Annotated in this window: 47 protein-coding genes and 1 pseudogene (1 of these 48 running past the window's edge); 16 read left to right on the forward strand and 32 right to left on the reverse strand. The window is 62.9% G+C overall.

Annotated features, from left to right (window positions below; genetic code table 11):
* The 8 genes and pseudogenes from AC1DQR_RS30305 to AC1DQR_RS30340 form a co-directional block, all read right to left on the reverse strand.
* Positions 1 to 729: pseudogene (locus tag AC1DQR_RS30305) on the reverse strand (ImcF-related family protein); the annotation flags it as partial.
* A 92-nt stretch (positions 730 to 821) separates the two neighbouring features.
* Complete coding sequence (locus AC1DQR_RS30310; RefSeq protein WP_477134356.1) at positions 822 to 1,109, reverse strand: PAAR domain-containing protein; 288 nt, start codon at positions 1,107 to 1,109, stop codon at positions 822 to 824.
* 109 nt (positions 1,110 to 1,218) lie between these two features.
* A complete protein-coding gene (locus tag AC1DQR_RS30315) occupies positions 1,219 to 2,484 on the reverse strand; it encodes a hypothetical protein (protein WP_416050568.1) in 1,266 nt (421 codons plus the stop codon).
* 85 nt (positions 2,485 to 2,569) lie between these two features.
* The gene (locus AC1DQR_RS30320; RefSeq protein WP_477134357.1) at positions 2,570 to 3,532 is read right to left on the reverse strand and encodes a T6SS immunity protein Tli4 family protein; all 963 of its coding nucleotides are present in this window, start codon (positions 3,530 to 3,532) and stop codon (positions 2,570 to 2,572) included.
* Between the two features lie 182 nt (positions 3,533 to 3,714).
* Entirely contained in the window at positions 3,715 to 4,683 is a 969-nt protein-coding gene (locus AC1DQR_RS30325; protein ID WP_477134321.1) for a T6SS immunity protein Tli4 family protein, read from the reverse strand.
* 173 nt (positions 4,684 to 4,856) lie between these two features.
* Positions 4,857 to 5,825 carry a T6SS immunity protein Tli4 family protein gene (locus tag AC1DQR_RS30330; RefSeq protein WP_477134322.1) on the reverse strand — a complete coding sequence of 323 codons (969 nt, stop codon included), beginning with the start codon at positions 5,823 to 5,825 and terminating at the stop codon, positions 4,857 to 4,859.
* A 92-nt stretch (positions 5,826 to 5,917) separates the two neighbouring features.
* Positions 5,918 to 7,474, reverse strand: a complete 1,557-nt coding sequence (locus AC1DQR_RS30335) for an esterase/lipase family protein (RefSeq protein WP_477134323.1) — start codon at positions 7,472 to 7,474, stop codon at positions 5,918 to 5,920.
* Positions 7,475 to 7,541: 67 nt separating this feature from the next.
* Positions 7,542 to 9,995, reverse strand: coding sequence for a type VI secretion system Vgr family protein (locus tag AC1DQR_RS30340; RefSeq protein ID WP_477134324.1), 2,454 nt, complete (start codon positions 9,993 to 9,995; stop codon positions 7,542 to 7,544).
* A 352-nt stretch (positions 9,996 to 10,347) separates the two neighbouring features.
* On the opposite strand from AC1DQR_RS30340, the gene AC1DQR_RS30345 reads away from it, so the two are divergent.
* From AC1DQR_RS30345 to AC1DQR_RS30360, 4 genes are all read left to right on the forward strand, one after another.
* Positions 10,348 to 10,668, forward strand: a complete 321-nt coding sequence (locus tag AC1DQR_RS30345) for a hypothetical protein (RefSeq protein ID WP_416050574.1) — start codon at positions 10,348 to 10,350, stop codon at positions 10,666 to 10,668.
* Positions 10,669 to 10,796: 128 nt separating this feature from the next.
* Complete coding sequence (gene pdhA / locus AC1DQR_RS30350; protein WP_477134325.1) at positions 10,797 to 11,912, forward strand: pyruvate dehydrogenase (acetyl-transferring) E1 component subunit alpha; 1,116 nt, start codon at positions 10,797 to 10,799, stop codon at positions 11,910 to 11,912.
* Complete coding sequence (locus AC1DQR_RS30355; protein ID WP_416050576.1) at positions 11,905 to 12,882, forward strand: alpha-ketoacid dehydrogenase subunit beta; 978 nt, start codon at positions 11,905 to 11,907, stop codon at positions 12,880 to 12,882. The genes pdhA and AC1DQR_RS30355 overlap by 8 nt, the downstream gene beginning before the upstream one ends.
* A 20-nt stretch (positions 12,883 to 12,902) precedes the next feature.
* Positions 12,903 to 14,006, forward strand: a complete 1,104-nt coding sequence (locus AC1DQR_RS30360; protein ID WP_043356183.1) for a dihydrolipoamide acetyltransferase family protein — start codon at positions 12,903 to 12,905, stop codon at positions 14,004 to 14,006.
* A 42-nt stretch (positions 14,007 to 14,048) separates the two neighbouring features.
* Here AC1DQR_RS30360 and AC1DQR_RS30365 read toward each other — a convergent pair whose 3' ends face one another.
* The 5 genes from AC1DQR_RS30365 to AC1DQR_RS30385 form a co-directional block, all read right to left on the reverse strand.
* Entirely contained in the window at positions 14,049 to 15,014 is a 966-nt protein-coding gene (locus tag AC1DQR_RS30365; RefSeq protein ID WP_416050577.1) for a Bug family tripartite tricarboxylate transporter substrate binding protein, read from the reverse strand.
* A gap of 63 nt (positions 15,015 to 15,077) precedes the next feature.
* Positions 15,078 to 16,250 carry a mandelate racemase/muconate lactonizing enzyme family protein gene (locus AC1DQR_RS30370; protein ID WP_477134326.1) on the reverse strand — a complete coding sequence of 391 codons (1,173 nt, stop codon included), beginning with the start codon at positions 16,248 to 16,250 and terminating at the stop codon, positions 15,078 to 15,080.
* Between the two features lie 80 nt (positions 16,251 to 16,330).
* Positions 16,331 to 17,032, reverse strand: a complete 702-nt coding sequence (locus tag AC1DQR_RS30375) for an SDR family NAD(P)-dependent oxidoreductase (protein WP_416050579.1) — start codon at positions 17,030 to 17,032, stop codon at positions 16,331 to 16,333.
* 125 nt (positions 17,033 to 17,157) lie between these two features.
* Positions 17,158 to 18,099, reverse strand: coding sequence for a dihydrodipicolinate synthase family protein (locus AC1DQR_RS30380; RefSeq protein WP_416050580.1), 942 nt, complete (start codon positions 18,097 to 18,099; stop codon positions 17,158 to 17,160).
* 24 nt (positions 18,100 to 18,123) lie between these two features.
* Entirely contained in the window at positions 18,124 to 18,990 is an 867-nt protein-coding gene (locus tag AC1DQR_RS30385; protein WP_416050581.1) for an IclR family transcriptional regulator, read from the reverse strand.
* Positions 18,991 to 19,549: 559 nt separating this feature from the next.
* Here AC1DQR_RS30385 and AC1DQR_RS30390 point away from each other — a divergent pair.
* Positions 19,550 to 21,769 carry a TonB-dependent receptor gene (locus AC1DQR_RS30390; RefSeq protein ID WP_477134327.1) on the forward strand — a complete coding sequence of 740 codons (2,220 nt, stop codon included), beginning with the start codon at positions 19,550 to 19,552 and terminating at the stop codon, positions 21,767 to 21,769.
* A 435-nt stretch (positions 21,770 to 22,204) separates the two neighbouring features.
* Entirely contained in the window at positions 22,205 to 22,987 is a 783-nt protein-coding gene (locus AC1DQR_RS30395; protein ID WP_477134328.1) for a COG4705 family protein, read from the forward strand.
* Between the two features lie 175 nt (positions 22,988 to 23,162).
* Here AC1DQR_RS30395 and fumC read toward each other — a convergent pair whose 3' ends face one another.
* From fumC to AC1DQR_RS30445, 10 genes are all read right to left on the reverse strand, one after another.
* Positions 23,163 to 24,566, reverse strand: a complete 1,404-nt coding sequence (gene fumC / locus AC1DQR_RS30400; protein WP_477134329.1) for a class II fumarate hydratase — start codon at positions 24,564 to 24,566, stop codon at positions 23,163 to 23,165.
* Between the two features lie 398 nt (positions 24,567 to 24,964).
* Positions 24,965 to 27,064 (reverse strand): methylmalonyl-CoA mutase, encoded by a 2,100-nt coding sequence (gene scpA / locus AC1DQR_RS30405; RefSeq protein ID WP_477134330.1) that lies wholly within the window; start codon positions 27,062 to 27,064, stop codon positions 24,965 to 24,967.
* The gene (locus AC1DQR_RS30410) at positions 27,061 to 27,930 is read right to left on the reverse strand and encodes a Pnap_2097 family protein (RefSeq protein ID WP_477134331.1); all 870 of its coding nucleotides are present in this window, start codon (positions 27,928 to 27,930) and stop codon (positions 27,061 to 27,063) included. The genes scpA and AC1DQR_RS30410 overlap by 4 nt, the downstream gene beginning before the upstream one ends.
* Position 27,931: 1 nt before the next feature.
* Positions 27,932 to 29,215, reverse strand: coding sequence for an MSMEG_0569 family flavin-dependent oxidoreductase (locus AC1DQR_RS30415; protein WP_416050587.1), 1,284 nt, complete (start codon positions 29,213 to 29,215; stop codon positions 27,932 to 27,934).
* Between the two features lie 53 nt (positions 29,216 to 29,268).
* Positions 29,269 to 29,556 carry an MSMEG_0570 family nitrogen starvation response protein gene (locus AC1DQR_RS30420; RefSeq protein ID WP_416050588.1) on the reverse strand — a complete coding sequence of 96 codons (288 nt, stop codon included), beginning with the start codon at positions 29,554 to 29,556 and terminating at the stop codon, positions 29,269 to 29,271.
* Between the two features lie 9 nt (positions 29,557 to 29,565).
* A complete protein-coding gene (locus tag AC1DQR_RS30425; protein WP_416050589.1) occupies positions 29,566 to 30,576 on the reverse strand; it encodes a sll0787 family AIR synthase-like protein in 1,011 nt (336 codons plus the stop codon).
* Positions 30,573 to 31,118: an MSMEG_0567/Sll0786 family nitrogen starvation N-acetyltransferase gene (locus AC1DQR_RS30430; RefSeq protein WP_477134332.1), complete on the reverse strand. Its 546-nt coding sequence runs from the start codon at positions 31,116 to 31,118 to the stop codon at positions 30,573 to 30,575. The genes AC1DQR_RS30425 and AC1DQR_RS30430 overlap by 4 nt, the downstream gene beginning before the upstream one ends.
* Entirely contained in the window at positions 31,115 to 32,248 is a 1,134-nt protein-coding gene (locus tag AC1DQR_RS30435; RefSeq protein ID WP_416050591.1) for an MSMEG_0568 family radical SAM protein, read from the reverse strand. Before AC1DQR_RS30435 ends, AC1DQR_RS30430 begins: the two co-directional genes overlap by 4 nt.
* Positions 32,199 to 33,215, reverse strand: coding sequence for a Nit6803 family nitrilase (locus AC1DQR_RS30440; RefSeq protein ID WP_477134333.1), 1,017 nt, complete (start codon positions 33,213 to 33,215; stop codon positions 32,199 to 32,201). Before AC1DQR_RS30440 ends, AC1DQR_RS30435 begins: the two co-directional genes overlap by 50 nt.
* Positions 33,216 to 33,266: 51 nt before the next feature.
* The gene (locus AC1DQR_RS30445; RefSeq protein WP_035811662.1) at positions 33,267 to 33,749 is read right to left on the reverse strand and encodes an MSMEG_0572/Sll0783 family nitrogen starvation response protein; all 483 of its coding nucleotides are present in this window, start codon (positions 33,747 to 33,749) and stop codon (positions 33,267 to 33,269) included.
* A 402-nt stretch (positions 33,750 to 34,151) separates the two neighbouring features.
* On the opposite strand from AC1DQR_RS30445, the gene AC1DQR_RS30450 reads away from it, so the two are divergent.
* Positions 34,152 to 35,543 (forward strand): aminotransferase-like domain-containing protein, encoded by a 1,392-nt coding sequence (locus AC1DQR_RS30450; protein WP_477134334.1) that lies wholly within the window; start codon positions 34,152 to 34,154, stop codon positions 35,541 to 35,543.
* A 263-nt stretch (positions 35,544 to 35,806) separates the two neighbouring features.
* Complete coding sequence (locus AC1DQR_RS30455; protein WP_477134335.1) at positions 35,807 to 37,144, forward strand: phage tail protein; 1,338 nt, start codon at positions 35,807 to 35,809, stop codon at positions 37,142 to 37,144.
* A gap of 60 nt (positions 37,145 to 37,204) precedes the next feature.
* On the opposite strand, the gene AC1DQR_RS30460 is transcribed toward AC1DQR_RS30455, so the two are convergent.
* The 6 genes from AC1DQR_RS30460 to AC1DQR_RS30485 all read right to left on the reverse strand — a co-directional run bounded on the left by AC1DQR_RS30460 (position 37,205) and on the right by AC1DQR_RS30485 (position 44,457).
* Complete coding sequence (locus AC1DQR_RS30460; protein WP_416050596.1) at positions 37,205 to 37,999, reverse strand: hypothetical protein; 795 nt, start codon at positions 37,997 to 37,999, stop codon at positions 37,205 to 37,207.
* A gap of 122 nt (positions 38,000 to 38,121) precedes the next feature.
* Positions 38,122 to 38,703, reverse strand: a complete 582-nt coding sequence (locus tag AC1DQR_RS30465) for a nitrogen fixation protein NifQ (RefSeq protein ID WP_477134336.1) — start codon at positions 38,701 to 38,703, stop codon at positions 38,122 to 38,124.
* A gap of 120 nt (positions 38,704 to 38,823) precedes the next feature.
* Positions 38,824 to 39,768 carry an EAL domain-containing protein gene (locus AC1DQR_RS30470; protein ID WP_477134337.1) on the reverse strand — a complete coding sequence of 315 codons (945 nt, stop codon included), beginning with the start codon at positions 39,766 to 39,768 and terminating at the stop codon, positions 38,824 to 38,826.
* 481 nt (positions 39,769 to 40,249) lie between these two features.
* A complete protein-coding gene (locus AC1DQR_RS30475; protein ID WP_477134338.1) occupies positions 40,250 to 41,371 on the reverse strand; it encodes a hypothetical protein in 1,122 nt (373 codons plus the stop codon).
* 172 nt (positions 41,372 to 41,543) lie between these two features.
* On the reverse strand, positions 41,544 to 43,250 hold the full coding sequence (locus AC1DQR_RS30480) for a hypothetical protein (protein WP_416050600.1): 1,707 nt from the start codon (positions 43,248 to 43,250) through the stop codon (positions 41,544 to 41,546).
* A 430-nt stretch (positions 43,251 to 43,680) separates the two neighbouring features.
* Positions 43,681 to 44,457 carry an XpsR family transcriptional regulator gene (locus tag AC1DQR_RS30485; protein WP_416053294.1) on the reverse strand — a complete coding sequence of 259 codons (777 nt, stop codon included), beginning with the start codon at positions 44,455 to 44,457 and terminating at the stop codon, positions 43,681 to 43,683.
* 694 nt (positions 44,458 to 45,151) lie between these two features.
* Here AC1DQR_RS30485 and AC1DQR_RS30490 point away from each other — a divergent pair.
* Entirely contained in the window at positions 45,152 to 46,261 is a 1,110-nt protein-coding gene (locus AC1DQR_RS30490) for a helix-turn-helix domain-containing protein (RefSeq protein WP_477134339.1), read from the forward strand.
* Between the two features lie 31 nt (positions 46,262 to 46,292).
* Here AC1DQR_RS30490 and AC1DQR_RS30495 read toward each other — a convergent pair whose 3' ends face one another.
* Entirely contained in the window at positions 46,293 to 47,114 is an 822-nt protein-coding gene (locus AC1DQR_RS30495) for a transcriptional regulator (RefSeq protein WP_416053295.1), read from the reverse strand.
* Between the two features lie 1,214 nt (positions 47,115 to 48,328).
* Between AC1DQR_RS30495 and AC1DQR_RS30500 the strand changes: the two genes are divergently transcribed.
* The 7 genes from AC1DQR_RS30500 to AC1DQR_RS30530 all read left to right on the forward strand — a co-directional run bounded on the left by AC1DQR_RS30500 (position 48,329) and on the right by AC1DQR_RS30530 (position 55,584).
* Positions 48,329 to 49,717, forward strand: a complete 1,389-nt coding sequence (locus tag AC1DQR_RS30500; RefSeq protein ID WP_477134358.1) for an undecaprenyl-phosphate glucose phosphotransferase — start codon at positions 48,329 to 48,331, stop codon at positions 49,715 to 49,717.
* Positions 49,718 to 49,748: 31 nt separating this feature from the next.
* Positions 49,749 to 50,123, forward strand: a complete 375-nt coding sequence (locus AC1DQR_RS30505) for a VanZ family protein (RefSeq protein WP_416050602.1) — start codon at positions 49,749 to 49,751, stop codon at positions 50,121 to 50,123.
* Between the two features lie 25 nt (positions 50,124 to 50,148).
* Positions 50,149 to 51,585 (forward strand): UDP-glucose dehydrogenase family protein, encoded by a 1,437-nt coding sequence (locus tag AC1DQR_RS30510; RefSeq protein ID WP_477134340.1) that lies wholly within the window; start codon positions 50,149 to 50,151, stop codon positions 51,583 to 51,585.
* Positions 51,582 to 52,835, forward strand: coding sequence for a WcaI family glycosyltransferase (locus AC1DQR_RS30515; RefSeq protein WP_477134341.1), 1,254 nt, complete (start codon positions 51,582 to 51,584; stop codon positions 52,833 to 52,835). The genes AC1DQR_RS30510 and AC1DQR_RS30515 overlap by 4 nt, the downstream gene beginning before the upstream one ends.
* 64 nt (positions 52,836 to 52,899) lie before the next feature.
* The gene (locus AC1DQR_RS30520; protein WP_477134342.1) at positions 52,900 to 53,457 is read left to right on the forward strand and encodes an LbetaH domain-containing protein; all 558 of its coding nucleotides are present in this window, start codon (positions 52,900 to 52,902) and stop codon (positions 53,455 to 53,457) included.
* Positions 53,447 to 54,340: a glycosyltransferase family 2 protein gene (locus AC1DQR_RS30525; protein WP_477134343.1), complete on the forward strand. Its 894-nt coding sequence runs from the start codon at positions 53,447 to 53,449 to the stop codon at positions 54,338 to 54,340. The genes AC1DQR_RS30520 and AC1DQR_RS30525 overlap by 11 nt, the downstream gene beginning before the upstream one ends.
* 110 nt (positions 54,341 to 54,450) lie before the next feature.
* The gene (locus AC1DQR_RS30530; RefSeq protein WP_477134344.1) at positions 54,451 to 55,584 is read left to right on the forward strand and encodes a glycosyltransferase; all 1,134 of its coding nucleotides are present in this window, start codon (positions 54,451 to 54,453) and stop codon (positions 55,582 to 55,584) included.
* 391 nt (positions 55,585 to 55,975) lie between these two features.
* Here AC1DQR_RS30530 and AC1DQR_RS30535 read toward each other — a convergent pair whose 3' ends face one another.
* Together AC1DQR_RS30535 and AC1DQR_RS30540 are read right to left on the reverse strand one after the other, a co-directional pair.
* A complete protein-coding gene (locus AC1DQR_RS30535; protein WP_477134345.1) occupies positions 55,976 to 57,127 on the reverse strand; it encodes a glycosyltransferase in 1,152 nt (383 codons plus the stop codon).
* Positions 57,124 to 57,671 carry the 3' portion of a hypothetical protein gene (locus AC1DQR_RS30540; RefSeq protein ID WP_477134346.1) on the reverse strand. Its footprint extends 547 nt past the window's final position, so only the last 548 of its 1,095 coding nucleotides appear in the window; the start codon falls outside the window, past its right edge — the gene reads right to left on this strand; it ends in the stop codon at positions 57,124 to 57,126. The genes AC1DQR_RS30535 and AC1DQR_RS30540 overlap by 4 nt, the downstream gene beginning before the upstream one ends.

The following is a 57,671-nucleotide window of genomic DNA, read 5'->3' on the forward strand; positions in this document are numbered from 1 at the left end:
GCAACTGATGACCGGCATGACACCGTGGCCCATCGTTCTCGCCTCCGCCACATCGAGCAGGTAGACCGGGGCGGACCAGCGCAGCAATTCGGCGATGCGCGCCAGGCGCATTCCATCGGGATGGGCGCCACGGCGCTGCGCCTGCAGATCCGCGGCACTGTCCGTCGTGAGAATCACCGCGTCCACCGGACGGCGGCGGCGTAGTCGGTAGAGTTGCTTGAGCCAGTCGGCGTCCGGCCAGCCCTCCTTGTTGGCCTTGCTCCATAGCAACACCGCGTCGGGGGTGATCAGCCAGCCTTGTTCTGCTAGTTCGGGCAGGAGGCGGGCGATGGCGGCATCGTCGCCGGTGAGCAGCAGCCAGGGCTGGCGGTAGCGCCAGCGCAGGCCGTGTCGCTGCAGCAACTCCTGGCGAAATGGCCCCAGCAGACTCGGCTCCGATCGATTCCGGTCACCGATGGCGAGGATGCTCGCCTGTGTCGTGCCAGCTGTCTCCGGTTTCCGAAAATCCAACCACCTGCCCAAGGTATGCAGGGCATCCCACCAGCGGGCCAGGCGATCCAACGACACGATCATGGCCAGCACAATGGCGCCAACAGCGACCACCGATAGCCAAAATCCTTGCGCTTCGAGCGTTTTGATACCTGCGTACTCGCCCCACATCAAAATAGCACCGGCGACTACCAGTGCGAGAACCAGTATCGCGGTCAGGTCGATCTGCAGCTTCTTCATTGTTCGGGAGATACGTTCATGCCCATGCTTTGGGCCCAATCGGGATACTTGATGCCCTCACAGGGGGCCAGGCCGCCAGGCGCAGGGCGTTGTTAGACATCCATGTAAGACGTGTACTGTGACGGTATCAGTCGAGGGCTCGGATCACAGCGGCAGACACAGAGGTCGTCGCTCAGTGCGGCTTGTCGCCCGTCAGGCCCCGTCATCGACAGGCGTGGCCCGGCACAAACGATCCGTCCCATCGTTTTGCAGACGGGACACCACACCGGATCKCCCTCATAAGCCTGCTCACGATCTCCCACCTTGTCATCCCGCCCCCCGCCCTCCACAGTTCCATCAGAGGTCGTCGCGTCACCTCTCGTGATGTCGTAACGTTTTATCAAAGCCAACTCCTCGTTTTCCGTCTATCGGCTTGCATCGGTACGACAACCCTTTCCAGTTCGATGCAATTTGGCAACTCCGTCATCACCTCGGACGAATACGGTAGGGTCAATCCAGCCGCTTCTCTCGCGCTACCGAGCGCACGACCGCAGAATCCACACCGCCAGGCTGACCGGCAAAGACAATCTGACTTTGGATGTCACCGGATAGCGAACCAGCGGCGCAGGCTATTGCGAGCCAGGGTGCGGCAGTGCCGGCATGCCCGACGGTCTGGTCGAGGTCTGTTGGCCGCGCAGTCAGTCCAAGATGCACGGCGGCCTCGCGCAACACACCCGCCTGCGTTGCATCGAGGCCTGTCTGCCAGCCGCCGGGAATTTCCGCGGCAGTGATATCGCCCCATTTCACGGCATGCGACAAAGCGCCGTCCGACTGGTCGAACGGACCGCGTACCGGGCGATGCAGGCTTGCCTCTGACAGCACTTGTAGCCCGCCGGCCTGTTCGCCTGGCATAAGAAGAAGCGCAACTCCCGCTTCCGCCGCACCGACGGGCGGCGTCTTGCTCAGCACTGGATACAGCTGAATGGCGACAATCAATCTCGCCTCGCGCCCTTCGCCGCCAGCAAGCTGATCAAGCCAACCGTCGAGAACATCGAGGCCGGCGGGTTCAGTCTCCTCGGAGAGGCGCATATCTCGAAGCTGATGTTCTCGCCAGCACGCTTGCCAGAGCGCCACATGATCCTTGCGAAGCAATCCTCCCGACACCCATAGACAAACGCTAAGATCAACCCGCGACGGCAAGGACTGGATGCGGTTGGCAAGATCGGCAAGTAATTCCGAATACAACCATCGTGTCACCTCGCGATGACGGCGAGCGTCTGCCTCCTTTCCACCAGGAACCAGCGATACGCCAGGCACCACCAGCCAGCGAGCCTTTGTGGGTCCGCTGTCGCTGGCGATCGGCTTTTGGGTCTCCAGCCTGACAGTACCTGACCGTATGGTGCCCGTTGCATTTTCGCTCTGGTCCGACGAAAAACGATGGGCCGCACCGAGCAGGGCCAAGGGACGCGCCGCCAAGGCAAAGACACGCTCGTTGTACCTGCGAATCACTTCGTTGCGCATCAGAACGTCAAGTCGGTGGCCCTCATGATGGCTATACCGGCGCAGTACTATCCACGCAGGTATCCCCACCGGGAAGAGGATCAAGCTTGCCCAGAATTTCCACGTATGCGTAGGCAGATCTTTCGGCCATGACAGCAGGATCGCGATTGCGCACGCCAGCGCCATGACGAGAAACACGATCGTCCAGATCAACAGCGACGGCGGATCTCCAGGCTCCGGCTCTTCCTTCGGCAAAAGCGAGAAATCAACAGCCATGGCATCCCGCGCAGCGCGGACCGAGATTGGATTTCAATTCGTTCACTGCTCTGTTCTCCTGTTAAGTTAATGGCTTGGGGGGATGTCAGAATCCGTTCGGACGCGGGCGCAAGGTTCGCGAGACCACGTCCCAGAACGCAACGGCTTCGCCTTCGGTCAGCGATGCCGTCTTCTCAATACGATCCTGCAGCACGTTGTTGTAAGAACCCGTATCCAGTTCCAAGGTGATCAAGGGCGTTTGCGCACTGCCGATCCTGGAATTCGCCTCCAGCGCCAGATGGTGTCCAGGTACATCTCGCGTGGTCATCCCCGCCATCAGCCATTCCTCTGCCGGCAATCCAGGCAAGTCCACCGGGCCCTTTCGAATCGTATGGCCTTCTCGCTCCTTGAGCGCTGCGTTGATGCTGTCACCACGTTGCAGCAGTGTGGTTTGCTCTCGAATATCCGAGTCTGTCTCCAGAACGACACTCACGTCGATCTTGTCATGCAGCACGAATTGGGTCCAGAGCTTCTCCGTGGCACCTGCCTTGCCCGGCAGGAACCCACCAAAAAAGCACACCCCGGGTTCGGACGGAATTTCACTTTCCGGGCGGCCATGCACGCGCTTCAGCAGGTCGAATACGCGGGCGCGCAGTGCAGGAACGTTGTTCTTGACGGTCATCTTTTGAACAAGCGAGTCCTTGGTTTGATCCGGGTTGGTGAAATCCCATCCCTTTATTTGCAACTTGATCTGGAAGCCCCGATCCCATTTGTAGGCTTCAATGACTCGTCTACTTGGATTGGCAAGTACATCGCCCCGATGAATGAAATATCGCGTAGCCGCGCCCGATACCTCACCGCTTGCATACAGAAACGGGTAAGCATCGACACTCCTGGTGCCTTTCAGCTCCGCTTCGCGTGAGGCGACCTCCCGCTGAAACTGATCCTCGGGCATTGCCGTCGCCTCAATAGGAACCCGGTCCACCGTGATGCTTCCAAACACAAACACATCGGCCGGCATGTCGATCAGGTAGCGCCCCACGCAGCGCGGACCGAGACTGGCTGTCATTTCGTTCACGGTTTTGTTCTCCTCTTGCGTTAATGGCTTGGGCGGATTGCAGGCCGTCAGGCATAACGCGAGACATGCGATGGCCAACGCGGTTGCGCTCCTCATGCCTTGTCCGACCACAGGCGTGGAGCCATCAACTGGCAGCAGTGAAGAATCAACGACCCTATGCGAAACACCATCCGTCAGAATCCGTTTGGACGCGGGCGCAAGGTTCGCGAGACCACGTCCCATAGCGCAATGGCTTCGCCCTCGGTCAATGAGGCCTTTTCAATAGGATCGCGTAGCACTTTGTTGTACGAGCCCGTATCCAGTTCCAAGGTGACCAAGGGCGTTTGCGCACTGCCGATCCTGGAGTTCGCTTCCAGCGCCAGATGGTGTCCAGGCACACCTCGCGTGGTCATCCCCGCCATCAGCCATTCCTCTGCCGGCAAGCCAGGCAAGTCCACCGGCCCCTTTCGAATCGTATGGCCCTCGCTTTCCTTGAGCGCCGCGTTGATGCTGTCACCGCGTTGCAGCAGCGTGGTTTGCTCTCGAATATCGGAATTCGTCTCTAGACCGACACTCACGTCGATCTTGTCATGCAGCACGAATTGGGTCCAAAGGTTTTCCGTGGCACCAGCCTTGCCCGGCAGGAACCCACCAAAAAAACACGCCCCGGGTTCGGACGGAATCTCGCTTTCCGGGCGGCCACGCACGCGCTTCAGCAGGTCGAATACGCGGGCGCGCAGTTCCGGAACGATGTTCTTGGGAGTGATTAGCTCGACAAGCGAGTCGTTGGTTTGATCCGGGTTGGTGTAATCCCACCCTTTTGTCTGCATCTTGATCTGGAAACCCCGATCCCACTTGTAAGCCTCGATAACTCGTCTACTTGGATCGGCAAGAACATCACCCCGATGAATGAAATATCGCGTTGCCGCGCCCGATACCTCACCGCTTGCATGCAGAAACGGGTAAGCATCGGCACTCCTGGTGCCCTTCAACTCCGCCTCGCGCGAGGCGACCTCCCGCTGAAACTGATCCTCCGGCATCGCCGTCACCTCAATAGGAACCCGGTCCACCGTGATGCTTCCAAACACAAGAACATCGGCCGGCATGTCGATCAGGTAACGTCCCACGCAGCGCGGGCCGAGGTTGGCTGTCAGTTCGCTCACGGTTTTGTTCTCCTCTTGCGTCAATGGCTTGGACGGATTGCTGGCAGTCAGGCATAGCGCGAGACATGCGATGGCCAACGTGGTTGCGCTCCTCATGCCTTGTCCGACCACAGGCGTGGAGCCATCAACTGGCAGCAGTGAAGAATCAACGACCCTATGCGAAACACCATCCGTCAGAATCCGTTCGGACGCGGGCGCAAGGTTCGCGAGACCACGTCCCAGAACGCAACGGCTTCGCCCTCGGTCAATGAGGCCTTTTCAATAGGATCGCGTAGCACTTTGTTGTACGAGCCCGTATCCAGTTCCAAGGTGACCAAGGGCGTTTGCGCACTGCCGATCCTGGAGTTCGCCTCCAGCGCCAGATGGTGTCCAGGCACACCTCGCGTGGTCATCCCCGCCATCAGCCATTCCTCTGCCGGCAAGCCAGGCAAGTCCACCGGCCCCTTTCGAATCGTGCGCCCCTCTCTTTCCTTGAGGGCAGCGTTGATGCTGTCGCCACGTTGCAGCAGTGTCGTTGGCTCTCGAATATCGGAATCTGTCTCAAGAACGATGCGCACGTCGATCTTGTCATGCAGCACGAATTGGGTCCAAAGGTTTTCCGTGGCCCCTGCCTTGCCCGGCAGGAACCCGCCAAAAAAGCATACCCCGGGTTCGGACGGAATCTCGCTTTCCGGACGGCCACGCACGCGCTTCAGCAGGTCGAATACGCGGGCGCGCAGTTCCGGAACGATGTTCTTGGGAGTGATKAGCTCGACAAGCGAGTCGTTGGTTYGATCCGGGTTGGTGTAATCCCACCCCTTTGTCTGCATCTTGATCTGGAAACCCCGATCCCACTTGTAAGCCTCGATAACTCGTCTACTTGGATCGGCAAGAACATCACCCCGATGAATGAAATATCGCGTTGCCGCGCCCGATACCTCACCGCTTGCATACAGAAACGGGTAAGCATCGACACTCCTGGTGCCTTTCAGCTCCGCTTCGCGTGAGGCGACCTCCCGCTGAAACTGATCCTCCGGCATTGCCGTCGCCTCAAGAGGAACCCGGTCCACCGTGATGCTTCCAAACACGAAAACATCGGCCGGCATGTCAATCAGGTAACGTCCCACGCAGCGTGGGCCGAGATTGGATGTCAGTTCGCTCACGGTTTTGTTCTCCTCTTGCGTTAATGGCTTGGGCGGATTACAGGCTGTCAGGCATAACGCGAGACATGCGATGGCCACCATGGTTGCTCTTTTCATGACTTATAGGCCATCGAGGTCTTCGCAACGCCACAGGCAATCTTGGTGATCGCCCAAAGGGCAAAGAGCTGTTGCGGCCTGTTCTTGTACGCACCTTCGTGATCGACGCCCGGATATGGCACACAAGCCTTGACTCTTCGGCCTGGGGCGGCGCCGGATCGGATTGGTACCGTGCCATCGCCGTTCTCGCCGGCACCCTTCAAAATGAAGCTTGTCGCCAACGGTCTGCCGCCAGAGTGCTGGTGCACTGTCTGTTCGCCCTTCCCCGGATCGTGCAAGACCTGTCCGGCCGTGAGATCCTCAACTTTGGGATACGCATCGAACAGCCGGAGAGCACTGGAGATCCTCCGCTCCCAGACCACGTCTCCCCAAGTTTTATGACTCGGATCGTCCCCGTAGAATGCATATGTGGTTGCGTGGTACTTTCTGCTGATTTTTGTCTGGAATTTTTCTACTTCGTCCCGAATCAAATCCACAAATCCGATCCAGTCCCGATCAATCGTCGCCTTCTTCGGATCCAGCGGATTGATCAGCTTGTCATCGCAAAGGCCCCACCACTTGCCACGGACGGTATAGATCTCCTTGTACGGATCTGACTTGGGCAAACCGACCGTATTTTTGCCGTCCTTGAGCTTGAGCCAACCCATCCCGTACTCCGGGCTGGGCAGCAACTGCAGAGGCCCGGGTGATTGCGCGAACACAGCAGTCATCTCTGCGGCATTGGCGCCCAATGCGATCCCAGCCGGCATCTCCGTGCCTGCCTTCACCCGTTTATAGGCTGTAGCGGATCCTGTGGCAGGCATGACGCCGTGCACGATCCCCAGCACGCTCTTGTTGCCACCCATCAGTTCGGAGTAGTAGCGAGATACCAGGCCGCCCATCGAATGCGTCACGATGATCACGTAGTCGCACATATAGCCCTTGCTCCGGTAGTACGCCATGAACTCCTGGATCTTCCCGTCCAATCGCTTTGCGGACTCCGCATTCGATTGGAGCCAGTTGTAACCTACGGCATGCAAGGGGAGCTGGTATTTATAGGAGAGTGCTACCTCATTGTGGGTTAGTAACTCGACGCCGGGCGCATTTGCCACAAGGGTCTTCATCAGGCGCGCGCGCTCGCCCGTCTTGCACTGATCGGCATCGTTGAGCGCGTTCTCGAGCCAGGGTAGAAACGTGCCATAGCTCATGAAGCCAACCTCACCCCACCCGCGGCGCTTCAGTTCGGCATCGTTCTGGCGCGTGCCTTGCGGGATGGTTCCACTAGCAAAGACGCGGGTCTTTTTAGGATCAAGGACCCGTTTTCGCTTGTCTGGACTTCCATTCGCCCACTTCGTCAGTACGCTCGCCGACCCGTTTACAAGCCAAACGGGTTCCTCGTTGTCATCCATCAAGTTCGTGCCCATCACACCCGGCACAAAGATCACGGGTATGATCCTGTCGGGCACCATGTGACATACAGCAATGCTGTCGTCGGACGGCGACATGACGGACGAGTAATGCACCGATCCATCATCGGCTATAGCGGGTGGGATCACGCGTTCAACGGTGGCCATACGAAGTTGCTCCGGTTTGCTTCTGCGTGGTTGTGGTTGTGAAGGCGCACTGCATGCCTACAGCCATTCATTCCGGATCGATGCGCAGGCGCAGTCCATCCACGAAAAGACTCTTTTGCAGCCCCGTCTTGCCTTCTGCATCGGTGGTGCCACGGATCACACTGCCGTCTTCGCGAATGATGGAGAACGCGCGATGGCTGACGGGCTGGCCATCGAAGGGCCATTTGAGCGCGTATTGCTCATCAAAGTCAGCGTGCTTCCACGTATTCATCGATTCGGCGAGCGAAGCCGGCCCCTGACGGCTGAACGCGGCCGACTTGATGGTCCGGTCCCCGCGCGTGCCGTCCTCTATGCCCGTGGATGACAGACGAAGATAGGAGCCACCACACTTGAGCAGCAGTTCCTCCTTAGCCTCAATCACGACGCGCCCGCTTGCACTGCTGATCGTCATGTTCTTGTCCGACAGCAGGCGCATCTCATCGCCCTGGGCCTGGATCTCGACCTTGCCCTTTGCTGCAAACAGCTTGATGCCGAGCTTCTGCGCGAACACGGATACCCGTTCGCCTGCCGCAACCGTAAAGCGCTTGAGCACGCTGATGTCGGCATGGCCACCAGCGGTGGCGATCAGGTTCTGGGCGGCCGTCAGTTGCAAGTCGGAGCCCGAGGCCAGCGCCATGCCCGCAGGTGCGCTGACAAGTATCCCGGCCTTGTTTAGCGCCGTCAGCGTATCGCTGAGCAGGGCCTTCTGCCGGTTGTAGTCCGCTGCTACCGCTTGCGCCGCATTGGCAGCCGAGGCCAGCGCTTCGCTTTGCTGGAGAGCTTGCTGCAGCAGGTTCTGCGCCGCCTCCATATCAAGCTGCTTCCCACCCGCATTCGGCTGGTCATCCGCAGAAATGAACAGCCCCTTGCCACCCCGGATGGCACCCCAGGCCGAGGTGCGCAGCTCAAAGCCTTCACCGCGCTTCTGCCGTTTGGCAGTGGCCATATGCCCCAGGGTCAGCTGGCTTTTGCCCGAATGCTCGGTGGAGAGCTGTACGTGTTCCTCGCCCGTCCAGTCTTCAAGGTCGAATAGGTTGCCACTCCGCGTCTGGATGAGATTGCGCGACAGCAACCGGTCCTGGCTGGTGATCAGGTCCCGGTGCTGGCTGTTGTGGTGGAAGTGGGCGATGTACGGCTTGTTCGGATTGCCATCGATGAACGCGATCGCCGCCTCGGTTCCGTCCATCACCGGGAAGTGAAAGCCGGTCTGGTGGGACCCGGCAAACGGCTTGGCCAAGCGCAGCGGCACGCTCTCGCAACCCTTTGGCCATGATGTATCGAAGTCCAGGTCGAAACGGACCGTGTAGTGGCCCGCCTGCGTCAGGTAGGCATATTTGTACTGGCCCGGCGAGGTCACGCGGGCGCTCAGCGTGCCGTGGATCCTGGGCCATTTGTCTTCAGCGAGCGGCAGCCGGAAGCGCCGGTCCGAGGGGATGGCCTTGAAGGTGTTGCGGTAAGCCGCATCGCGCCCGCCGCTGTGCCTGACCTCGATGATCACCAGCCCGTTGGGCGCGTCGGGCAGCACCCGGTCCATGCGCAGGATACGCGATGCGTGCAGTTCCAGCACATTGCTTGCGCCCTCGTAGATCAGTTGCCAGGCGATCGCGGCCTCGTGGCGCAGTTGCGCCTCCCACTTGGCGCCGTCCTTGTCCAGGTGATGGCTTCCATAGACATAGGACTGGCCGTAGGTGGTCTTGTCCTTGCGGGCGATGTTCGCCTCGGCCTGGATACGCTCCCAGGACTGCTCGGGGTTGTAGTCCGCGACGAGGATCGATTCCGGCACCGTCCGCGCGTGGGACTTGAGATCGGTCACGGCCTCGACGCCGGATTCCAGCCCCGCCGTTTCGCGGTACGGCACCCGCAGCTCCGGCAGGTAGATGTAGTGGTCGATGTCGTCGCCAAACACCGCCATCTCGCCGAACTTGCCCAGGAGGAAATAGCAGTAGAGCCCTTCCTGCTCCATCAGCAGCCGGATGTAGTCCCAGTCGGACATCTGGTACTGGAGGCGGAACTTGTACTGCGGATACTTGCGGCGCGTCTTGAGGAGAAACTGATGACCCCGCAGGTCATGCCGGCGCAGGATTGCATCGATGATCTGCGGGGCGGTCAGGTGCTGATAGACGCGGCTCGCGCGCGTGAGCCGCAGCCGCGCGACCAGCGGCTCGACCACGATCTCGTAGGCGCAGAAATCATGGGTCTGCCTGGTCTCGGAGAAGCCCGTGATGCAGCCGCCGAACTTGCGCGGCGCCGTGCCGTCGCCAGGATCGATCAGAAATCTGGCGTCCTTGCCGAGATAGTCGGCCCGATCGAGCGGCAACGGGTGCGTCAGCTGGATCGTCACGGTGTACGTGTCGCCCAGGCGTTCCACCGCCTCGAACGACACCACCGACAGCTCGGCAGCGCTGGCCGCGCCGGGCACCTCCAGGAAATACGCCTGGTGTGCGCCACCGTAAGCGTGTCGTTGTTCAACCGGATCCGTCATGATCTTCGCTCCGTTGTCAGCTTGATCGAACCTGACGCAGGACTCTAAACGGATTCTTTTATGACATAAATAGCATTATTACAATTGTTAAACAAAATATCACTTTTAGAGTAAATTCGTACTCGTCCTATTTATCTCAACTGGCAATCCATGCTATTAGCCACGGCGGCACGCCGTACGGATCGTTATCGCGAGCATTGGGAATGCGTTGAACTGTGCGCTTGGCCCGCGGTGGGCACGGTGCATGTTGCCGCAGGCGACCGGGCGGTACCCCACATTGCCGTCATCCGCACAATCGCCCCAACCTCCGCAATAGGGCTACACTGAAAACGAGACAACCCTCCGGAGCGCCATGATGGACGCCAATGGCCCTCAACGCACCTTTCGTGGTCTTCCTCTGACCCCGGAACAGGATGCGGAAGTCAGGCACTACATCAAGAGGAAAAAGCAGCGCAGTGCGCCATGGGATACACCTGAGCTAGCCGCCATGCTCGAGGATATGCTGAGGCCGCCAAGCGTTGAGGACGAGGACTTCGAATCCCCTGCCGAAGAAGCCAACGCGGACGCCGAGCGCGCGGCGGCTTCGGTGGACGAAGCCATGGATCCGATCGAGGCCGGTGAGGAGCGGATGGCGGCCAGGGAAGCCGAGGCGATGAAGGGCCCCAAGCATTGACATGCAGGTGCAGCGTGCGCGTTGCGGCTCCATGATCCGGGGCGCGCACAAAGGAAGAAGAGAAGAGAAAAAAGAAGAGAAGACAGCCCCCAGTGCAACGACTGGAACACAAGAATAAAGGGCATAGCATGGCGACCGTCGCGACATTCGACATCGAGTACACGCAGTTCCTCGATCCACAAGGTGAGCCGACCCAAGCGCTGCCTGCATTTGCGCTCGATCCCGAGGCCCTTTTCCCGCTCTACCGGGCCATGGTGCTCACCCGCCAGTTCGACCTCAAGGCCATTGCGCTGCAGCGCACCGGCCAGATCGGCACGTTCGCCTCAGCGCTTGGCCAGGAGGCCGTCGGCGTCGGCGTTGCCAGCGCCATGCGCGCGCAAGACGTGCTTGTACCTTCCTACCGTGATCACGCCGCACAGTTCCAGCGCGGCGTCTCCATGACCGAGAGCCTGCTGTATTGGGGTGGCGACGAGCGCGGCAATGCGTTCGCGGCGGCGCCGCACGATTTTGCGAACTGCGTGCCCATCGGCAACCAGGTCTGCCACGCTGCCGGCATCGCCTACGCGATGAAGCTGCGCCGCGAGCCGCGCGCCGCGGTTTGCCTGCTCGGGGACGGCGGCACTTCGAAAGGCGATTTCTACGAAGGCATGAATATGGCGGGCGCCTGGCACGCGCCCCTTGTGCTGGTCGTCAACAACAACCAGTGGGCGATCTCCATGCCGCGCAGCCAGCAGACCGCCGCGCAGACGCTCGCGCAAAAGGCCATCGCGGCCGGTATCCCTGGCCTGCAGGTGGATGGCAACGATATCGTGGCGGTGCGCCAGCTCACGCTCGACGCGCTGGAACGGGCGCGCAGCGGCGGCGGCGCCACGCTGATCGAAGCGATCACCTACCGGCTTGGCGACCACACCACGGCGGACGATGCCTCGCGCTACCGCGACAGCGAACAGGTCAGGCAGCACTGGCTGCTGGAGCCGGTGGCCAGGCTGCGCAACTATCTGCTGCGCCTTGGCGCATGGGATGCGGCCCGCGAAGACGCGCTTGCCAAGGATTGCGCGGCGCAAGTGGCGGCCGCGGTGCAGGCCTACCTGGCAACGCCCCTGCCGGAAACGGCAGCGATGTTCGATTACCTGTATGCCAGCCTGCCCAAGGCGCTGGCGGGGCAAGTGGCCACCGCGCATCGCTTTGCCCCGGGTGCCCGGAGCAAGGGCAAGGACAACGAGAGCGAGCAGGATCATGGCTGAAATCAATCTGGTCGAAGCCGTCAACCAGGCGCTGGCTCATGCGCTGGAACACGACCCGCGCGTGGTGCTGCTCGGTGAGGACATTGGCGTGAATGGCGGCGTGTTCCGCGCCACGGCGGGGCTGCAAGCCCGTTTTGGCGCGGAGCGCGTGATCGATACGCCGCTGGCCGAGTCCGGTATCGCCGGGGCCGCGATCGGCATGGCGGCAATGGGGCTGGCGCCCGTGGCGGAAATCCAGTTCACCGGTTTTATCTACCCGGCCATCGACCACATCATCAATCATGCCGGCCGCCTGCGCCACCGCACGCGCGGCAGGCTGAGCTGCCCGATGGTACTGCGCTCGCCTTATGGCGCCGGCATCCATGCGCCGGAGCATCACTCCGAAAGCCCAGAGGCGATGTTTGCCCATATCCCCGGCATCCGGGTGGTCATACCGTCCACCCCGGCGCGCGCCTACGGCCTGCTGCTGGCGGCCATGCGCGACCCCGACCCGGTGGTGTTCCTCGAACCCACCCGGCTCTACCGCCTGTTCCGCGAGGAAGTACCGGACAACGGCGAGGCGCTGCCACTCGATACCTGCTTCACACTGCGCGACGGCGGCGACATCACGCTGGTGAGCTGGGGGGCGATGCTGCAAGAGACACAGGCCGCGGCTGACCTGCTGCTGGACGAAGGCATCGCCGCCGCCGTCATCGACGTGGCCACGCTCAAGCCGCTCGACATGGACACCATACTGGAATCGGTCGCCAGGACGGGCCGCTGCGTCATCGTCCACGAGGCGCCCCGCAGCGCCGGCTTCGGTGCCGAGATCGCGGCGAACCTTGCCGATGCAGGGCTGTACTCGCTGGCGGCGCCGGTGCAGCGCGTCACCGGCTACGACACCGTGGTGCCGATGGCCAGGCTCGAGTACACGTACCTGCCCAGCGTGGCGCGGATTGCCGACGCGGCCCGCAAGGCCATGGCCGCCTGACGTTTTTCCTGGGAGCGTTGATGAAGATCTTCAAGTTGCCCGACCTGGGCGAAGGCCTGCAGGAAGCCGAGATCACCGAATGGCACGTCAAACCCGGTGACACGGTGGCGGCCGACCAGCCGCTGGTTTCGGTCGAGACCGCCAAGGCGATCGTCGAGATACCGTCGCCCTACGCCGGGCAGGTCGCCAAGCTGTTTGCCCAGCCGGGCGAGATCGTGCACCTTGGCGCGCCGCTGGCGGGCTTCGAGGGCGCCGGCGGGCAAGAGGACGCGGGCGCGGTGGTGGGCGATGTCAAAGTCGGCACGCAGGTGGTCGCGGAAGCGCCCGCCGCCCTGTCCCGTGGCGGCGGCGCGGTGCGGGCCGTGCCGGCCGTGCGCGCCCTGGCGCGCCAGCTCGATGTGGACCTGGCGATGGTCACTCCAACGGGCGCGGACGGCATCATCAGCGCCGCCGATGTGCGCCGCGTCGCCGCGACGCTGGCGGACCTGGGGCCACCGGAAGTCCTGCGCGGCGTGCGGCGCGCCATGGCGCTGAACATGGCGCGCGCCCAAAGCGAGGTCGCCGCGGCGACCGTGATCGACGACGCCGATATCCATGCCTGGGCGCCCGGCACCGACACCACCATCCGGCTGGTGCGCGCACTGGTTGCCGGCTGCCGCGCCGAGCCCGGCCTCAACGCCTGGTATGAAAGCCAGACCGGGCGCCGCCATGTGCCGGCGCGGATCGACGTGGGGATTGCAGTCGACCTGCCCGAAGGCCTGTTCGTGCCGGTGCTGCGCGATACCGGCAAGCGCGACGCGGCAGACCTGCGGCGCGGCCTGGACCGCATGCGCGCGGATGTGCGTGCGCGCACGATCGCCCCCGAGGAGATGCGCGGCAACACCATCACGTTGTCCAACTTCGGCATGATCGCCGGCAAGTACGCGGCGCCGATCGTGGTGCCGCCAACCGTCGCCATTCTGGGCGCCGGCCGTATCCACGATGCGGTGGTTGCGGCCGGCGGCATGCCCGTCGTGCACCGGATCCTGCCGCTCAGCCTGACCTTCGATCATCGGGTGGTCACAGGCGGCGAGGCCGCGCGCTTCCTGGCGGCAGTGATCGCGGACCTGGCGCTGGCGGCCTAGGCGCGGGCAGCGCGGCAGCGCGACAGGCGAGCGCGGGGGGCTTTACTCCGCGCGGATCCTGGCTTCGGCCACGATCTTGGCGGAGCGCTCCATGTCCTCCTTCTCGAAGCGGGCGAAGTCTTCCGGCGTGCCTGGCGAGAGCAGGTAGCCCTGCTCGGCCAGCCTGCCGCGCAGGTCGGACGCCAGCGCCTTGTTGACTTCGGCGTTGAGCCGCCTGGTCACATCGGCCGGCAGCTTGGCCGGACCCCACAGGCCATACCACGAGTAGAACTCATAGCCCGGCACCGTCTCGCCGACCGTCGGCACGTCGGGCATGGAAGGCAGCCTGTCCTTGGAGGTCACCGCGACCACGCGCACCATGCCGCTCTTGTGATAGGACAAGGCGCCGAGCACGGGATCGATAAAGCCATCGATGGCGCCACCGATCAGGTCCTGGTACGCGGGCGCGGAGCCCTTGTACGGCACCACCAGGTAATCGATCTTGCCCGCCCGCTTGAGCAGCTCCGTGGACAAATGCCCCGCGGACGCCTGCGAGCCAATCGCGAACGACATCTTGCCGGGATGCGCCTGCGCGTAGGCGATCAGCTCCTTGATGTTCTTCACCGGCAGGTTCTTGTTGACGGAGACCGCCAGCGGCCCCTTGCCGACCAGCGCGATCGGCACGAAATCCTTGGTCACGTCGTAAGGCGACGATCTCAGGGTCATGGGCGTGGTGGTGAAGGTGGAGGCGCTGAACAACAGCGTGTAGCCGTCCGCCGCGGCCTTGGCCACCGCGTCGGCGCCGATGATGCCCTGGCCGCCGGGCCGGTTGTCGACGATAAAGCTCTGGCCGGTTTGCTCGGAGAGTTTTTGCGCCAGCATGCGGCCGACGGTATCGGTGGGGCCGCCGGGCGGGAACGGAATGATGACGCGCACGGCTTTGTTGGGGTAACCCTGCGCGAAGGCGCTGGCGGCGGCGCAGGCCAGCAACGCGCCGGCGGCACTGCGGAAAATCCGGTGGAACAACATGGTTTGTCTCCTGTCTCGACTGCAGGTGCGCCCTGGAGGGGCGCTCTTATTTCTTGTCCACTCTCAAGGCTGCGCCAGCGCCGACATCTGCGCATACAGATCCGCCTTGCCCTCAAACCCGATGCCCGGCAGCTCCGGCATGGTGATATGGCCGTCGATCACCTTCACGCCATCGGGGAAGCCGCCGTAAGGCTGGAACAGGTCGGGGTAGCTCTCGTTGCCGCCCAGGCCCAGGCCAGCGGCGATATTGAGCGACATCTGATGGCCGCCGTGCGGGATGCAGCGGCTTGGCGACCAGCCAAAGGTCTTCAGCACTTCCAGCGTGCGCTCGTACTCCACCAGCCCGTAGGACAGCGCGCAGTCGAACTGCAGGTAGTCGCGGTCCGGGCGCATGGCGCCGTAGCGGATCAGGTTGCGGGCGTCCTGGTGGCTGAACAGGTTTTCGCCGGTGGCCATGGCGCCGGGGTAGTACTCGGCGAGCGTGGCCTGCAGGTGGTAGTCCAGCGGATCGCCGGCTTCCTCGTACCAGAACAGCGGATAGTCGCGCAGCATCTTGGCGTAGGCGATGGCGGTGTCCAGGTCAAAGCGGCCGTTGGCGTCCACGGCGAGCTGCGCGTCCGGGCCGATTTCCTGCAAGACGGCCTCGATGCGCGCGCTGTCTTCTTCCAGGCTGGCGCCGCCGATCTTCATCTTGACCACGTTGTAGCCGCGCTTCAGGTAGGAGCGCATCTCGGCGCGCAACGCGCCGAGGTCCTTGYCCGGATAGTAATAACCGCCGGCGGCGTAGACGAACACGCGCGGGTTAGCGTTGACGCCGTGGCGCTCGGCCAGCAACCGGAACAGCGGCACGCCGGCGATCTTGGACACCGCGTCCCACACCGCCATGTCGATGGTGCCGACCGCGACCGAGCGCTCGCCATGGCCGCCCGGTTTCTCATTGGACATGGTGGCGGCCCACACGCGGTTGGGGTCGAGGTTGGTGCCGGCGTCGTCCAGCAGCGATGCTGGATCGGCCGCCAGGATACGCGGCGCAAAACGCTCGCGGATCAGGCCGCCCTGGCCGTAGCGGCCATTGGAGTTGAAACCGTAGCCGATCACGCGCTTGCCGTCGCGAAACGCGTCGGTCACCACGGCGACGAGGCTGCTCGTCATCTTCGAGAAATCGATATAGGCATTACGGATGGGCGACGAAATCGGCTTCGTCACTTCGCGGACGTCAATGATGCGCACGGACATGGCTTGTCTCCAGTGTTCTAGTGTCTTTCGGTAATCAGCTAATCAGCGACTCAGGCGGTTCGATACGTCGGCTGGCGGCGCTACAGCGAAGCACCGCCGCAAATCAGGATCTGCTGCCCGGTGATGGCGCCGGCATCGGGCCCGAGCAGGAAGCTCACCATCCCGGCCACTTCATCGGGCCGGATAAAACGCCCGATGGGCGGCGTGCGCGGCGGCGTGCCCTTGCGGCCCGGGTCGTTCAGCATCGGGGTCTCGGTGGCGCCCGGCGCCACCACATTGACGGTGATGCCGCGTGGCGCCAGCTCCGCGGCCCAGGAGCGCGCCATGCCCACCACCGCCGCCTTGGTCGCGGCGTACTGGCTGCGCCCTGGCGCGCCCGCCGCCGTGCGGCTGCCGATCAGCACGATGCGCGCGCCATCCGGCAGCGTTGGCATCAGCGCGTTGGCCAGCACGCTGGCGGCTTGCACATGGATACGCCACATGCCCTCGCCGTCCTCGGGCTTCAGGTCGCCGAGCACCGCCGTGCGCATGAATCCCGCGGCATGGACAATGGCATCGACCTGGGGCACCGTGGCCACGGCAGCGGCGAGCTTTGCGGCATCAGTCAGGTCGACTTCGATCCCGTTGAAGCCCTCGGCGCTGGGTGCCGGCGAGCGGTCCAGCCCGGTCACCGTCCAGCCCGTCGACAGCAGCCGCCGGGCAATGGCCGCGCCGATACCGGAGCTGGCACCGGTGACCAGGGCATGCCTGGTCCGCGCCACGGGCGTGTCGTCGTCTTGCATGGATTGGCTCATCAAAGCCCCTTTGGATTGCATGGCCGGCGGCCCAGCCCCGGCACGCTCGCCGCAGGCCGGGATGGCGCGCCGGTACAGGCCCGGATCAGACGTGGGTCAGACGTGGTTCAGGCTCAGGCAGCCGCTTTCTGCGTCACGCCGGCGTGTTCCAGCGCGGCCTGGATCGCGGCCAGCTCGGCGGCCGACGGCGCGTGGGTCGGCGGGCGCACCGTGCCATCGCGCAGGATGCCGGCCAGCGCCATGGCGGCCTTCATGCGGCCATGGGCTTCGCCCGTGGGCTCGCCAGCGCCGTACACCGCGTCCTTGAGCGGGTTGATCAGGGCCTGCACGCGCATCGCTTCATGCAGGTCGCCGGCCTTGACCGCCTTGAGCAGGTCGTTGATCAGGCCGGGAATCAGCGAGGCAAAGCCGACCAGCGCGCCGTCGATGCCCTGCACCATCGACGACAGCAGGTATTCGTCGTGGCAGGTCATCAGCACCTTGGTGGGATCGGCCGCGCGGATCTCCTTGATGTCGCGCGCGTATTTGTTCATTTCGCGCTCGCCCATCTTGAAGGCCTTCACATAGGGCAGCTTGGCCAGTTCCGCGAGCAGCTCCGACGAGTAGGAGCCACGGGTCCAGGCCGGGTAGATATGCACCACCAGGGGCAGCCCGCTGGCCTTGCCGATGGCGTTGAAGTAGTCGAGGCAATGCTCCGGCTTGAAGCCAAAGCGCAGCCAGTGATGCGGCGGCATGATATCGAGCCCGGCGGCGCCCGCTTCCTTGGCCCAGCCAGCTTGTTCCACGGCGTCGTTGATGCCTTCGCAGACCACCGACGAGATCACCGGGCAGATGCCCCGGGTGGCGTCGGCGGTGATGCGGGTCACTTCGGCGCGCTCGCGCGGCGTCAGCGAGAAGACTTCACCGGTATGGCCATTGGTCATCAACGCGGTCACGCCGGCTTGGCCGCCCAGCCACCTGGCAAAGCGGCGCAGCTCCGGCTCGTTGATGCTGTAGTCCGCGTTGAAGGGAACCGCGATGGCGGGAATGATGCCGTGGAAATTGATATCAGGCACGTTCGTCTCCTGGTGTGGCTTGCGCTATTTGCGCGTTCGGGTGGGTATCAAGGTGGGCGGAATGAATCCGCCGGAGGGTTGCAGCGCACGGGCCAGCTCGGTAGCGGCATGCACTACCGCCGGGGCCGTGGTCGATTCGAAATCGTCAAGCGAGGTATTCATGGCCGGCGCCGCCACGCTCAGGCCGGCAACCGGCACGCCGTCCACATCCAGCACCGGCGCGGCCACCACATAGAGGCCGGACACCGTTTCCTGGTCCGACAACGCATAGCCCTTGGCGCGCACGGTCTTGAGCCGCTCGAGGATGGTGTCGAGCTCGGTGAGCGTGTGGTCGGTCAGCTTCTGCCGGGGCTGGGCGTCCAGCACACGGGCCTGCATGTCCTGCGGCAGCCACGCCAGGATGGCGTAGCCCACGGCCGTGGAATAGGCCGGCACCCGGCTGCCGATACGGATATCCACGCCAAGCCGCGTCAGCCCGGCCTGGATCCGTTCCGCGTAAAGCACGTCCGGGCCATCCAGCACGCCGATGGAGGCGGCTTCATTGATCTCCCCCACCAGCGCGCGCAGGATCGGCCTTGCCCGCGTGCGCAGGTCGGCATGGGCGATGGCGTCAAAGCCCAGGTCCAGCACCTTGAGCGACAGCCGGAACAGCCGTGTGTCCGGCACGCGCTGCACGTAGCCGATATCCACCAGCGTGTTGAGGAAACGAAAGGCCGTGGCATTGTCCAGCCCGGAGCGGCGCGCGACTTCCGCCATGGTGAGCTCGGGTTCCTGCGCCGTGAACGCTTCGAGAATGCGGAAGCCCTTCGCCAGCGACTGCACCGTGTTCTTGGATGCGTCGCCCGCGCTGCTCGCCTTCGATGCGGTCGGGACGGAGTTCTCGGTAGCCATGTCAATCTCCACTGTCAGTTCTTCGTTCTTGATGCAAACCCGGAATCGAGTTCGGATTCCGAATTTTAATTCGACGAACAGACAGAGGAAAGCCCTCGCTCAAGTTGGGTGGATACACATCGGCATCGCTGCCGGACCTCATAAAATTCGGATTGCGAATTTTTATTCGAATAAGAGGGCCAAGAAAAAGTGCCAGACAACGGCACCTCTTTAATCCGCCCCGCGTCCTGAGACGCCTCTCTTTTATTCGGATAGCGAACTTGTATTCGCGATATGAAATATTCTAGGCCTCGTTTCCGAGACAGGGCAAGGGCAAACTTCCTAGGGTTTTCACTGAACGGGTCACGCCGCCTTGCGCGTCATTCAGCGCAATTCCTCTTAAACAGACATTTACAAATAGAGACGAAATCGCTACACTGCCGCTTAATTGCGAATCACTCGCATTCTCGTTATCAACCCAAGCATTGGTTTTTATTCCTGGCCTCGCCTTTCGCTCCTTGCACGCCAGGTATCTTCCGCGCCCCGTGCGCGCATCGACTCCCCTCGCCACACTGAAATCATGACTGCTCCCCTGAAGACGCGCGCGCGTTTGCTCGCGTCCGCTGGTGCTCTTTACTGCACAGGTTTCCTCGCCGCCACGCCGGCCTTCGCACAGTCCGCCGCCGACGCCGGCAGCGCGAAGGAAGCCACCTTGCCCACCGCCGTTGTCACCGCCGATTCGCCGCTTCAGGCCAAGCGCCTGCCCTCGTACAAGTTCGTCGCACCGTTGCTGGATACACCGCGCTCGGTCACGGTGATTCCCGAGGAACTGCTCAAGCAGACCAATGCGACGACCTTCGCCGATGCGTTGAAGACGGTGCCGGGCATCACCTTCCTGGGCGGCGACGCCGCGGCGAACCCCTCCGCGGATCGTCCGGTGATCCGCGGCTTCGAGTCGCGCAACTCGATCTTTGTCGATGGCATGCGCGACTCCGGCGTGCAGAACCGCGAGACCTTCGCAGTGGAGCAGATCAGCGTCATCAAGGGCCCGGATTCGGTTTATGCGGGACGTGGCGCGGTTGGCGGCAGCATCGACATCGTCACCAAGATGCCCAAGGCGGATGACTTCACCAATGCCAGCCTGGGGCTGGGCACCGAGGCCTACAAGCGCGCCACGCTCGACGTCAACCGCCGCATCAACGATGAGACCGCGGTGCGCCTGAACGTGATGGGGCACGACGCCAACCAGGCCGGGCGCAACGATGTCTACAGCAAGCGCTGGGGCGTGGCGCCGTCGGTGGCGTTCGGGCTGAACACGCCGACCACGGTGTCGCTGAGCTACTACCACGTCAACACCTACGACATGCCGGACTTCAGCGTGCCGTTCCGCTCGACCGGCGGCACGCCCGGGGCGGGAACCAGCATCCAGCGCTCGCAGTTCTACGGCCTGAACAACCGCGACTACCGCCGCGGGCAGACGGACACCGGCGAGATCCGCATCGAGCACCGCGTGGACGACAACTGGAAGGTGCGCAACACCACCATGTTCGGCCGCTCCACGCTGGACTACATCGCCACCAACCCGCAGTTCCTGAACGCCAGCGCGAACCTCCTCCAGCTGCAAGCCAAGAGCGGGAAATACGCCACCAACAGCGTCTCCAACCAGACCGAGCTGTCCGGCAAGGCCACGCTGCTTGGCATGCAGCACACGCTCACGGCCGGTGTGGAATTCAGCTGGGAGCGCAGCCTGTACGAGGGCTACCTGGTGAGCGACAGCGCGGGCAACAATATCCGCACGGGCGGCCCCTGCACGATCGCCTACAACTGCACCGCGATCGGCGCATGGAATGCCAATGCCCCGTGGACCGGCAGCACCGTGCTCAACGGCGACAAGAGCTTCCCCGGCGCGCCCACCAGCACCCGCACCAATGTCTCGTCCGCCTACCTGTTCGACAGCGTGAAGCTGAGCGATCGCTGGCTGTTCAATGCCGGCACGCGCTTCRACCGCTTCGACGTCACCGCCGTGCAGGCCGGCACGCCGGACCTGAAGAACACCGCCAACCTGTTCAGCTACCAGCTTGGCCTGGTGTTCAAGCCGGTCGACACGGTCAGTTTGTATGCCTCATACGGGACCTCCGCCAATCCGCCGGGCGCCAACAGCGGCCTGGGTGGCGGCACCGACCAGATCACCAAAACCAACCAGGACCTGTCGCCCGAGCGCAGCCGCAACATCGAAGTGGGCGCCAAGTGGGACACGCTGGACCGCCGCCTGTCGCTGACCTCGGCGCTGTTCCAGACGGACAAGACCAATGCGCGCGTCAGTGACGGCCTGGGCGGCATCGTCAACGCGGGCAAGCAACGCGTGCGCGGCGCGGAACTGGGCATGGCCGGCAACCTCACCAGCAAGTGGCGCGTGTTCGGCGGCTACTCCTACCTGGATGCCATCACGACCGACGCCGGCGCCGCCAATGCCTCGGCATCCGGCCTGCCGATGGTGATGGTGCCCAAGCACAACGTCACGCTGTGGACCTACTACGACGTGCTGCCCAAGCTGTCGATCGGCGGCGGCGCCACGATCTCCAGCCTGACCTACGCCTCGGTCTCGGCAACGTCGCGCAAATGGACGCCGGGCTACGCGCGTTTCGATGCGGTGGCAACGTATCGCGTCTCCAAGACCGTGGATGTGCAACTGAACGTACAGAACCTCTTCGACAAGAAGTACTACTCCGCCGCGTACCCGATCTACGCAACGTGGGCGCCGGGCCGTTCAGCGGTGATGACGCTGAACTTCCATATGTAAGTTCTACCGGCTATGTCGTGCTCCCTTCTCCCGCGCGAGGGAGTGGCGGGCGTTCGTTACGCCTGCATGCTGGAAAACACCACGGGCTTCGCTTTAAGTGACTCCTAGCTAAGCCACCCCTCTCCCCGGCCCTCTCCCCCTGAGGGGCGAGGGAGAGACAGCCGTCGTCATGGCGCGCGGCTTTGGCCTGTTCGGCGGCTTCGGCCAATGCTTCAGGTTTACCGGCAGTTTGAGGGCGCTCCGCGGAGCGCCTTTTTCATTTGCACGCCGTTGCAAGGTGCCTTGTTTTCCACACGGCCTTAATGCAGCCTTAAGCCATGGCGAAATAACCTTGCGCCACGGACTGCGCAGAGCGACCGATCCCGCGCCAGCCCCCACCCAAACAACCAACAGGGCAAGCCCGCCCCCCAGCGCATAGCAAACCTGGAGCACGCCATGAACACGCTGTCCCCCCGGCCGATGCCAGCCTGGCTCAACAAAGTGCCCGAAGTCACCGTGGGCTTCTGGATCATCAAGATCCTGTCGACCACCGTCGGCGAGACGGGGGCCGATTTTCTCGCGGTCAACGCTGGGCTGGGCCAGGCCGTCACCGGCTGCGCCATGGGCGCGTTGCTGGCCATCGCGCTTTTCGCCCAGGCTCGGATGCATCGCTATGTTCCCTGGATGTACTGGCTGACCGTGGTGCTGGTCAGCATCGTCGGCACGCAGATCACCGATGCGCTCACCGACGGCCTGGGCGTGAGCCTGTATCTGAGCACGGCCGTCTTCGCCGTCATGCTGGCGGGGATTTTCGCGCTGTGGTTCCGCCGCGAAGGCACGCTCTCCATCCGGACGATCTGCTCGCGCCGCCGCGAGCTCTTCTACTGGGCCGCGATTCTCTGCACCTTTGCCCTCGGCACCGCCGCGGGCGACCTGGCCACCGAAGCCCTGGGGCTGGGATTCCAGCTCGGCACCCTGGTGTTCGGCGCCCTCCTTGCTCTGACCGTCGCCGCGTTCTACCTCGGCGCCAACGCCGTTCTCACCTTCTGGATCGCCTATATCCTGACGCGCCCGCTGGGCGCCTCGCTGGGCGACCTGTTGTCCCAGGCGCAGACCTATGGCGGCCTTGGCTTCGGCGCGGCGCTGACCAGCGGCATCTTCCTGGCCGTCATCGTCGCACTGGTCGCGATGGCCCAGCGCAATGCAAGCCAGGCCGTGGGAGCGACGACGGCGCCATGAATGGCACCGATGGTCCTACGCCGTTGGACTGCTTGCGCTCGCGGCATTCCTGCCCGGCCATTTCAAAGAGATTCTGGCGTCGTTGCGCGGCCTTGGCCGTACCGCTTGACGTCTGCAGCCACGCGCCTGGCCAGAACCGCTTGGCTTCATGTTGAAAGCCTCTTAAGCCGCGCGCTCAATCCTTGTTCGGATGCGTCATCTCGATGGGCACGATCCAGCGCGCGTATTCGTCCTCGGTGAGATAGCCCAGCGCCAGCGCGGCGGCCTTCAGCGTCAGCCCTTCCTTGTGCGCCTTCTTGGCAATGGCGGCCGCCTTGTCGTAGCCGATATGGCGGTTCAGCGCCGTCACCAGCATCAGGTTCTTGTCGAGGTTTTCCGCGATCTTCGGCAGGTTCGGCTCGATGCCGAGCGCGCAATGGTCGTTAAAGGCCAGGCAGGCATCGGCGATCAGCTCGATGCTTTCCAGCACGTTGTGGACCATCACCGGCTTGTACACGTTGAGCTGGAAATTGCCCTGGCTGCCGGCGAAGGCCACCGTGGCATCGTTGCCAAACACCTGCGCGCACACCATGGTCATGGCCTCGCACTGGGTCGGGTTGACCTTGCCGGGCATGATCGACGAGCCCGGCTCGTTCTCGGGGATGTTGAGCTCGCCAATGCCGCAGCGCGGGCCCGAGGCCAGCCAGCGCACGTCGTTGGCCATCTTCATCAGGCCGCCGGACAGCGTGCGCAGCGCGGCGGAGGTTTGCACCAGCGCGTCGTGCGCGGAGAGCGCGAAGAACTTGTTGGGCGCATCGACAAACGGATGGCCGGTCAGCGCGGCGATATAGGCCGCCGCGCGCGCGCCGAACTGCGGATGCGCGTTCAGCCCGGTGCCCACCGCCGTGCCGCCGATGGCCAGTTCCAGCAAGCCCGGCTCAGCCAGCTTGACGACATGCAGCCCGAAATCGATCTGCGCCACCCAGGCGCTGATTTCCTGGCCGAGGGTGATGGGCGTGGCGTCCTGCAGGTGGGTGCGGCCCGTCTTGACAATGTCCTGGTACGCCTGCGCCTTGGCGGCCAGCGTATCGCGCAAGGCGCCTACCGCCGGCAGCAGCTTGTTGTGGATCTGCTCGACCACGGCGATGTGCATGGCGGTGGGGAACGTGTCGTTGGAGCTTTGGCCGCGGTTCACGTGATCGTTCGAATGCACCGGCTTCTTGCTGCCGAGCTCCCCGCCGGCAATCTCGATGGCCCGGTTGGAGATCACCTCGTTGGCGTTCATGTTCGATTGCGTGCCGGACCCGGTCTGGAACACCACCAGCGGGAAGTGCTCATCCAGCTTGCCGGAGATGACCTCGTCGGCCGCCTGCACGATCAGCCGGCCGATGTCGGGTGGCAATTCGCCAAGCTCCGCATTGGCCTCGGCCGCCGCGCGCTTGAGGATGCCCAGCGCGCGAATCACCGGACGCTGCCAGCGGAAGCGGCTCACCCCGATCGGGAAATTAATGGTGGAACGCTGCGTCTGCGCGCCCCAGTAGCGATCTGCGGGCACATCGATGGCGCCCATCGAATCGGTTTCGGAACGGAATGCGGGCATGGAAGACACTCTCCAAACAAACTACGTCAAGGATCGCCCGGTACGGGGCAACCTGGAGGCACCCATCACCGAGCCGGAATAAACGCCAGCGCCAGTGGCGGCCAGGGCGTGACATGCGCTGATCTTTTCAGTTGTGCGCTGTACTGCGCTGTTGTGTGCTTTAGTGCGCAGTGCAGCGGGAGGACGATTCGGTCTCTCCGTTTTCCTTTTGCGGGGGCAGCCCAGCCGCATGCGTTCCCGCAGCCGCTTCGAGCCAAGACGAACGATAGCCCAGGCGCAGGCCATGGGCAATGAATCCCGACGAAATGAAAGGGGTTCGCAGGCAATGCGGCACGCTGGCCATGCGGGCAAAGTGGGCCAAGCGGGCCAGCGGCCCCGGCCCGAGCGCAGCGCGCCCGCTAGCCGGCACTTTCCAGCTGGGCATCGGGCAAGCGCGCGTTGCCCGCATGCCGCAGCAACGCGCCCGCGATCCCCATGACGATGGCCGCCATGGTGGCACCCGGCCCGAAGATCGCGCTCACCCCCTGGGCGCGCAGCCGCCGGGCGTGGCTGGCGGGAATCACGCCACCCGCGAAGACCAACGCGCCTGGCCGGCCAGCGCGCAGGCCATGGATCAGGCAAGGCAGCAACGCCAGGTGCGCACCGGCCAGGGACGATGCACCCACCGCGTCGACCTGCCCGTGCAGGGCCATCGCCACGGCGTCTTGGGGCGACTGGAACAGCGGCCCCAGCGTGACCGCGAACCCGGCATCGGAGAGCGCCGCGGCCACGGCCTTGGCGCCGCGGCCATGCCCGTCCTGCCCCAGCTTGGCGATGAGGATGCGGGGCGGCCTGCCCAGGCGCGCGGCCAGCGCACGGACCTGCTCGCGGGCCGCGTCCCAGGCCGAGCTATCGTGCAAGGCCTCGCCGTAGGCTTGGCGGGCGTAGCGAGGCGCCATCGCATGGCGCGGCCACACCCGTTCCAGCGCCTGCGTGCACTCGCCGAGGGTCGCGCGGCAGCGGATGGCGTTCATGGTCAGGGACAGCAGGTTTTGCTCGCCGCTGCGTGCGGCGGCCGTTAGCGCACGCAGCGCCTGAGCCACGGCCGCGCCATCGCGGCTTGCCTTCAGGCGGGACAACCGCTCGCCCTGCTGCGCCCGGACCTGTCGCCCGTCGATCTCCAGGCAGGCGGGCGCCTCGCCGGCCCCCGCCTGGTAGCGGTTGACGCCGACGATCACGCGCCGGCCTTCGTCGATATCAGCCTGTGTGGCCACGGCGGCGCGATGAATCCGCTCATGGACCCAGCCGGAATCGATCGCTGCCAGCACGCCACCGCCAGCGGCAATCTCCGCCATCACCGCGCGCACCTTTTCCGCCATTTGGGCCGTGAGCGATTCCATCATGTAGGAGCCCGCCCATGGGTCGGCCACGTCGCACAGGCCCATCTCGTGCTGCAGGATCAACTGGGTGTCCCGCGCGAGCCGGGCCGAACCGGCGCTGGGCAATGCCAGCGCTTCGTCATAGGCATTGGTGTGCAGCGACTGCGTGCCGCCAAACACCGCAGCCATGGCTTCGACCGTGGTGCGCACGATGTTGTTGTCCGGCTGCGTGGCCGCCAGCGACCACCCCGAGGTCTGGCAGTGCGTGCGCAGCATGGTGGCCCGATCCGTGGTGGCACCAAGCTCGCGGACGATCTCGCACCACAACAAGCGCGCGGCGCGCAGCTTGGCGATCTCGATGAAGAAATCCTTGCCCACGCCAAAGAAAAAGCTCAGGCGAGCGCAAAAATCATCCACATCCAGCCCGCGCCCGGCCATCTGCCTGACGTATTCCTGCCCGTTGGCCAGCGTCAGCGCCAGTTCCAGCACCGGGTCCGCACCGGCTTCCTGGAAGTGGTAGCCGGAGATCGACATGCCGTTGAACCGCGGCACATGCCGCGACAGGTAAGCCACCACATCCGCGCAGATCCGCATCGACGGCCCGGGCGCGAAGATCCACGTGTTGCGGACCATGTACTCCTTGAGGATGTCGTTCTGGATCGTGCCGCTGAGCTGATCGAGCGGCACGCCGGCCTCCTCGGCACTCACCAGGAACGCGGCCAGCACCGGCAATACGGCGCCGCTCATGGTCATGGAGACGGAGACGCGGTCCAGCGCGATGCCATCGAACAGGCGCTTCATGTCCTCGACGGAATCAATCGCCACGCCGGCCATGCCAACATCCGCCTGCGCCAGCGGATGGTCGGAGTCATAGCCACGATGGGTCGGCAGATCGAACGCGACCGACAAACCCTGCGCGCCCTGCGCCAGCGCCTGCCGGAATGCCAGGTTGGAGGCGGTGGCGTCGGCAAAGCCCGCGTACTGCCGGATGGTCCACGGCTTGCCCGCGTACATGGAGCGATGCGGCCCGCGCACGAATGGCGCCTCGCCAGGCAGGCTGCCGAGATGCCGCAGCCCGTCCAGGTCGGCGGCCGTGTAGACGGGCTTGCGCGCCAGTCCGCCACCCTTGTCTGCGCTCATCGCACTCTCCAACGCTTGCGTGTCACCACATCGGCGATCTTCTCGCCGTCGCTGCCGCGCCGCACCTCGCACCAATGGGCCAGCCCGCCCTGGCCGAACTCCACCGCGGAGAACGACAGCTCCAGCGCTTCGCCAAGGTTGACGTTGCCGTGGAAGAACAGGTCGCGCCCGGCAATCACCGGCGGCTCGTCAAAACGCTGCCATTGCCATTCGGCACGATCGACGATGGCCTGGAAGTTGGCGAAGTAAAGCAGGTCCGCGCCGTTGAAGTCGGCATAGGGGCAAGGCAGGTACTCGGCCATGTGGCTGCCGAGGTGCCGTGCCCGCTCCAGGCCAAGATGGGCGGACCAGTCGCCCGCCCGGAAGCGCTTGGCCAGCGCGCCCATCTCCGCCGCCGCCGCGGGTGGCGGCCCGTCCGCCGGCAGGTTGAAAGCAGCCCTGACCACCGAACGATTGTCGCGTTCGCGCTCACGGCGGATAAAGGTGGACACCATCGATACCTCGGCCCGCCTGGCGCCTGGCCCGCCACCGCCACCGCCACCGTCACCATCACCATCACCATCGCGCCTCAGTGCATGCGTGCTGAAGTGGCGCGCGCCGGCCACCCGCATCAACTGCGTGTTCACCGAGAAGCCATCGTTCTCGCCAAGCGCTTCCAGCGATGCCTCCCGCAGCCGGATCGCGGTGAACGCGGCGTAGGCCTTGTTGCCCTGCGCATCCCGGAACTCCGGCAACGCCTGCCCGGACAACGCCGCCAGCCCTTGCCAGTGCAGGTCGCCGCAAGCCTTGAGCAGCCAGTTCTCCGACAGGCCGGTATAGGACAGGTTCGGCATGCCGGCCACATAGCTTGTGCTCGCGCGGAACATGTCAGGCTGCCAGGGCGTGCGCGCCTAGCTTTTCGCTGACAATGGCCGCCAGATATTCGGCATCGCGCGCAATGCCGGAGAAACGCCCGGAGCCCCAGGTGTGCAGCCACGGCAGCCCGAGGAAGTACAGGCCGTCCTGCGCCGTCACGCCGCGCACGTGGCCGGGATAGCCGCGCCCGTTGAAGACCGGCGCCTCCAGCCAGCTGAAATCCGGGCGAAAGCCGATGCACCAGACGATGGCGCCGATGCCCGCCTGCGCCAGGTCCAGCGCCCAACGCTCCTCGCCCGGCGACCATACCGGCGCGTACGTGCTGGCGGGCGGCGCGGCGATGCCGTGCTTGTCGATGAATTTGTCGATGCTGGCGTTGATGCGGTTGTAGGTATCGTCCGCATCATCCAGGTTGGCCTTCAGGTTCGGCGTGAAGCGCAGCTTGCCGTCATGGAAATCTTCCAGCGCGCCGAACAGCTCCATGCCTTCGGTGGCGAACTTGCGCAGGTCGATGTCGCGCCCGCCGTCGCGGCCCGTCACATAGTGATTGGTGTTGTCGCGCACGCCCTCGCGCAGCGGATGCTCCTGCACCGGCATATCGTAGTACTGCATGTCGGCCAGCCAGTCCACGACGTCGCGGCCACGGTAGAAGCGCGCGCAGCGCGGCGCCTGGCCCACGGCCAGGAACACCTTGCGGCCCGCCAGGTGCAAGTCTTCGGCGATCTGCGCGCCGGACTGGCCGGAGCCCACCACCAGCACGCCGCCTTCCGGCAAGGCTTGCGGGCTGCGGTACTCGGAGGACTGGATCTGCCGGATGCCCGCCGGCAGGCGCTCCGCCATGCGCGGCACGATCGGGGTGTGATAGCCACCGGAGGCCACCACCACCTGCCCAGCGGTGAAGTCGCCTTGCGAGGTGGAGACAAGGTAGCCGCCCTGCTCCTGCGGCTTCACGCGCAACACCTCGGTGTGCTCCAGCACCGGCGCGTTCACCATGCCGATAAAGCCATCGAGGTAGGCGGTGATCTCGTCCTTCTTCATGAAGCCGTGCGGGTCGTTGCCCTGGTAGGGATAGCCGGGCAAGGCGCACTGCCAGTTTGGCGTGACCAGGCAGAAAGCATCCCAGCGCTGGCTGCGCCAGGTGTGGGTGACGGTGTGCTTCTCGACAACGAGATGATCGATGCCGGCCTGCTTGAGGTAGTAGCTCATGGACAGGCCAGCCTGGCCGCCACCGACGATGATGACGCTGTAGTGCTTGGGGGAGGTGGTGGCCTGGGTTTCGTTAAGAGGGGTAGACATGTTGGGTCCTTCCTTGAATGCTGATAAATACGCTAAAGCCTGCGGAAACCGGGCTACCGGCCAAAGCCGATCACGCGCACCGTGGCGCCAGGTTGCGCGCAAAAACGCGCGGCGGTGGTCTCGATCTGTTCAAGCTGGTCCATGGCAGAGGAGCAGGCATAGCCATACTTCGCCCTGACGCGCTCCGAGGCGCTGCCCAGCGCCTGCCTGGCGATCGCCAGGAACTCGTCCAGCGTGTAGTCCTGCCCCGGCACAAAGAACTCCGTGATCACCGAAGATGGCGAGTAACAGGTGGCCTCGCTCTGGTCGGGCCAACGTATGCGGAAATGCGTGACTGGCATGAAGGCTCCTCAGGCATCGGTGTGGGTGGTGTCCCGCGTGGCACGCTCGGCCTGCGGGACGATAAATGCATCACGCGCGAAGTCCCACAGCAGCGCGGTTTCGCCGGCACCGCTGACCGAGACCTGCCGTGAATCGTCGATGACGCCGATGTCCGCGCAGGCAATGTCCCGCGCCCTGAAACGCTCGCTCACACGCGCCGCGTCCTGCTCGCGCACGGCCAGCAGGAAGCCATAGCTCGGAAACGCCGTGAGCCAGCGCGCCATTGGCACCCCCACGGGCGCGGGGATGCGGCCCAGGTCGATCCGCGCGCCCACGCCGGAGCACTCCAGCAGCATCAGCGCCGTGCCCAGCGTGCCAGCCATGCTGATGTCCTTGGCCGCGGCGCACAGGCCGTCCTCGGCCAGCGCGGGCAGCAGTTCGAGATCGGCCCGCAGCCGCGCGGGCGGCGCCTCGGTGGAGGCATTCCAGTACGGGTACGGCTCGGCAAAGGCGCCACGCAAATCGACCGCCATCAGCAGCCGGTCGCCCGGGCGCGCCGCGAAGCTCGATAGCAGGCGCCGCGCCCGCCCGACAATGGCCACCGCAAGCTGGGCCTGATCGCTGCGCGCATTGCTGTGCCCGCCAACGATGGGCACGCCATAGGCCGCGGAGGCCGCCGCCATGCCCTTGAGCACGTCGGTGGCCTGCGCCACGCCGTCGCTCCAGATGGCGTCCACCACCGCCAGCGGGCGGCCGCCCATGGCATAGATATCGCTGACGTTGACCATCACCGCGCTGTAGCCCGCGAACCACGGCCTGGCATCGATGAAATCGCGGACCATGCCTTCGATCGCAAACAGCAGGTAGCCATCATGGTCGGCAATCGCGGCGCAATCGTCGCCCACCGCAACGGCCTGGCCGAGATCGCGCATGCCGCCCGGCAGCGCATTGCCCAGCGACGACAGCACGCCGGCAATATCGGTCTTGTGGCCAAAGCCACGGCTGGCGCGCAGGCTTTGCACAATCCGCGCGACGTTCACGTCCCGCTCCTGCCCAGCGTCGACAGGCCAACGCGCGGCGTCAGGCACGCCGGGTAATGGTCCAGGTCCGCCTGCATCAGGTGGTGCGGGCGGCCAAGCAGCGTTTCCTCGGCCAGCACATCCCAATGCAAGCGGCGGAACAGCGGCACATTCTGGCTCTGCACATGCGCGAGGAATCGGGTGCAGCCCAGCCCGTTCGCGCTGCTCACCGCCAGCTTGATCAGCGTCGCGCCGATCTTGCCGTGGCTGCGGTATGCGGCGTGCACCGCCAGCCGGGAGCCAAACCACACGCCGGGCTCGGTTTCATGGATGCGCACGGTGCCGACCACCCTCTGCGGCGCGTCCGCCTCGCACTTCACCGCCACCAGCAACTGCGCGGTGTCGTCGATCGCGTCGCGGTCGTCGCCTTGGAAAATCCCCTGCTCATGGCAGAACACCGCCCGGCGCAGCGCCATGGCCTCGTCCGCCTCCCACTGCGCCCCGGCCCAGCGGATGTGGAACGTCGTGGCCGCGGGCACTTCCACACAGAGATCGCCGTTCATGCCGCCACCTCTTCATACGACGACAGCGAGGAGCAGGCGCCGCACTTGCCGCAGCCCGCCTTGATATCCGCCGAGCGCATGCCCGCCGCGCTGATCATCGCGCCGAGGGGCTTGAGGATGGCCGCCATGAATGCAGGCGGCGGCGCGGGATGGTCTTCCAGCGGCGTGCCGGTGATGGGCACAAAGGGCACCACGAAGGGATAGACGCCAAGCTCGACCAGTTCCTTCGAGATCGACAGGATGGTCTCAACGCTATCGCCTAGCCCGGCGAGGATATAGGTGCTCACCTGCCCCCGGCCAAACACGGCAACCGCAGCCTTGAACGCTTCCATATAGCGGCTGATCGGCACCGCCGCCTTGCCCGGCATGATCCGCGCGCGCAGGGCGGGCGTGACCACTTCCAGGTGCATGCCCAGCGTATCGATGCCGGAAGCCTTCATGCGCTCGAACCAGCGGTCGTCGTCCGGCGGCTCGCACTGCGCCTGGATGGGCAGGTCCACCGCGGCCTTGATGGCAAAGGCGCTTTCGCAAAGAATAGCGGCGCCGCGGTCCGGCGTGGGCGGCGTGCCGGTGGTCAGCACCATATGCTTGACGCCATCGAGCAGCACGGCGGCGCGCGCCACTTCGGCCAGTTGCTCCGGCGTCTTGCGCGCAATGGTGCGCCCCGCCGCGAGCGATTGCCCGATCGCGCAGAACTTGCAGGTCTTGCGCCGGCTCTCGTAGCGGATGCAGGTTTGCAGCACCGTGGTGGCCAGCACGTCCGCGCTGTGCAGCGTGGCGATGTGCGAATACGGCACGCCCTCCATCGTCTGCAGCGCATAGAAGCGCGGCGCTTTCGGGAAGCTGATGTTCGCAATCGGGATGGTGCCGCGCAGCAGCGCGCTGGTGCCCTTGCCATCCGGCGCCGACGCCACGTACGGCGAATGCCAGGCGGTGTTGGTATGCACCGGCACCATGATGGTCACGCCATCCACGGTCACCGCCTTGTGGTCGGACGGGCCCGCGCCGCCGCGCCGGCTGGCGGCGCCCGCCGCCGGGTCCAGCAGGCGCAGCCCGACCGATTGCAGCTCAGTCCGAAGCTCAGTTACCGACAACCGGCTCAAGGCCGGCGTCATCTCGCTGGAGTTCATGGTGGGTGCTCCCGTGGTAGTTGGAGAAGGCGGCGGCCATGGGCGATGCGGTCGCCGCCGGCCGGTCGTTGATGGCAAGGCTGAGCAATTCCGGCCGGGCGTAGTGCCCCACCGAATCCATCATTCGCTTGCGCTTGGTGATGAGCGACATATCCAGGTCCGCGATCACCATGCCCTCGCCCTCGCGCAGCGGCGGCGCCAGGTGCTGGCCCTCCGGCGACACGATGGCGGTGTTGCAGCCGCCGCGCAGCGCCTTTTGCAAGGCGGGGTCGGTGGTCACCGAGGCGATCTGCTCGTCGGTCAGCCAGCCCGTGGCGTTCACCACGAAGCAGCCGGATTCCAGCGCGTGATGGCGGATGGTGACTTCGATCTGATCGGCAAAGATGGGGCCCACCAGCGAGCCGGGAAACTGGCTGCAGTGGATTTCCTCGTGCTGGGTCATCAGCGCGTAGCGGGCCAGCGGGTTGTAGTGCTCCCAGCAAGCCAGCGCGCCCACGCGGCCGATAGCGGTTTCGGCCACTTTCAGGCCGGCCGCGTCGCCCTGGCCCCAGATCATCCGCTCATGGAACGTCGGCGTGATCTTGCGGCGCTTGAGCACCAGGCGGCCGTCGGTGTCAAAGATCAGTTGCGTGTTGTAGAGACTGCCGTGGTCGCGCTCGTTGACGCCGAGCACCACCACCATGGCGTGCCGGCGCGCGCGCTCGGACACGGCATGGGTGACGGGGCCGGGCACCACCACCGCCTGCTCGTACAGCCGCATATGGTCGCTGCCGGATTGCACGGGCGGCCGTACGAAGGAGAAGTACGGGTAGTACGGCAGGAAGGTTTCCGGAAAGACGATCAGTTGCACGCCTTCCCGTGCGGCGCGGTCGATGGCCTCGCACACTTTGCCAAGCGTGCCTTCGCCGTGCTCGAGGTCCGGTGCGATCTGGACCGCGGCCGCGCGCACAATGCGTTTCTGTGACATGGTGATGCCCGCCCTTTCTGTTCAGCGTGAATGCGTTAAACCGTTACAGCGTTAAACCGTCCAGGTATCCAGGATCAGCGCGTTCTCTTTGCGGTGGATCAGCTTCAGGTCCAGCACATCGAGCGGGCTGATCGGGCGGATGCCTTCGATCAGCGATGCTTCGCCATGGCCATACAGCGCTTGCAGCGCAAAGCGGCAGGCGTAGACCTTGCCGCCCTCTTCCATGAACTTGGTGATCTGCTTGTTGAAGTTGAGATGGCCGGCAAAGGCTTCATCGCCCAGCGTGGGAAAGCCGCGCTGCAGGCCCAGCGTCACGCCCGGGCCGTACAGCAGGATGGAGGTCTCGAAGCCCTTGCGTTGCAGGCGCGTGGCCTGCAGCAGGTTGACGAAGCCAATCGAGCCTTCGAAGGCCACGGTGTGGAAGGTGACCAGCGCCTTCTCGCCCGGTTCTGCCTTGACGTCCTCGAATACCTTCTCTTCGTAGTCGACCAGGAAGTCGCCTTTCTTGTGGGCCGGTTTGTTCACTGCGGGCATGTTGTACTCCATAGGGTTGGTGGATCTGTCGATCGATCGGCGCTGGGCCGACACCAAACCTTGAGCATGGGACATGCCATCTGCCATGCCCAGCCATGCGATCAATGCCCAATCAAGCCGCGAATCGCTCATTGATCGCATCGCTGATTTTCCGGATGGCGAAATGTGCGGGAAACGCTTGTGCATTTACCGATACAGGTGCCTGGAGGCCATGCACTGCGGTGGAACGCGCCAGCCTGGAAAACACGCCCGGAAGCGGTGCAATCCCGCAATATCGCACCATCATTGCGCAAACAAAAATGCGATCACTTTAAGCGCAAAAAACGATCATTGTGGTAGCCTGAGGCCTCAGCTAACTCAGCTATAGCCGCATCCGACAACCGCGAACGCCAGGAGCCCACCTTGCCCGGACTTGCCAGCCACTGGCTCAAACGCCTCGGCGAGAGCACCAAACCCGCTTACCTGATGATCCCCGACCTGATCGAGGAAGACCTGGCAAGCGGCCGCTTGCAAGCGCGCGACCGCCTGCCGGCGCTGCGCGACCTGGCCGAAGCGCTGCAGCTCAACTACACCACCGTGGCCCGCGCCTACGCGGAAGCCCGCAAGCGCGGGCTGATCGACGCCAAGGCCGGCAGCGGCACCTTTGTGCGCGGGCGCGCGCCGGCCCTGCCGCTGCGCGCGGGCACGGGTGCCGAAATGACCATGAACAACCCGCCCGAGCCGGCGGCGCTGACGGTCAGGCTGCGCGAGTCGGCGGCGCGCCTGATGAGCACGACGGATCCCTACGACCTGCTGCGCTACCAGGATTTCGGCGGCACGCCGGCGGATCGCGCCGTAGCGGTGGACTGGCTCAAACGCTATGTGCCCGCCTGCCGCGCGGATACCGTGCTGATCTGCCCGGGGATTCACAGCGCCCTGGTGGCGCTGGTGTCGCTGCTGGCCCGGCCCGGGCAGACGATCTGCCTGGATACGCTGGCCTACCCCGGCATCAAGGCCATCGCCACGCAGCTCGGCGTGCAGCTGCAGGCCCTGCCCAGCGATGAGGAAGGCCCCCTCGGCCCGGCCTTCGAAACACTATGCAAGACGCAAAAGCCAAGCGCGCTGTACTGCAATCCCACGCTGCAGAACCCCAGCACCAAGACCATGCCCCAGGGACGGCGCGAAATCCTGGCGGATATCGCCCTGCGCTACAGCGTGCCGATCATCGAGGACGATGCCTACGGCATGCTGCCGCAGCGCACGCCGGATGCCATGGCCACGCTCGCGCCGGAACTCACCTACTACGTCACCGGCCTGTCGAAATGCTTTGGCGCCGGATTGCGCATTGCCTTTATCCACGGCCCCACCGCGCGCCAGACCCAGCGGCTGGCGGGCACGCTGCGCGCCACCACCGTCATGGCAAGCCCGTTCAATACGCTGCTGGCCACGTCGTGGATCAAGGACGGCACGGCCGAAGACATGCTCAAGGCCATCCGCGCCGAGTGCGTGGCCCGCCAGCTCCTGGCCCGCGACGTGCTGGCGGGGCGGCCATATGATGCCGACCCGGAAGGCTTCCATCTCTGGCTGCCGATACCCCCGGACAGCGGCTGGCGCCCTTCCGAGCTGGCGCTGCATCTGCGCTCGCGCGGCATCGGCGTGGTATCGAGCGCGGCGTTCGCCACCGATGGCAATCCCCCGGATGCGATCCGCATCTGCCTGGGCGGGCCGGGCGAGCGCGACGAGGTGGAGGAATCGCTGCAGATCGTGGCGGATACGCTGGACGATCCGCACCATCTGCATTCGGCCATGCTGTAGCGCGCCACTGCGCCTTCGCCCTGCCGGCGCTTGGCCGGCTTCGTTGGGTTTTGGCAACGACATCAATGTCTGCCGACGAAACCGTAGATGACTTTGCCGTCTCGCGGACAACCGTCGATAAAATACGACCCGCTGCGCCCGGCAGGCGCTGCGGTTCCATTTCGTTCCATTTCGTTCCATCTAAATACGTATAAAAAGTGCACCTCGGCATCGACCGAGACGTGTGCAAGCGGATCACTGTTTTTGGGAAATCACGGGAAATCATGATGCAAACAAAATTGCGGGCCCTCTATCTGTCCATGGCCGCGGCCTCGCTGCTGACCGCGTGCGGCGGCGGCGGCAGCGACACCGCGCAATCGTCCGGCAACGCGCCGGTCACGGTGGCACCGGCAGCCTCGATCTCCGGCGTTGCCGCCACCGGCGCACCCATTGCCAACGCCACCGTGGCACTGAAATGCGTGGCCGGCACGGCCTCCGTCACCACCTCGGCCACCGGCGCCTGGTCGGTCACCACCGCCGGCCTGGTGCTGCCGTGCGCGGCGCGCGTGACCGGCCCGAACGGCGTGCTGCACACGCTGATCCTCGGCCCCGGCGTGACCAACATCACGCCGATCACCGAGCTGGTGGTGGCCAGCGCCACCGAAAACCCCGACACCGAAGCCTTCTTCAACACGTTCTCCGCCACCTCGGCCGGCGCGGCAAGCAACCGCCTGCCCACTGCCCTGGCCTTGACCAAGCAGCGCCTGGCCAACCTGGGCGTAACGGTGGACACGCTGAACCTGCTCAACCAGGTGTTCCAGCCGCAAGCCGGCGACGCCTATGACGACAAGCTCGAAGCGCTGATCGTGCGCCTGAAGGCCAACAACGCCACGCTGGTCACGGTGGCACAGGAACTGGCCAGGGGCGATGTGGGCCCGGCAGGGGCAACGGGCGCGACGGGCGCAACCGGCGCCACCGGTGCCGCAGGTCCCACCGGGGCTACCGGCGCTACGGGGGCAGCCGGCGCACAGGGTCCGCAGGGTGCCGACGGGAGCAATGGCGCCACTGGCGCTACCGGAGCGACTGGCGCCACCGGTGCGCAGGGCGTGACGGGGCAGACGGGCGCGACTGGCGCGACCGGGGCCACTGGCGCCACCGGCATGCAAGGCCCGACGGGAGTCACCGGCGCCCAAGGCGCCACGGGTGTCACTGGCCCGACGGGCGCTACCGGCGCCACCGGTGCGCAAGGCGTAACGGGTTCCACGGGTTCCACGGGAGCGACAGGGGCCACGGGAGCAACGGGGGCAACGGGCGCTACCGGCGCCACAGGCCCCGCCAACCCGGATCTGGGACAAAACACCGGAAACGCGGCAGGCGGCGGCACCGGCGCCCAATGTACGATAGGCAGCGTGTGGCTAACCGCCACGACATTCGGGCAAGGCCTGCCGGCCGATGGCCGGCTGCTCCCCATCGCGCAAAACACGGCGCTGTTCTCGCTGCTGGGGACTAACTTCGGCGGCGACGGACGGACCACGTTCGCATTGCCAAATCTTGCGTCCGTCACGCCCAACGGCCTGACGTACATGATCTGCACTGACGGCATCTTCCCCGGCCGGAGCTAAGCAGCCGGAGGCCGGGGACACAAAAAGCCGGCCTCCTTGCCGCTCAAGCCTCGGACGCGTTCATTGCCCGGGCGGCGCCGAGCGCGGCTGCGCGGGCACCGGCGCAAGGCTGCGCGCGATCACCAGTTGCTGGCTATCCCCGCTCGCCAGTGCCAGGTCCCGCAGCTTTCTCCGGATACGAGCCTGGAAATCCGGATCGAGCCCCGCCTTGCCGGCTTCATAAAGGCCGAGCATCTGCCGGAACACCAGCGCCGGCGCAACGTCGGCCGGCAGCGCGGCGATCGCCTCCGCCTCCCGCTTGCACCAGGCAAAATCCGCTGCGCCCAGGTCCGTACCGCCCACCGTCAGACTTAGCGTGCGCACCTGGCGGCTCTGCGCAAAGTGCGTGCCACCGCGGCTATTCGTCATGCCGCAGAACAGATAGCTGCCCTCAACGTCCAGCACATACGTCATCTTCGGCACCGGCGCGCCATCGGCGCCACCCGTTGTGGCGAACGCCCGGCCAAAATCGCCCTCCCCCACGATGGCGTCGAGAACCCATTGCGACTGCGCATGGCGCCCGGGCAGGCGCACCGACACGGTACGGCCTTGCCGGTCGGTCATGCCGAAGACCACGCTGGCCGTGTCCCCCGGGCCAACCGGTATGCCGGCGATCTGGTGCTCAGGCAGGGCCAGCCGATAGCGCGCTTGCGGCATCGGTGCTCCGGTCACTGCATCGCGCAGCACGAACTGATGCCGGTATGGGCCTTCACCGACCGTTCCGGGGCCGCGGTAATCGCGGGCCTGGGAGATGCCGGGCAGCGCCAATGCCGCCAGCAGGATGACGCTGCTCAGGAAAGGGGAGGTTCTGGCCATTGCCACCATTGCTACGATTGCCACTCATGTCGGATTGAATTCGCCCACACTCAGCGATTTTGCTGTTTATGGCGATTTTCAAGCGACGGATTCTACGTCAGCCAGGCCGCTGGCGTGGCTGCCTAGCGCCAGCCGATCACCGACTCGGTGCCGTGGCAGCTAGCGTAGTTGTCGCAACCGGCGCAGGCCGGTTCGGGACACGGGTGCAGGTCCAGCCGCCGGCATAGCGCGTGGTAGAAGAACTTCTTCCACTTCATGTCCGTGGTGTTGGCCGCGTAGAGCGAGGGGAAATACGCCTGCAGCAAGCGCGAAACGTCATGCCGGCCCGACAGGCCCATGTCGTGCCAGAGATGGGAGCCACCAAAGCAGCCGCTGGCCAGCGCGTGGGCGGCCCAGCGCGTTTCGGGGCGAGCGGGGCGAGCGGGATCGCCCGATGCGATCAGCATCTGCACCAAGTCAGCAAACTCGCAGGGCAACGCGGCGGCATCAACCGGCGCCGACTCCGGCGCCCACCCCGCTGCCCTGGCACCCGGAAAACAGTGATCCAGCATCTGCCAGAACTCGGGCTCCGCAAGCCCGAGCCACTGCGCGAACCTGGGCAGCCTGGCAGCGTTGGCGCTTTCCAGCACACCCGCCAGGGCGCGGCAGGCCGGCTCGCCGGGAGAGAGCGAAAACGCGTCTAGGATCAGCAACGACTGGTTCACTGGCAATGCCTTGTGGAGCTGGGCCGGCAACAAGGAGGGGAGAATGCCCTACGACCGCAATATAGCGATGTATATAACGACAGTCAAACGCAGGCCAGAGCAGGCCGGGGCAGGCATCGCCTAAAGCTGGAGCCGCTCGAAGGGCATCGGGGGTGAAATGGCATACCCCTGCAGCAGATCCGCGCCGAGCGACCTTGCCAGCGTCACGTCGTCCGGGCTCTCCACGCCTTCGGCCACCGTCTGCAACTCCAGCGAGCGCGCCAGCGCCATCGAGGAAAAGAACAGCCGCCGGGCGCGCTCGGCGTGGCGTGCGCGGTGCAGCAGGATCTTGTCCACCTTGACCTGCTTGAACGGCAGCAGCCCAAGGGCTTGCAGCGAGGCATAGCCCGAGCCGAAATCGTCCTGGGAGATCACCATGCCGCGGGCGGAAAGCGCGCTGAGGTTTTCCAGCAGGCGCGCCTCGCTGCCACGGGAAATGCGGGTCTGCTCGGTCAGCTCCAGCACGACGCGGGCGATATCCAGCCCATGGGACATGCTTGCGCGCACGAATCCCTGGACGAAGCCGGCCGCCGCCGCGGTCCTCGGGTTGACGTTCAGGGAGAACCGGCCCGTGTATTGCGGAAACCGCGTGCGCACCCGCCCGCATGCGCCAAGGAAATGATCCAGCAGCAGTGTCTCCACGCCATGGCCGGTGATGCTGCCGACAAACTTGTCCGGGGCATGGTGCCGCCCCTTGTCGGACCAGCGCGCCAGCACCTCCAGCCCGACGATGCCACCGTGCTGCGCGCTGATCTGCGGTTGGAACACCGGGTAGATATGCCCGAACTCGATCGCACCGATGAGGTCCCCCCGGGTGAGCGAGAGCAGCTCCTCGTGATCCAGGCCGCGTTCGGTGGCATCCACGTCCTCCGGCCCGCCCAAAGGCCACGCCATCCTCTGGCGCAGCCGCGCCAGGCGCGCGGCCGCCGGATCGGCGAAGCCACCGTCGGTGCCGGCGCTGGCCCCGTCCGGATGCGGGCCCCTTGTACCGGGCGACGCCGTGCCACTGAAAAACGGGTAATGCAATCTAAGCTCCTGGAAGGCATTTGGACGGCCGGGTGCGACATGCACACGCATCACATCAAGCTCGCGCGCGAGCACGCCATACCGCCATACCCGCTAAGGGCAAGCTCAAATGACAGCAAACCCAAAGGAGCACCCCACGCCAAGGCTGGCCCGCACATAAGCACAGACAAACATATGCAAGCGCAACCCTATTCTTTCGGTGCCCGCATGGCCACGCATCACGCAGGTTCCCCTCTGAAGGAGGACCACCTACCAAGGCAGGGTACTGACGTAATACAAGCCGTAAGACAATCCGTTCTAGCAAGACTGACCCCTTGCTGAACTGTTCAAGGGGTGTAGGAGCACCCTGCGCCTACACCTCCTTTTTTTTGCCCGGGTGTCCCGCACCTGGATCCAGGTGCAGCCTCCCGCCCAAGCCCGCATTGCCCCGATCCCTGTTTTGAAATTCCCGTTTTAAAATCCCCGTTTGAAAATCCCTGCTTTAAAACCCCGAAAAGCGAATACCGATCGAGCCATAGCCGTAGTAGCGATCGAGCTTGCCCGCGGTAGCCGCGTTATAGAGAAACGGGATCGTGCCAACGAAGTTGTACAGCGATGCCTGCCCACGCAGGAACACCTCGACATTTTTCACCACCGCGTACGACAGCTCCATCCCCAGCGTATGGTTTGACTTGATCGGCGAATAGCCGTACGCACTGGTACGGCTATCGACGTTGCTGCGCAACAGGTACTGGAACTGGTAGCCCAGCCGCGCGCTGAAGTTCTCGTACTTCCAGCGCCAGGAGCCACCTAGGTTCAGGAAGCCGGCCGTGTAATTGAAATCATCGTTGATGTTCAGGCCGTACTGGCTGGCATCCGTTGAAAACGACGCCGACTGCAAGTTGGTGTTGCCCACGCGGCAAGGCGCGGCCAGGTTGCCGTTGGCAACATTGTCCGAGCCGATGCTCACATTGAAATTGCACCCGCCCTGCTGCAGCCGCGTATTGATGCTGCCGATTGTCACGCGGCTGACGCCAAGGCCAATAAACCCGGTGAGCTTGTTGCGCTCGGTAAGGTCGCCAGAAAAAATCACATCGGCCTGGCCCTGGATATCGTTGGCGTTGTTGACCGTGACGCTGTTGAACGTGGCGTTCCTGACCTTGAGCGCGGACGAGCGCGTCAGGCTGCCGGCGCGGTCGCCCCAGAGGGAGAAGCGCAGCATGATGCGGTCCCGCGCGCCAGGCTCGGCCAGCGGGTCATAGTGCAAGGCCAGCATCCAGCTATCGATCTGGTTGTTGTCCTGCCCGTAGTCGATGCCACGGCGCCAGTACGTGGCCGATCCCGACCACTTCGGCGAGAACTTGTAGCCCAGCATCAGCTTGCCGCCACGATAGTCGCCGGCATTGTCCGGCACGGCACCCTGGCCCTCTCGCAGGTTAAAGACGTCCACGGTCTTGTTGACCATGTCATAGCTGGCCTCCACGCGAAATGACGTGAACTCGCCCGTAGCGGGCTCGGCCTGCAAAAACACATCGTCGGGGGCCGCATGGGCAACGCCGACGCACGACAAACCCAGCATCAAGGCACCGGCATGGCGGAGCCGGCGCGTGCGATACAACAGCATAGGGAGACTCCGAGGCCGGGGCGGACCTCATCCATGGCGTCAGCCAGTTCTTGGTCCGGCCGACTGCACACAAAAAGAAGCCGGTCACCCGTCACAAGCACCAGATGGCGCACATGACGGATGACCGGGCAGGCCCTCCCCTGACCACGGGAAGGGCTTCACTGCGCACCGATCAGGGGTTCAGCGTGACCGAGGTCGTGATGCCATTGCCGCTAACCGTGGACGATTTGGTCTGCACCGTCCGCGCCAGCGTCTTCTGCGGGCTGCCGCTGACCAGCGTAGCGACGTTCACCGCCTTGCCGGCCAGGCCAGACACCGCGAACGTCACGGGGAAGGTGCTGGGCGACTTGGGCGTAATGGCATCGAGCTGCGTCGCGTTCAGCGTGCTTGCGCTCTTCAGCTTGGCCAGGAAGACCGAGAAAGGCAGGCTCAGTGCACCGCTGCCGGCGTACAGATTGTCCGCGACCGCGTTGGTCAGGGTCGTCTCGGCGGAAATGTTCGCGCCCGTGGCGCGGAACGAGTATGTGGTGTTGGCAGGCACCTGCGCGGCCGTCAGCACACCGCTGCTAAACGTGAGCGCAACCTTTTCGATGATGACATCGACCTGGTTGCCGTTATACGTATAGCTCAAACCCGCACGGACTTCAGCTGCGCCATCGCCAAACGGCTTGCCGACTTGCGAGGTTGCGACTGTGATGCTGCTCAGGGCACCGCCGCCCGTGACGGTCACGGCATCAAAGTTCGTGAACAGCTGGCCGTTGATGGTCATGCTGGCCAACTGGATGAAGTCGGTCGGCTTGACGGCGTTGACCACGTCGGTGATGGCGCCGCTGTTGACGTTGCCGCCTAGGCTGCTTGCCGCGTTCTGGATTGCCGTGGCGTTGCCGGTAGACACGGCAGCGCCGAGCGCAGCCAGGCTGGTCGTCAGCGTCGGGTCAGCCAGCGCGGCCGGCGTTACCGCCGCCACCAGCGCATTGCTCGTCGTGGACTTGGCGCTGTCGGTCACCGCATTGACCGAGCCGCTTTGCTGCAAGGCAGCCAGCGTGGCAGCGGGGTCGGTGCCCAGCACGATCGTACCCAGCGCGGTGTTCACGTTCGACACCTGGGTAGCCACAACCGGGCCGGCCAGCGCGGCGACGTTGGCCGCCACCGCGGTAATGTTGGCCTGGACGCTGGCCGGGAAACCTGCCTTGGCGTTCTGCACGGCCGAGTTGATCACCGACGTGACCAGCGTGCCGCTGGTCAGGTTAGCGGTACCGGAGGCGTTGTTCACCGCGCTAGCCACGGCACTGGCCGCCGCCGCCGCGGCAGCTTCCGCCGTCAACGTGCCGCCGGTCGCCTTCGACAAGCCTGCCAGCGTCTTGGCGACCTGGTCCACCAGTTGCTGCACCAGCACGGCTGCCTTGAGCACCGCAGCGTCCTGCATCGGGTCCAGCGTGGTGAGGTCCTTGCCTTGCAGGCCCAGCTTGGCCGCCAGCGCCGCAGCCTGGGTTGCGCCCAACTGCGCAACCAGCGTCGTCAGCGGCGTGATCACCGGGGTCTGGCCGGCCTTGTAGGCCACTGCCGGTGCCTGCAGCACGCCGGTGAACGGCTGGTTGGTACCAATGTCGGTACCGCCGGTCACCTTGAGTGCGCTGGTGGAGCAGCCGTCCGGGAACGTGAAGTCCCCGTTCGCCTTGGTCGTGGTGGTCTTGTTGCTGCAATCGAGGAACGTCACCGTAGCCTGTGACAGGTAGAAGTCGACGGCCTTGCCTTGCACGGTAACCGATGGCGTCGTCGGGGTCGGCGTCGAGTCCGAGCCGCCCCCGCAAGCCACAAGTGCCGCTGCCGCGGAAGCCATGATGCCGAGGGTAAAGATATTTCTGATATTGGTTTGCACTCTTCTCACTCCTGAATCGATACGTCGATTTGTCAATGCGTCAATGCTTTAATGCGTCGATACGTCGATAGGTCAATGGGTCACTAGGTTGTCTATGGATCCTGACCACGCCTTGGCTGCGCACCGCATGCGGTGCCCTACGCTGCCCTGGCTCGTCGCATCTCATGGATACCCTGGCTGGCTCTTGCGATCGGAATCGGCAGCACTACAACAAAACTGCCTTTGCCAGCTTCACTAGATAAACAATCTCCACAACCGTGTCACCCCTACTAGGCGGGGGAAAGCGCAGGCTTGCATGTCAGCCCGTAACACCCACCCCCGCGAGAGTCGCAACGGCATCGCTGCCGCGTGCCGTTCCTACGGTTATCAGGACGCGTAAAACGATGCCCGCCAACGCCTCGCATCGCCTCGCATGCGCATTACCTCGCGCCTAGTGCAGAATCGGAAAATCCGCCGGCACCAGCCAGCGCGCCACATATCGGCCCATGGCTTCGAGCAACACATCGGACGTCAGCCCCGAAGCGCCCGCCAGCGCGGGGCACATGATCCAGGTCGTGCCATCGTGCTCCAGCACGCGCAGCGTCTTGGCCAGATCGGCCGGCTGCAAAATGAAATCCCCCATCCGGGCTTGCTCAAGCCCGAACGCCAATACGAAATCCGAGAAATGCCGCTCGCCCAGGCACACCACCACCTTGGGCTTCCACTCCCTGCGAATGCCCTCGATAAAGCGGAAGCGGTTGCCAGCGCGGCACAGATCCAGGTAGCGCTGCTTGGGCACCAGCGCCGGCTGCCCGCGAAATGCCTTGGACCAGGGCGTCTGGCCAATCAGGTGCGCCGGCAACGGAAACAGGCTGAGCTTGAACTCCGCCCCCCCCGGCGCATAGAGATGCTGATCGAAGTAATGCTTCCAGTCGCACTCGCTCTGCGGGGACGCAAACGTCTGCGCACGCGCCGCCGCCATGATCCTTGCGATCTTCTGATGCGACTGCCAGCGCTCCATGCTCTCCCGATGGCGCTCGCGGTACGCGCGGTCCCAGGCGCCTGGTTGCATGCGCGGCTCCAGCGGCGCTACCAGCGACTCGACCCATGGATGCGGTGTGCTGTCGCAAAACCAGACAGCCGCCGCCGGATTTCCCCCTTCCATACCAACGTAAGACGCGAAGTACGCGTCCAGCTGCTCACGTGAGAATACTGTCTTCTGTTCTATTTCCATGCCCCTACCGCTTGGTGGAATTAAAGATGCCCACGCGCTGAGGCAGTACTTACCTATACGACGTGACGGGCCGTGAGACGCCTCGAATGCAACGGCAAATCTCTAATAGAACGATGGAGACAACCCGCTGACGGGGAATGCAGAGCTTCCCGCGCTTCCCGCGCTTTTCGCGCCTCCCACCTGCTTCGTCTCGGATGCCGGCCGGCATAAAACCAATGCCTGGCTCCAACGGATTTGACCTGCCTACAACCAATCTGGATCAGTGCTTTTCCCTTTGGGAAAGCGATTGCCGGAACGTATATCGTCAATCCCGCGACGCTCCGGCTACCGCCCCAAAAAAGCCCGATCTCGTTTGCGCGAAACAATCACTTGGCGGTGCAAGATTCTGCGTGAGATTTGATCATGACGCGCCCCCCTTTGGAGGGATTCGCGGCAGTCTTCTTTCCCTTCTTACGCGGGGTAACGACACTTTGCGCGGCATCGCACAATCGGGCGGCGGTAAATGGCGAATGCACGGCATATGCACCGCATATGCACGACATGTGTACAGCCTGTGCGTGGCAAGCACAGGCTTGGAAGTGGGACAGCCACAACGCGTTGCCTGCAAGAACCTCGGTTTTTCGATAGAGTGGTGCCGATGCGCCGGCGTTTTGCCGGTCCTATGCAGCACCGGGTGCGCCCAACGCCCATGACCGAGCCTCCCATCGCACTTGCACCGACCCAATCGGAACCGCAGCCCGCGCCCCCGGACGCGCGCCTGCCGCATACCCATTTCCAGGTAGGCGGCGACGGGCCCCGTGACGTAAGCGTGGGACAAATCCTCGCCTGGCGCCAGCGCGTCGGGCATGTGATGGACGTCAATCTCACCCGGGACGCCCTGGCAGCCCCGTTCCAGGCCTCCATCGACCGCTACCTGGTCGAGGACATGCTCTTCACCGACTGCCGCTGCGATGGGCTCACCCTGGAGCGCAACGTCGCGCGCATCTCCACGGACACCATGCGGCACTATGCGCTCCAGGTGTTCGTCGAAGGCAGCGCCGGCGTGGTCGAAGGCATGCGGCGCAACCCGATGCCGCAACAGGGCGGCATCCTGCTCACGGACCATGGGCAGCCCATCCACATGCACCGGGGTGCCGTGCGCGCGCTCTCGGTCTTCGTGCCACGCACGATGATGGATTCCGTCTTTCTCGGCGCCGAGGCCGCGCATGGGCGTATCGTGCAAACCAACACCCCGCTGACCCGGCTGGCCGTGGAGCACCTGACGGCGCTGAGCCGCGAGATCCCCGGCATGGCGCCGCAAGCAGCTGCCCGGGCCATGCACGCCAGCGTGCAACTGCTCACCGCCGCCTTTCGCAAGGGCGCGCGCCTTGAGGAAGGCGCCCGCGCCGCCGCGCGCAGCGCCATGCTGGCCCGGGCACGCCGGCTGATCGACGCCGACCCCGGCGCGGCGGAGCTGTCCCCCGACAAGCTGCTCGCCAGGATGGAAATCTCCCGCCCGACCTTATATCGATTGTTCGAGCAAGAAGGCGGCGTGCAAGCCTATATCCGCAAGAGCCGCCTGCGCGCCGCCGCCGCCGACCTCGTGAAGTTCCCCAGCTTGCCGGTTAGCAACATCGCCTACGGACTGGGCTTCAACAGTGCATCGGACTTTACCCGGGCGTTCCGCCGATCCCTGGGCATGTCGCCCAGCGACCTGCGCGCCTATGCCACCAGCCCCGAGAACACCGAATTCAAGCAAGCCGCGTTCGCAGTGCAAGGCGATGACTTCCGGCAGTGGCTGCATCGGCAACAGCGTTGAGCTGCGCGCCCGCGGCCACTGCATCGCCATCTCAGGCCGGGTAGTACTCCGCCTCGCAAAGCTCCGCCTCGTGCGGCCTTACCTGAAAATCGGCCATGGTCAGCCATTGGCTGATAAAACGCCCCATGGCGTTCAGCAGCACATCGGAGGCTAATCCGGCAGCCCCGGCCACCGCGGGACAAATAATCAGGTTTGTCCCCTCGCTGACATAAACGCGCAACTCCCTCGCCTGATCGGCAGGCTGCAATGTGTGTGTGGTATATGGCACGCCCCGCATGCCAAAGGCCTGCAGGTAATCCGCCTCGAAGCGCTCGCCAAGGCAAACCACCACCTTGGGCCGCTCGCGCCGGCGCAATTGGGCGATAAAGCGGAACCGGGCGCCACTACGGCACAGCGCAAGGTATTTGGATTTGGGGTTCAGCTCAGGCTGATTGCCGTGCAGTTGCGTCCACGGCAACCCGTTTTCAGAACGGATGGCCAAGGGGAACAAGCTCAGCTTGAAATCCCATCCGCGCGGCCGGTAAAGATATTGCGCCAGGTAGCGCTGCCAATCGCCGCTATCGTCCCGGCCGAACAGCACCATCTCCCGGGCCGCCGCCATGATCCGCGCAATGCGCTGGTGCGTTTGCCATTTGGCCATCTCGCGCAGATGGCGCAGCCTGAATTGCGCATCCCACGCCGGCACCTCAAGCACCGGGACAAGCTGCGCGGGCAGCCGCGTGCTATCCGAAGTTGGCATGGCGTCGCAGAACCAAACCGCGCTGGCCGGACTCCCCCCCTCCATGCCCACGTAGGAAGCAAAGTAAGCATCGAGCTGCTCACGGCTCAGGGCGCCCCCACCCTGCTCCGTCATTCCAGACATATCAGACAAACCAGACAAGCCAGTCAAACCAGATAAATCAGCCATCGCCAACACCCCCATCATTCCCGTCGTACGCCTATTGACCCGCAAAGACACCGGATCGCTGCCGGCATTGCCCCGGTTGCATCGGTTCCCCCCTCTCTTCGAGTTCCGGGGCAGGGGTCGCCAAGCATCCCCCCTTTTGCGCACGCCTTATAGACAATGGTCTCTAGCGTCCAAGATTAAAGCCACTCCCGCGCGCCTCTTGACCGTGCGTCTCACTTTTTGGCAATTGGTGCGGTGATTGGCCCGGTGACTAGCTCCAATTGGCGGCTAAGCCACGCCGGCAGCCCGGCATGCCAGCGCGTGAGCCAGGTCAGTCAGCCACCCGGCCAGCCCCTCCGACACAAAATGCGCCGAAAAAAACACTTGCCGCCTTCGCCCGCAAGCCTTACGCCGCCGGGCTTTCGCGATGAGGCGCGGAGCGAGAAAGCGCTGCCGCTGGACAGCGGCTATAAGAGCCGGCTCCACCGGCAAATAGCAAATAGCAAATGGGGGAGCAAGCCGCAAGACACAGCGAGAGAGATCGCAGCCATTTCCCTTTCTTAATATCCGCATTCATTCGCCCCCCCCCTCGGAAGCGGGGATAGAAAATCCAAAGAGAAAAATCACCCGTCTTTATAAAAATCAAATCTCGACCCTGATACAAACTCGATACATCATTGAACAATCCACGCACCAACATCACCCATCAGCCCCAAGACCGCGCTCCCCATGCACAAGTCCCGGGCGCAATGCGCGGCCTCGCCGGCAACCCCGCGCCATGACGCCAACAATCCCCTCGCGTTCCCTTCTCTCGCAGGGTACCGGTAGACGTCGCTGCGCCGCACTATCTGCCCCATCGATAAGACGAGCAAACCGGCGCCCATAGCGCCTGTTTAAAACGAAGCGACGAGTTTCCAGCGAAGCGTCCCTGCATGGACGACGCACGGGCGCAAGGGTCAGCCGCCCCCAAGCGCTACGGAATCGGCTGCACACGCTGCAGCCAACTGCCGACTTCCTTCGTCCGATCAGAAATGCCATGCCATTTGAGACAGCGCGCATGGCCGGGCCGACGTAGTCAATGGCACGTCGCCTTTACCAATTGGGGATAAATGGTTCGGCCGCACCAGCGTGCGGCGGGATTGCGAACGCTTTCGGGGAAGATCATGGGAGTTTATCGCGACATGTTTGCCAGGCATCACGACCAGCTAACGCTGGCCGCACGCCTGCTGGACGTAGCAGTCATCTGGATTGCCGGCTATCTGGCAACCGAACTACGCTTCGCAACGGACGCCACGCCCACCGCGCCCATCCACCAGTTCATCCAGTATTTCGGCTGCACCGTCGCGTTTATCGTACTGCCCGCGTTCGACCTGTATGCCTCCTGGCGCGGCCGCAGCACCTTCTCGCTCTTCACGCGCATGCTGGCCGGCTGGACCCTGGTCTGGCTGATCAGCATCCTGGTCTGCTTCCTCCTCCATCAAACCGACGCTCTCTCCCGCCTTTGGGCCACCTACTGGTATATCGGGTCCATCATCGGCTTGCTGGCGCTGCACATCGCCAGCCGCGCTTTCCTGAGCCTGGTCCGCGGCACCGGTGTGAACACCAAGCACGTACTGATCGTTGGCTATGGCCGCACCGGCCAGGAAATGTACCACCGCGCCACCGCCAACCGCCGCACCGGCTACAGGGTGGGCGGCATCTACGCCTCGCCGGTTGAAGCCACGCCGGCCGGTGTGCTGCGTGTGGAAGACAGCGCCAAGATTGCGGACTTCGCGCGCCAGCACAAGATCGACGAAGTCTGGATTACGCTCCCCATGAGCGCCACCCGCCAGATGCAGAGCATTGCGTACTCGCTGCGCAACGACTTCATCGACATCAAATGGATGCCCAGCCTGCTGGATTTCGACCTGCTCAACCACAAGGTAGGCGATTTTCTGGGCATGCCCGCGGTAGAACTCAACCGCCCGCCATCGCTCGGCGTGCGTGGCGCGGTGAAGTCAGCATTCGACCGCAGCTTTGCCGCCCTGGTACTCGCCGCCCTCTCCCCGCTGTTCCTGGTCATTGCCGTGCTGATCAAGCGCAGTTCCCCTGGCCCCGTGTTCTTCAAGCAAGAGCGCCTGGGCCTGGACGGCCGCGTGATCCACGTCTACAAATTCCGCAGCATGAAGCCCCACGACGAGCACGGCGTGGTCACGCAGGCCACCAAAGGCGACAACCGCATCACCCCGATCGGCGCCCTCCTGCGCCGCACCAGCCTGGACGAGCTGCCCCAGTTCATCAACGTGCTCAGAGGCGAGATGAGCGTGGTAGGCCCCCGCCCGCACGCCATGGCCCACAACAATATCTATAAAGAACAGCTGGACCTGTACATGCTCCGCCACCGCGTCAAGCCCGGCATTACCGGCTGGGCGCAGATCAACGGCTACCGGGGCGAGACCGACACGCTGGACAAGATGGCCAAGCGCGTTGAGCACGATATCTTCTATATCCGCAACTGGTCGTTCTGGATGGATTTGCGCATTATCTTCTGGACCGCGTTCAAGGGCTGGACTGGACAGAATGCCTATTGAATCGCAGCCATCTGCGCGGTCTGCCGCGTCGATGCTTACCACCCAGGCAAGGCTATGGCTGCCGGCAGCAGCGGTGTTCTACGCCGTCATGCTGCTGGTCGGCAACCTCCCCGGCAATGCGCAAGCCATGTCCCGGGAATTTGGCGACAAACTCCTCCACTTTGCTGCCTACGGCTGCCTGGCCGGCGCGATCTATCTCTCATTCAAGCGGTACCGCGCTGTGATCGCGCTAGCCGGCATCGCCCTGCTTGGCGGCCTGGACGAATTCATCCAATCGTTCTTTCCCTACCGCTCCGCGGACCTGACGGATTTGCTGACCGATCTGCTGGCAGCCGTCGTTGCGATCGCGCTGCTATCCCTGGCCGCACGGCTCGGGCTAGCAAGCGCCATCCCAAGCAAACACTAAATTCTCAATATCTCAAACCGCAGTCATGAAAATCACAATCATCGGTAGCGGCTATGTGGGCCTGGTCACCGGGACCTGCCTGGCCGAACTCGGTAACGACGTACTCTGCCTGGACCTGGACGTTGCAAAGATCAGCATGCTCAACGCCGGCGAAGTGCCCATCTATGAGCCCGGGCTGAAAGAACTGATCCAGCGCAACCACGCCGCCGGCCGCCTCCAGTTCACCAGCGACATTGAAGCCAGCGTTCAGTTTGGCGATGTCCAGTTCATCGCCGTTGGCACCCCGCCCGACGAAGACGGCTCCGCTGACCTGCGCTACGTGGTAGCCGCCGCCCGCAATATCGGCCGCTACATGACTACACCAAAGATTGTGGTGGACAAGTCCACCGTGCCAGTTGGCACCGGCGCAAAGGTCCGGCACGCCATCGAGGCACAGCTGGCGGAACGCAGCCTGCCCGAACTCGAATTCGCCGTGGTGTCCAACCCCGAGTTCCTCAAGGAAGGCGCGGCCATCGAAGACTTCATGCGGCCGGACCGTATTGTCATTGGCACCGAACCCGGCGCCGCCGGCGTGCGCGCACGCGAGGCAATGCGTACGCTGTACGCGCCTTTCACGCGCAACCACGACCGTATCCTCAACATGGATATCGCGTCGGCGGAGTTCACCAAGTACGCCGCAAACGCCATGCTGGCTACCCGGATCTCGTTCATGAACGAGCTGGCCAACCTGGCGGACGTGGTCGGGGCGGATATTGAATTGGTGCGCCAAGGTATTGGTTCCGACCCCCGCATTGGCTACAGCTTCCTGTATGCCGGTACGGGCTACGGTGGATCCTGCTTCCCCAAGGATGTACAGGCGCTGGAGCGGACAGCGGCGGAATATGGCCAGACGCCGCGCATCCTGGCTGCGGTGGAGGCGGTCAATCAGCAGCAGAAGCGCATCCTTGTCCAGAAGATCATTGGCCACTATGGGGACGATCTTTCTGGCCTGACATTCGCGCTCTGGGGCTTGGCATTCAAGCCCAATACCGACGATATGCGGGCGGCACCTAGCCGGGTGGTGATCAAAGAACTGCTGGCACGTGGGGCAAGCGTCAAGGCCTTTGATCCGGTAGCCATCGAGGAGGCAAAGAAGGCCATCCACGCAGACCTCGCAACGGATCCAGCAGCTGCGGCGCGAATCCACTTCGTAGACGATCAGGCAGCTGCTCTGGAGGGGGCAGATGCGCTGGTGGTGGTGACAGAATGGAAGTCCTTCCGCTCGCCGGACTTTGCGGCGATTGCCGCAGCACTGCGCGACCCGGTGATCTTCGACGGACGCAATCTATATGAGCCTGCCGAGCTAGCGCAGCATGGCTTTGCGTACTACGGCATCGGGCGCAAGGCCGCCAGCGGCGACCATATCGCCGTACGCACTGCGGATGCTGCGTCGGCTGGCTATGCACAAGCGCAGGCCACATGAAAATACTGATGTACTGCCTTAACTATGCGCCGGAGTTGACGGGCATCGGTAAATACACGTCGGAACAAGCCGATTGGCTGGTTGCGCAGGGGCATGAAGTACGAGTGATCACTGCGCCGCCGTACTATCCGGAATGGAAGGTGGCGCAAGGCTACAAGGCTTGGCGCTACAAGTGTGAGACGCGCAATGGGGTCACCGTATTCCGTGTCCCACTCTGGGTACCCGGTAGGCCGTCGGGACTAAAACGTCTGATTCACCTCGCGAGCTTTGCAGTCAGTAGTTTTCCCGTCCTGCTGGCACAAGCAAGATGGCGCCCGGACGTAGTGTTTGTGGTTGAGCCCCCCCTTTTCTGCTCCCCTGCCACCTTGCTTTTTGGCAAGCTTTTCGGCAGCAAGACCTGGCTCCACGTCCAGGACTTTGAGATCGATGCCGCGTTTGCGCTAGGAATGCTCAAAAGTCAGTTCCTTCGCGGCCTAGTCGAACGCGGCGAGCGCTGGCTATTGCGCAGCTTTGACCGCGTTTCCACCATTTCGCAAGCAATGTTGCGCCTGGCCGAAGCCAAAGGCGTAGAGAACACACGCCTGGTCCATTTCCCGAACTGGGTAGATCTCACTGAGATCAGCGCCGGGCAAGGAGATCAGGTCTACCGCAAGGAACTCAACATTCCGGAGACGGCCATAGTTGCACTCTATTCCGGCAATATGGGAAGAAAGCAAGGGCTGGAAGTATTGGCCGAGACTGCGCACCTTCTAAAGGATGCCCAGAACGTACACTTTCTTTTTTGCGGCGACGGCCCTGGCAAAGCCGAACTCCAAGCTGCCTGCTCGAATCTGGATCGTGTCCACTTTCTCGCCTTGCAGCCAAAGAAAAGGTTGCCAGCACTCCTATCATGTGCAGATATTCACCTGCTACCTCAACGGGCGGATGCAGCTGACCTGGTAATGCCATCAAAGCTCACCGGCATGCTCGCGAGTGGGCGACCCATCGTAGCCACCGCTTGTGAGAACACTGAGGTTGCAGCAGTTGTGGCAGGGCACGGCATGATTGTCGACCCAGGTGATGCACCAGCAATGGCGCACGCGGTCATGAAACTCGCCGGGAATGATACGCTTCGCGCCGATTTTGGAACTGCGGCAAGAGCCTATGCGGAATCGTTCCTTGCCCTGGACAACTTGCTGACACACTTCGTGTCCCAGGTAGGCGCAGCTCTACGAGACGACTCCTCCACCGGACGGACGATCGGCGCCTAGTCCATCGCGCAGACCCACTGCCTCCAACCCAACATGCACCCCCCTGTACCACGCCGGTTGAACAATGATCATCCAAGGTAACGATCCGACTGTCGCCCCCTCGTTCTCCCTACAGAACCGAGTCTCGCGCCAACTGTGGAACTGGGTCTGGCTATTCCTCTTTCGCCCGAGTCCAAGGCCTCTCCACGCGTGGCGCGCGAGTCTGCTCCGGATTTTCGGAGCGAAGATTGGCGAGCATGTGCACGTGTACCCCGCTGCCCGGGTCTGGGCACCGTGGAATCTCGAGATTGGAAACAACGTGGGGATCGCCGACGGCGTGACTCTTTACAACATGGCCCCAATCAAGATCGGGGACTACTCAGTGATATCGCAGGGAGCCCATCTTTGCGGCGGATCGCATGACTACAACTCGCATAATTTCCAACTGACGGCAGAGCCCATCACGCTGGGATCACACGTTTGGATATGCGCCGAAGCGTTCATCGGGCAAGGGGTGACACTCCCACAAGGCGTCGTGGTTGCTGCGCGCTCTGTCGTCACCCGAAACCTGGAAACATCCTGGACGGTCTATGCCGGTATGCCGGCAAAGCCAATTCGAAAGAGAATTCAGCATGACAAATAGCAAGCGTGGTGTATCTGTATTGATCCTTACCAAGAATGAGGAACAGGATCTCCCGGGTTGCCTCCAAAGCGTGGCGTGGTCAGATGACATCCACGTGTATGACTCTGTCAGCACGGACTCCACCGTGGAAATTGCGCAGTCATTTGGTGCAACCGTCACTCAGCGACCGTTTGACAATTGGGCAAGCCATCAGAACTGGGGCCTGAAAAATATCAAGTTCAAGCACCCGTGGGTATTTTATATAGATGCGGATGAACGGATGACGCCAGAGCTTGTCAAGAGTGTGCTAAGCGCCGTCCAGTCGACAACTGAGGAAGTCGCCTTCAGCGTCAGGCGTCGCGATTTCTTCATGGAAACGTGGCTCAAACATGTGCAGACCTCTCCCTATTACATGCGTCTCTTCCGCCCGGAACGGATGCGCTACGAGCGTCTCGTCAACCCCATTTCTATCCCCGATGGCCCAACTGCCAATATCCCTGGCTACTTGGATCATTTTCCGTTCAGCAAGGGCCTGGAACATTGGATAGCAAGGCACAACAGCTACAGCAACCTCGAAGCAAAGCAGATCATCGACAACCGGCGAGGCAAATCCCCCCTCAGCCTATGGAAGGCGATTTCATGCTCCGATTTTCATGAAAGAAGATTCCATCAGAAGGAGATCTTCTACCGGCTACCAATGCGACCGCTTGTGAAATTTCTTGCTCTTTATATTGGCAAACGAGGATTCCTGGATGGCCGCGCGGGATTCACGTACGCCGCGCTACAGTCTATTTATGAGTATCTAATTGTCCTAAAAACAAGACAGCTCGAGAAGCAAATCTCGATAAATCAAGAAAACAGACAGTCGACCACCAAAAAAGAAAGATCAACCGTTACAAACTAGATATTACACAAAACACTTGCCAACAATAGATCATATATTTTCAACCAATATAGATACTAACATTTGCAATAAATTATTTTAAATCAACATAGATGAAACTCTTACGTGTAATGCCAACGATCGACCCGAAGGGCGGTGGACCAATGGAGGGGGCGCGGAAGATTGACTCTGAGCTAATTCAACTTGGACATAGCACAGAGGTTGTCACACTCGACTCTCCAGACGAGGACTTCATTGATAGCTATCCTTCGGCTGTCCACGCCCTTGGTCCATCCAGGGGAGGCTATCGCTATAACTCCCGCTTAGTGCAATGGCTTAAGAGTAATGCCCACAATTACGATGCCGTAATTGTTAATGGAATTTGGCAGTATCATAGCTTTGCGGTTTGGCGCGCCCTCTCTGGAGTCGGCACACCATACTTCGTTTTTTCTCATGGAATGCTTGACCCATGGTTTAGAGTTAATTATCCGATAAAGCATTTAAAAAAATGGCTTTACTGGCCGTGGGCAGAATATCGCGTTTTGCGTGACGCGAAGGGCGCAATATTCACATGCGAGGAAGAGCGCTTACTAGCACGACGCTCATTCTGGCTTTATAAGGTGAAAGAGCTCGTCACGTCCTATGGGACATCTAACCCTCCCGCAGACGATGGCCAACTCAAGCTAGATTTCTTATCAAGTAACCCCGAATTGCAGGGGAAGAGGATCGTTCTATTTTTGAGTCGAATTCACGAAAAAAAAGGATGCGATCTTCTCTTGGAAGCCTTCGCGAATTTAGCGAAATCTGACCAGAAACTTCATCTGGTTATGGCCGGCCCCGATCAAACCGGCTGGTCCGATTCATTAAAGCTGCAGGCGGAGCGGCTTGGAGTTACTCAGCAGATATCGTGGCTAGGGATGCTCCAGGGCGATGCAAAATGGGGCGCCTTTCACGCAGCCGAAGTATTCTGCCTTCCTTCTCACCAAGAGAATTTCGGGATCGTGGTCGCCGAAGCGCTTGCATGTGGGAAGCCTGTGTTAATTAGCAACAAAGTAAATATCTGGCGTGAGATTGAGACTGACGGGGCCGGATTTGTAGATGACGCCACTGCAGCCGGCACGACACGTAACCTACAGCGTTGGTTATCACTGGAAGCTGACACATACCGAGAGATGAGCGATCGCGCCAGGCAATGCTTCTCTCAACGCTTTCATGTTCGACGAGCGGCCGAACGGTTAGTGGAGATCATTCGTGGCGAGGAGTAACGTAATCCAACGCACTGTACAGATTTGGTGTGGATGGAGGAGAACCATCGGACTAACATACTGCATGCATGTGGCTAGCCTCCCCCCTTCAGAAGCTACTCGGAGCAACATGAAGAGAGCACTCGTCTACTGATCTCTCTCGCTTAAGTTTTCAATAATAGTCATCAAGATGATCGCCGCTGTTCCACGGCACTGCTCGACGTTACACTGCTACAGCGGGAGCATCTCCGGCAATCGCTCCACCTTTCATGGGTGACAGGCCAGCTCGCGCGGCCCAAATCGTGCTCTCTTCCGAAATCGTGCTCTCTTCCGATTATCCGGGCCTAGAAGTTTTCTAGACACACCTCATTTCCTCGAACAAGTATTAAATCAATTATGTTTAAGGCATATTCTATATCAATTCGGCATTCTCAAGAATCCGCTCGACACAGCCATCTCCGAATCTCTTAAACGCCTCCTTCGCGCTTTCCTCAATCTTTATCCTTGACGAAGTATAGTATGATTTCGCATCGACTATTGCACGCAAAAATGATTCCACATCTCGCTCAACAAAATTAACTCCATCCAGCACTACGTCAAAGCCAGAAACTGGAAGTTCGGTTGATATCAGAACACGACCACTCGATACCGCCTCAATAACCTTAAAAGGAAATAGCCCGCCCGAATCCTCGGCGAGCGGCTCATGGGGATTAAGTATGATATCGCACCCTCTTACTATCCTATAAAGCTCCGCCACGGGCACCGCACCATGAAAAATTAGCGCTGTCGTCTTTCTATTTGACATATCCTCAAAGGCTTTAGCAAGAGGACCAATTCCCGTCACATGAAGCTCATATCCGAACGGTAGTCGCTCCGCCAAAGCCAACACCAGATCAGCACCCTTTTCGACATTCAGCTGTCCGAAATATCCGACTCGGACGATATCATCTGATGCCGAGAAAGGGAGCGCCGATCCGTTATCGAAAGATATTGCGAGTGGAACTATTCCTGGAAGCAGATAACTCGCCCCATAGCTGGATCCCAACCGTCTTGCCAGCGCACTATTAACAGAGAATGATACATCAACATTATGCTTTAGCATTCTCCAGGCGACCCAGTCCAATAACGGCTTCGGGCTGAAGCCGCGGCTTCTAGCAAAATGCCAATCTTCAAACTCAAAGACGACAGGACAATTGAATCTTCTTTTCGCAATCCGACCGAACATCGACTCAAACGCGTAACCGTTATACAGCCATACGAAACGGGCTGAGCCGAAGTCCTTAATAATCTGATCGACCAATCTACCGACAGACATTATGGCCGCTATTTTCGTAATCGTCGCATTGAAAAAGAACGGCATTTCGATTTCCCTAACGGAGACAGAACCGATCTTTCGATCATGCGCCCCCCAGCGAGCGCCTTTATTAATTCCACCTGTATTGACGAATATTATCTCACCATCTATTCTCGCCAATTGCTCCAAGATAAGCTCAATCTTTCTCGCGGCACCAAGGCTTCCTCTCGCCATCTCCGGCGCAAAATATGGAGCAACAAATATTATCATTTTTGAAACCTCTTCAGACTCCAGGAATCAGAATAAATACCGGAATTTCCATACCTCGTTGCGTAGCAAATTGAAACACAAACAAAAATGAAGCCCTTATCAAAACCAAATAAGGTTCCATTAAAAACACCGCAGAGCAGAAGATACCAAAACAACGAAGGGCCAAGATGGCGACCAAGGACTGCAAATATCACAAACCCACCCAGACCGTAGAATTGGATTACATTCAACACCCCATTGTCCAGTCCCGCCGCACCAGCTACGCCTGAAACACTGAGCACCCGATCGAAGGCAATCGCGTTCAGCCCAAAAAAATATCCTTTCTCGAAAATATCGTATATATTCATGAACGGTTTAACAAGTCTTGAAAATCCGGACGCCTCAACCGTATCATCGAAGATAGAAAACAATCTCGCATACCCATCGTAAAATGGCATCGAGAGGACTAGAGCCAAAATCGCGAATATTACATATTTTGTTCTCTTTAACAGAACACGTCGCTCACTCACCAATGAGTAAGCAACCAGGACCAGGACACCGGATA

Source organism: Cupriavidus sp. 05L411, from assembly GCF_056398045.1.

Excerpts from the sequence above, each read along its gene's own strand:
- AC1DQR_RS30315 (WP_416050568.1), bottom strand. The coding sequence starts at position 2,484 with ATGGCTGTTGATTTCTCGCTTTTGCCGAAGGAAGAGCCGGAGCCTGGA.
- AC1DQR_RS30355 (WP_416050576.1), top strand. The coding sequence starts at position 11,905 with ATGGCTGAAATCAATCTGGTCGAAGCCGTCAACCAGGCGCTGGCTCAT.
- AC1DQR_RS30460 (WP_416050596.1), bottom strand. The coding sequence starts at position 37,999 with ATGGCCAGAACCTCCCCTTTCCTGAGCAGCGTCATCCTGCTGGCGGCA.
- fumC (WP_477134329.1), bottom strand. The coding sequence starts at position 24,566 with ATGCCCGCATTCCGTTCCGAAACCGATTCGATGGGCGCCATCGATGTG.
- pdhA (WP_477134325.1), top strand. The coding sequence starts at position 10,797 with ATGGCGACCGTCGCGACATTCGACATCGAGTACACGCAGTTCCTCGAT.
- AC1DQR_RS30420 (WP_416050588.1), bottom strand. The coding sequence starts at position 29,556 with ATGCCAGTCACGCATTTCCGCATACGTTGGCCCGACCAGAGCGAGGCC.
- AC1DQR_RS30525 (WP_477134343.1), top strand. The coding sequence starts at position 53,447 with ATGACAAATAGCAAGCGTGGTGTATCTGTATTGATCCTTACCAAGAAT.
- AC1DQR_RS30515 (WP_477134341.1), top strand. The coding sequence starts at position 51,582 with ATGAAAATACTGATGTACTGCCTTAACTATGCGCCGGAGTTGACGGGC.
- scpA (WP_477134330.1), bottom strand. The coding sequence starts at position 27,064 with ATGAGCGCAGACAAGGGTGGCGGACTGGCGCGCAAGCCCGTCTACACG.
- AC1DQR_RS30385 (WP_416050581.1), bottom strand. The coding sequence starts at position 18,990 with ATGGCTACCGAGAACTCCGTCCCGACCGCATCGAAGGCGAGCAGCGCG.
- AC1DQR_RS30495 (WP_416053295.1), bottom strand. The coding sequence starts at position 47,114 with ATGACGGAGCAGGGTGGGGGCGCCCTGAGCCGTGAGCAGCTCGATGCT.
- AC1DQR_RS30415 (WP_416050587.1), bottom strand. The coding sequence starts at position 29,215 with ATGTCTACCCCTCTTAACGAAACCCAGGCCACCACCTCCCCCAAGCAC.
- AC1DQR_RS30535 (WP_477134345.1), bottom strand. The coding sequence starts at position 57,127 with ATGATAATATTTGTTGCTCCATATTTTGCGCCGGAGATGGCGAGAGGA.
- AC1DQR_RS30320 (WP_477134357.1), bottom strand. The coding sequence starts at position 3,532 with ATGACAGCCAGTCTCGGTCCGCGCTGCGTGGGGCGCTACCTGATCGAC.
- AC1DQR_RS30445 (WP_035811662.1), bottom strand. The coding sequence starts at position 33,749 with ATGCCCGCAGTGAACAAACCGGCCCACAAGAAAGGCGACTTCCTGGTC.
- AC1DQR_RS30335 (WP_477134323.1), bottom strand. The coding sequence starts at position 7,474 with ATGGCCACCGTTGAACGCGTGATCCCACCCGCTATAGCCGATGATGGA.
- AC1DQR_RS30530 (WP_477134344.1), top strand. The coding sequence starts at position 54,451 with ATGCCAACGATCGACCCGAAGGGCGGTGGACCAATGGAGGGGGCGCGG.
- AC1DQR_RS30435 (WP_416050591.1), bottom strand. The coding sequence starts at position 32,248 with ATGAACTCCAGCGAGATGACGCCGGCCTTGAGCCGGTTGTCGGTAACT.
- AC1DQR_RS30475 (WP_477134338.1), bottom strand. The coding sequence starts at position 41,371 with ATGCTGTTGTATCGCACGCGCCGGCTCCGCCATGCCGGTGCCTTGATG.
- AC1DQR_RS30360 (WP_043356183.1), top strand. The coding sequence starts at position 12,903 with ATGAAGATCTTCAAGTTGCCCGACCTGGGCGAAGGCCTGCAGGAAGCC.
- AC1DQR_RS30340 (WP_477134324.1), bottom strand. The coding sequence starts at position 9,995 with ATGACGGATCCGGTTGAACAACGACACGCTTACGGTGGCGCACACCAG.
- AC1DQR_RS30410 (WP_477134331.1), bottom strand. The coding sequence starts at position 27,930 with ATGTTCCGCGCGAGCACAAGCTATGTGGCCGGCATGCCGAACCTGTCC.
- AC1DQR_RS30430 (WP_477134332.1), bottom strand. The coding sequence starts at position 31,118 with ATGAACGGCGATCTCTGTGTGGAAGTGCCCGCGGCCACGACGTTCCAC.
- AC1DQR_RS30395 (WP_477134328.1), top strand. The coding sequence starts at position 22,205 with ATGAACACGCTGTCCCCCCGGCCGATGCCAGCCTGGCTCAACAAAGTG.
- AC1DQR_RS30345 (WP_416050574.1), top strand. The coding sequence starts at position 10,348 with ATGATGGACGCCAATGGCCCTCAACGCACCTTTCGTGGTCTTCCTCTG.
- AC1DQR_RS30375 (WP_416050579.1), bottom strand. The coding sequence starts at position 17,032 with ATGCAAGACGACGACACGCCCGTGGCGCGGACCAGGCATGCCCTGGTC.
- AC1DQR_RS30510 (WP_477134340.1), top strand. The coding sequence starts at position 50,149 with ATGAAAATCACAATCATCGGTAGCGGCTATGTGGGCCTGGTCACCGGG.
- AC1DQR_RS30505 (WP_416050602.1), top strand. The coding sequence starts at position 49,749 with ATGCTTACCACCCAGGCAAGGCTATGGCTGCCGGCAGCAGCGGTGTTC.
- AC1DQR_RS30455 (WP_477134335.1), top strand. The coding sequence starts at position 35,807 with ATGATGCAAACAAAATTGCGGGCCCTCTATCTGTCCATGGCCGCGGCC.
- AC1DQR_RS30440 (WP_477134333.1), bottom strand. The coding sequence starts at position 33,215 with ATGTCACAGAAACGCATTGTGCGCGCGGCCGCGGTCCAGATCGCACCG.
- AC1DQR_RS30365 (WP_416050577.1), bottom strand. The coding sequence starts at position 15,014 with ATGTTGTTCCACCGGATTTTCCGCAGTGCCGCCGGCGCGTTGCTGGCC.
- AC1DQR_RS30490 (WP_477134339.1), top strand. The coding sequence starts at position 45,152 with ATGACCGAGCCTCCCATCGCACTTGCACCGACCCAATCGGAACCGCAG.
- AC1DQR_RS30520 (WP_477134342.1), top strand. The coding sequence starts at position 52,900 with ATGATCATCCAAGGTAACGATCCGACTGTCGCCCCCTCGTTCTCCCTA.
- AC1DQR_RS30500 (WP_477134358.1), top strand. The coding sequence starts at position 48,329 with ATGTTTGCCAGGCATCACGACCAGCTAACGCTGGCCGCACGCCTGCTG.